This is a genomic window from Marinomonas vaga, from assembly GCF_055388305.1.
The window spans coordinates 2,939,899-2,997,569 of record NZ_AP043903.1 but is presented as its reverse complement, the minus strand read 5'-3'; the positions used below and the strand labels follow the sequence as shown (position 1 = coordinate 2,997,569).

The 57,671-nt window shown below is 45.8% G+C and carries 52 protein-coding genes (2 of these 52 only partly in view); 15 read left to right on the top strand and 37 right to left on the bottom strand.

The window, feature by feature from the left end; all coding sequences use genetic code 11:
* The 3 genes in view from ACZ5DR_RS14025 to ACZ5DR_RS14015 are tightly spaced (at most 5 nt apart) and all read right to left on the bottom strand, a layout consistent with a single transcriptional unit that may run on beyond the window.
* Nucleotides 1-1,059, bottom strand: the 5' portion of a protein-coding gene (locus ACZ5DR_RS14025; RefSeq protein WP_377367261.1) for an Hsp70 family protein. The gene continues 690 nt to the left of window position 1, outside the view; 1,059 of the gene's 1,749 nt are visible here — the first part of the coding sequence; it begins with the start codon at nt 1,057-1,059; the stop codon falls past the left edge of the window.
* Nucleotides 1,060-1,656, bottom strand: a complete 597-nt coding sequence (locus tag ACZ5DR_RS14020; protein ID WP_377367259.1) for a DUF2760 domain-containing protein — start codon at nt 1,654-1,656, stop codon at nt 1,060-1,062.
* Between the two features lie 5 nt (nt 1,657-1,661).
* On the bottom strand, nt 1,662-3,572 hold the full coding sequence (locus ACZ5DR_RS14015) for an ATP-binding cassette domain-containing protein (RefSeq protein WP_377367257.1): 1,911 nt from the start codon (nt 3,570-3,572) through the stop codon (nt 1,662-1,664).
* A 275-nt stretch (nt 3,573-3,847) separates the two neighbouring features.
* On the opposite strand from ACZ5DR_RS14015, the gene ACZ5DR_RS14010 reads away from it, so the two are divergent.
* The 5 genes from ACZ5DR_RS14010 to ACZ5DR_RS13990 all read left to right on the top strand — a co-directional run bounded on the left by ACZ5DR_RS14010 (nt 3,848) and on the right by ACZ5DR_RS13990 (nt 10,218).
* A complete protein-coding gene (locus tag ACZ5DR_RS14010) occupies nt 3,848-4,942 on the top strand; it encodes an efflux RND transporter periplasmic adaptor subunit (protein ID WP_377367255.1) in 1,095 nt (364 codons plus the stop codon).
* Nucleotides 4,943-4,954: 12 nt separating this feature from the next.
* Nucleotides 4,955-8,080, top strand: coding sequence for an efflux RND transporter permease subunit (locus ACZ5DR_RS14005; protein WP_377367253.1), 3,126 nt, complete (start codon nt 4,955-4,957; stop codon nt 8,078-8,080).
* 136 nt (nt 8,081-8,216) lie between these two features.
* Nucleotides 8,217-8,984: a motility protein A gene (locus tag ACZ5DR_RS14000; RefSeq protein ID WP_377367251.1), complete on the top strand. Its 768-nt coding sequence runs from the start codon at nt 8,217-8,219 to the stop codon at nt 8,982-8,984.
* Nucleotide 8,985: 1 nt separating this feature from the next.
* Nucleotides 8,986-9,774, top strand: a complete 789-nt coding sequence (locus tag ACZ5DR_RS13995) for an OmpA/MotB family protein (protein ID WP_377367249.1) — start codon at nt 8,986-8,988, stop codon at nt 9,772-9,774.
* A 21-nt stretch (nt 9,775-9,795) separates the two neighbouring features.
* Nucleotides 9,796-10,218, top strand: a complete 423-nt coding sequence (locus tag ACZ5DR_RS13990) for a hypothetical protein (RefSeq protein WP_377367247.1) — start codon at nt 9,796-9,798, stop codon at nt 10,216-10,218.
* A gap of 34 nt (nt 10,219-10,252) precedes the next feature.
* Here the strand turns inward: ACZ5DR_RS13990 and ACZ5DR_RS13985 are convergent, their stop codons facing one another.
* From ACZ5DR_RS13985 to ACZ5DR_RS13915, 15 genes are all read right to left on the bottom strand, one after another.
* Nucleotides 10,253-11,425 carry an O-succinylhomoserine sulfhydrylase gene (locus ACZ5DR_RS13985; protein ID WP_377367245.1) on the bottom strand — a complete coding sequence of 391 codons (1,173 nt, stop codon included), beginning with the start codon at nt 11,423-11,425 and terminating at the stop codon, nt 10,253-10,255.
* Between the two features lie 94 nt (nt 11,426-11,519).
* Nucleotides 11,520-13,028, bottom strand: a complete 1,509-nt coding sequence (gene purF, locus ACZ5DR_RS13980) for an amidophosphoribosyltransferase (RefSeq protein ID WP_377367243.1) — start codon at nt 13,026-13,028, stop codon at nt 11,520-11,522.
* Nucleotides 13,029-13,093: 65 nt separating this feature from the next.
* Entirely contained in the window at nt 13,094-13,627 is a 534-nt protein-coding gene (locus tag ACZ5DR_RS13975) for a CvpA family protein (protein ID WP_377367241.1), read from the bottom strand.
* Between the two features lie 71 nt (nt 13,628-13,698).
* A complete protein-coding gene (locus ACZ5DR_RS13970; RefSeq protein ID WP_377367239.1) occupies nt 13,699-14,307 on the bottom strand; it encodes an SPOR domain-containing protein in 609 nt (202 codons plus the stop codon).
* Between the two features lie 17 nt (nt 14,308-14,324).
* Nucleotides 14,325-15,545, bottom strand: a complete 1,221-nt coding sequence (gene folC / locus ACZ5DR_RS13965; protein ID WP_377367237.1) for a bifunctional tetrahydrofolate synthase/dihydrofolate synthase — start codon at nt 15,543-15,545, stop codon at nt 14,325-14,327.
* Nucleotides 15,546-15,549: 4 nt separating this feature from the next.
* Complete coding sequence (gene accD / locus ACZ5DR_RS13960) at nt 15,550-16,413, bottom strand: acetyl-CoA carboxylase, carboxyltransferase subunit beta (RefSeq protein WP_377367235.1); 864 nt, start codon at nt 16,411-16,413, stop codon at nt 15,550-15,552.
* A gap of 30 nt (nt 16,414-16,443) precedes the next feature.
* Complete coding sequence (trpA, locus tag ACZ5DR_RS13955; protein WP_377367234.1) at nt 16,444-17,250, bottom strand: tryptophan synthase subunit alpha; 807 nt, start codon at nt 17,248-17,250, stop codon at nt 16,444-16,446.
* A gap of 2 nt (nt 17,251-17,252) precedes the next feature.
* On the bottom strand, nt 17,253-18,467 hold the full coding sequence (gene trpB / locus ACZ5DR_RS13950) for a tryptophan synthase subunit beta (RefSeq protein WP_377367232.1): 1,215 nt from the start codon (nt 18,465-18,467) through the stop codon (nt 17,253-17,255).
* Entirely contained in the window at nt 18,457-19,077 is a 621-nt protein-coding gene (locus tag ACZ5DR_RS13945; protein ID WP_377367231.1) for a phosphoribosylanthranilate isomerase, read from the bottom strand. Before ACZ5DR_RS13945 ends, trpB begins: the two co-directional genes overlap by 11 nt.
* Nucleotides 19,061-19,888 carry a tRNA pseudouridine(38-40) synthase TruA gene (truA, locus tag ACZ5DR_RS13940; protein ID WP_377367229.1) on the bottom strand — a complete coding sequence of 276 codons (828 nt, stop codon included), beginning with the start codon at nt 19,886-19,888 and terminating at the stop codon, nt 19,061-19,063. The genes ACZ5DR_RS13945 and truA overlap by 17 nt, the downstream gene beginning before the upstream one ends.
* Nucleotides 19,881-22,229, bottom strand: a complete 2,349-nt coding sequence (locus ACZ5DR_RS13935; RefSeq protein WP_377367227.1) for a FimV/HubP family polar landmark protein — start codon at nt 22,227-22,229, stop codon at nt 19,881-19,883. The genes truA and ACZ5DR_RS13935 overlap by 8 nt, the downstream gene beginning before the upstream one ends.
* Nucleotides 22,230-22,347: 118 nt before the next feature.
* Nucleotides 22,348-23,088 carry an EAL domain-containing protein gene (locus tag ACZ5DR_RS13930; protein WP_377367225.1) on the bottom strand — a complete coding sequence of 247 codons (741 nt, stop codon included), beginning with the start codon at nt 23,086-23,088 and terminating at the stop codon, nt 22,348-22,350.
* Between the two features lie 118 nt (nt 23,089-23,206).
* Nucleotides 23,207-24,844 carry a chaperonin GroEL gene (gene groL, locus ACZ5DR_RS13925; RefSeq protein ID WP_377367223.1) on the bottom strand — a complete coding sequence of 546 codons (1,638 nt, stop codon included), beginning with the start codon at nt 24,842-24,844 and terminating at the stop codon, nt 23,207-23,209.
* 53 nt (nt 24,845-24,897) lie between these two features.
* Nucleotides 24,898-25,188: a co-chaperone GroES gene (locus tag ACZ5DR_RS13920; RefSeq protein ID WP_377367221.1), complete on the bottom strand. Its 291-nt coding sequence runs from the start codon at nt 25,186-25,188 to the stop codon at nt 24,898-24,900.
* Nucleotides 25,189-25,316: 128 nt separating this feature from the next.
* Nucleotides 25,317-25,793 carry an FxsA family protein gene (locus ACZ5DR_RS13915; RefSeq protein ID WP_377367219.1) on the bottom strand — a complete coding sequence of 159 codons (477 nt, stop codon included), beginning with the start codon at nt 25,791-25,793 and terminating at the stop codon, nt 25,317-25,319.
* 49 nt (nt 25,794-25,842) lie between these two features.
* Between ACZ5DR_RS13915 and ACZ5DR_RS13910 the strand changes: the two genes are divergently transcribed.
* On the top strand, nt 25,843-26,154 hold the full coding sequence (locus ACZ5DR_RS13910) for an MGMT family protein (RefSeq protein ID WP_377367217.1): 312 nt from the start codon (nt 25,843-25,845) through the stop codon (nt 26,152-26,154).
* A gap of 20 nt (nt 26,155-26,174) precedes the next feature.
* Here ACZ5DR_RS13910 and ACZ5DR_RS13905 read toward each other — a convergent pair whose 3' ends face one another.
* Nucleotides 26,175-26,660, bottom strand: coding sequence for a YajQ family cyclic di-GMP-binding protein (locus tag ACZ5DR_RS13905; RefSeq protein ID WP_377367215.1), 486 nt, complete (start codon nt 26,658-26,660; stop codon nt 26,175-26,177).
* Nucleotides 26,661-26,744: 84 nt separating this feature from the next.
* On the opposite strand from ACZ5DR_RS13905, the gene ACZ5DR_RS13900 reads away from it, so the two are divergent.
* The gene (locus tag ACZ5DR_RS13900; protein WP_377367213.1) at nt 26,745-27,710 is read left to right on the top strand and encodes a ketopantoate reductase family protein; all 966 of its coding nucleotides are present in this window, start codon (nt 26,745-26,747) and stop codon (nt 27,708-27,710) included.
* Between the two features lie 21 nt (nt 27,711-27,731).
* Here the strand turns inward: ACZ5DR_RS13900 and ACZ5DR_RS13895 are convergent, their stop codons facing one another.
* Together ACZ5DR_RS13895 and ACZ5DR_RS13890 are read right to left on the bottom strand one after the other, a co-directional pair.
* On the bottom strand, nt 27,732-28,565 hold the full coding sequence (locus ACZ5DR_RS13895) for a CvfB family protein (protein WP_377367211.1): 834 nt from the start codon (nt 28,563-28,565) through the stop codon (nt 27,732-27,734).
* 53 nt (nt 28,566-28,618) lie between these two features.
* The gene (locus tag ACZ5DR_RS13890; protein WP_377367209.1) at nt 28,619-29,179 is read right to left on the bottom strand and encodes a DUF1415 domain-containing protein; all 561 of its coding nucleotides are present in this window, start codon (nt 29,177-29,179) and stop codon (nt 28,619-28,621) included.
* A gap of 161 nt (nt 29,180-29,340) precedes the next feature.
* Between ACZ5DR_RS13890 and ACZ5DR_RS13885 the strand changes: the two genes are divergently transcribed.
* Entirely contained in the window at nt 29,341-30,567 is a 1,227-nt protein-coding gene (locus ACZ5DR_RS13885; protein ID WP_377367207.1) for a DEAD/DEAH box helicase, read from the top strand.
* Nucleotides 30,568-30,633: 66 nt separating this feature from the next.
* Here the strand turns inward: ACZ5DR_RS13885 and ribA are convergent, their stop codons facing one another.
* Both ribA and ACZ5DR_RS13875 read right to left on the bottom strand, forming a co-directional pair.
* Nucleotides 30,634-31,242, bottom strand: a complete 609-nt coding sequence (gene ribA / locus ACZ5DR_RS13880) for a GTP cyclohydrolase II (protein WP_377367205.1) — start codon at nt 31,240-31,242, stop codon at nt 30,634-30,636.
* A gap of 76 nt (nt 31,243-31,318) precedes the next feature.
* Entirely contained in the window at nt 31,319-31,798 is a 480-nt protein-coding gene (locus tag ACZ5DR_RS13875) for an Lrp/AsnC family transcriptional regulator (RefSeq protein ID WP_377367203.1), read from the bottom strand.
* 184 nt (nt 31,799-31,982) lie between these two features.
* Here ACZ5DR_RS13875 and leuA point away from each other — a divergent pair, with 184 nt between their 5' ends.
* A complete protein-coding gene (leuA, locus tag ACZ5DR_RS13870; protein WP_377367201.1) occupies nt 31,983-33,656 on the top strand; it encodes a 2-isopropylmalate synthase in 1,674 nt (557 codons plus the stop codon).
* 113 nt (nt 33,657-33,769) lie between these two features.
* Here leuA and ACZ5DR_RS13865 read toward each other — a convergent pair whose 3' ends face one another.
* From ACZ5DR_RS13865 to ACZ5DR_RS13855, 3 genes are all read right to left on the bottom strand, one after another.
* Nucleotides 33,770-34,690: a GGDEF domain-containing response regulator gene (locus tag ACZ5DR_RS13865; RefSeq protein WP_377367199.1), complete on the bottom strand. Its 921-nt coding sequence runs from the start codon at nt 34,688-34,690 to the stop codon at nt 33,770-33,772.
* Nucleotides 34,687-39,033: a PAS domain S-box protein gene (locus ACZ5DR_RS13860; protein WP_377367197.1), complete on the bottom strand. Its 4,347-nt coding sequence runs from the start codon at nt 39,031-39,033 to the stop codon at nt 34,687-34,689. The genes ACZ5DR_RS13865 and ACZ5DR_RS13860 overlap by 4 nt, the downstream gene beginning before the upstream one ends.
* 173 nt (nt 39,034-39,206) lie before the next feature.
* On the bottom strand, nt 39,207-40,043 hold the full coding sequence (locus ACZ5DR_RS13855; protein ID WP_377367195.1) for an inositol monophosphatase family protein: 837 nt from the start codon (nt 40,041-40,043) through the stop codon (nt 39,207-39,209).
* A gap of 149 nt (nt 40,044-40,192) precedes the next feature.
* Between ACZ5DR_RS13855 and ACZ5DR_RS13850 the strand changes: the two genes are divergently transcribed.
* The 6 genes from ACZ5DR_RS13850 to ACZ5DR_RS13825 all read left to right on the top strand — a co-directional run bounded on the left by ACZ5DR_RS13850 (nt 40,193) and on the right by ACZ5DR_RS13825 (nt 45,970).
* Nucleotides 40,193-41,140: a substrate-binding domain-containing protein gene (locus ACZ5DR_RS13850; RefSeq protein WP_377367193.1), complete on the top strand. Its 948-nt coding sequence runs from the start codon at nt 40,193-40,195 to the stop codon at nt 41,138-41,140.
* A gap of 158 nt (nt 41,141-41,298) precedes the next feature.
* A complete protein-coding gene (locus ACZ5DR_RS13845; RefSeq protein WP_377367191.1) occupies nt 41,299-42,315 on the top strand; it encodes a TRAP transporter substrate-binding protein in 1,017 nt (338 codons plus the stop codon).
* Between the two features lie 80 nt (nt 42,316-42,395).
* Nucleotides 42,396-42,944, top strand: a complete 549-nt coding sequence (locus ACZ5DR_RS13840) for a TRAP transporter small permease subunit (protein ID WP_377367189.1) — start codon at nt 42,396-42,398, stop codon at nt 42,942-42,944.
* Nucleotide 42,945: 1 nt separating this feature from the next.
* On the top strand, nt 42,946-44,262 hold the full coding sequence (locus tag ACZ5DR_RS13835) for a TRAP transporter large permease (RefSeq protein ID WP_377367187.1): 1,317 nt from the start codon (nt 42,946-42,948) through the stop codon (nt 44,260-44,262).
* A gap of 81 nt (nt 44,263-44,343) precedes the next feature.
* Nucleotides 44,344-44,835 carry a gluconokinase gene (locus tag ACZ5DR_RS13830; RefSeq protein WP_377367185.1) on the top strand — a complete coding sequence of 164 codons (492 nt, stop codon included), beginning with the start codon at nt 44,344-44,346 and terminating at the stop codon, nt 44,833-44,835.
* Nucleotides 44,836-44,968: 133 nt separating this feature from the next.
* Nucleotides 44,969-45,970, top strand: a complete 1,002-nt coding sequence (locus ACZ5DR_RS13825; protein ID WP_377367183.1) for a substrate-binding domain-containing protein — start codon at nt 44,969-44,971, stop codon at nt 45,968-45,970.
* Nucleotides 45,971-46,043: 73 nt separating this feature from the next.
* Here ACZ5DR_RS13825 and ACZ5DR_RS13820 read toward each other — a convergent pair whose 3' ends face one another.
* The 11 genes from ACZ5DR_RS13820 to ACZ5DR_RS13770 form a co-directional block, all read right to left on the bottom strand.
* Complete coding sequence (locus ACZ5DR_RS13820) at nt 46,044-47,921, bottom strand: methyl-accepting chemotaxis protein (RefSeq protein ID WP_377367181.1); 1,878 nt, start codon at nt 47,919-47,921, stop codon at nt 46,044-46,046.
* 130 nt (nt 47,922-48,051) lie between these two features.
* Nucleotides 48,052-48,402 (bottom strand): DUF1294 domain-containing protein, encoded by a 351-nt coding sequence (locus tag ACZ5DR_RS13815; protein ID WP_377367179.1) that lies wholly within the window; start codon nt 48,400-48,402, stop codon nt 48,052-48,054.
* Nucleotides 48,403-48,446: 44 nt separating this feature from the next.
* Nucleotides 48,447-50,408: an ATP-binding protein gene (locus tag ACZ5DR_RS13810; protein WP_377367177.1), complete on the bottom strand. Its 1,962-nt coding sequence runs from the start codon at nt 50,406-50,408 to the stop codon at nt 48,447-48,449.
* 127 nt (nt 50,409-50,535) lie between these two features.
* Nucleotides 50,536-51,468, bottom strand: coding sequence for an AEC family transporter (locus ACZ5DR_RS13805; protein ID WP_377367175.1), 933 nt, complete (start codon nt 51,466-51,468; stop codon nt 50,536-50,538).
* 45 nt (nt 51,469-51,513) lie between these two features.
* A complete protein-coding gene (locus tag ACZ5DR_RS13800) occupies nt 51,514-52,458 on the bottom strand; it encodes a LysR family transcriptional regulator (RefSeq protein WP_377367173.1) in 945 nt (314 codons plus the stop codon).
* A 177-nt stretch (nt 52,459-52,635) separates the two neighbouring features.
* The gene (derI, locus tag ACZ5DR_RS13795) at nt 52,636-53,097 is read right to left on the bottom strand and encodes a D-erythrulose-4-phosphate isomerase (protein WP_377367171.1); all 462 of its coding nucleotides are present in this window, start codon (nt 53,095-53,097) and stop codon (nt 52,636-52,638) included.
* Between the two features lie 11 nt (nt 53,098-53,108).
* The gene (locus tag ACZ5DR_RS13790) at nt 53,109-53,894 is read right to left on the bottom strand and encodes a triose-phosphate isomerase (RefSeq protein ID WP_377367169.1); all 786 of its coding nucleotides are present in this window, start codon (nt 53,892-53,894) and stop codon (nt 53,109-53,111) included.
* A complete protein-coding gene (locus ACZ5DR_RS13785) occupies nt 53,891-54,667 on the bottom strand; it encodes a DeoR/GlpR family DNA-binding transcription regulator (protein WP_377367167.1) in 777 nt (258 codons plus the stop codon). Before ACZ5DR_RS13785 ends, ACZ5DR_RS13790 begins: the two co-directional genes overlap by 4 nt.
* A gap of 544 nt (nt 54,668-55,211) precedes the next feature.
* Nucleotides 55,212-56,168 carry a sugar-binding transcriptional regulator gene (locus tag ACZ5DR_RS13780; protein ID WP_377367165.1) on the bottom strand — a complete coding sequence of 319 codons (957 nt, stop codon included), beginning with the start codon at nt 56,166-56,168 and terminating at the stop codon, nt 55,212-55,214.
* Nucleotides 56,169-56,285: 117 nt separating this feature from the next.
* The gene (locus ACZ5DR_RS13775; RefSeq protein WP_377367163.1) at nt 56,286-57,218 is read right to left on the bottom strand and encodes a sugar phosphate isomerase/epimerase family protein; all 933 of its coding nucleotides are present in this window, start codon (nt 57,216-57,218) and stop codon (nt 56,286-56,288) included.
* Nucleotides 57,219-57,227: 9 nt separating this feature from the next.
* A protein-coding gene (locus ACZ5DR_RS13770) for a glycerol-3-phosphate dehydrogenase (protein WP_377367161.1) crosses the window boundary here: on the bottom strand, nt 57,228-57,671 show its 3' end. Its footprint extends 1,089 nt past the window's final position; the window shows 444 of its 1,533 coding nt (coding positions 1,090-1,533); its start codon lies beyond the right edge, outside the window; its stop codon occupies nt 57,228-57,230.

Below are 57,671 nucleotides of genomic sequence, written 5' to 3'. Positions count from 1 at the left end.
AATCGCGGCAAAACCAGAACGCTGGCCCTGTTGAGCACGTTCACCTAAAGTCACTGAAGGGAAAAAACCTGCCAATAACTGCTGTTGCACGTCATCCTGTGTCAAAGTCGCTTTGATACTGTTATTAAACAGACTACGCCCACGACTAGGTACCACCACAGTGGCCTCTGTAAGTTCGATATTACCAAGCAGGCGTTCTTTTGCTTCACGACAGGCTTGAGTCAGCCCCGTAATTTGCCAAGGTTCTAACTGAGTCCCCTGCTGTGCCAACTGGCCAGCTAAGTGGTAAGTCAGAGTCATGTCCATGTTATCGCCACCAAGCAAAATATGGCGACCAACCGCCACACGCTCTAGGCCTAAACTTCCCTCTTGATCAACTGCTTGGATAAGCGATAAGTCAGTGGTGCCACCGCCAACGTCCACCACAAGGATGTGATCGTTTACGTTAAGACTGTCTGTCCAATCACCTTGATCCGCTAACCAAGCATAAAATGCGGCTAAAGGCTCCTCGATCAGGCGTGCACGCAAACCTACCTTTTGTGCAGCACTTTCAGTAATAGCTCGAGCAGCAGGATCAAAGGAAGCTGGAACAGTGATAACCACTTGCTGGTCAGACATAGGGGCGTTAGGAAACTGATGGTTCCAAGCATTCACTATGTGCTCTAAATACCATTCGGTCACTTGCGCCGGAGACACCTTCTCCACTTCTTCTAACCCATCGACTGGCAGGACTTGCTCATCCGCATTGACCCGGGTGTGGCAAAGCCAGCTTTTCGCACTCTGGGCCATACGGCCTTGGGATTTAGCGCCCAGCTCTCTAGCCAATGCACCGACAATCACATCGACCTTGCCCCAAGGCAATTGGCGGTCACTTTCCAGGAATTCTGTTGCATGTGGGAAGTAAGCAAAGGACGGCAAAAGTGCCAAAGACTCAACTCGACCCGGCGCCGTTAGCTGTGGAATCTGGAGTTGCTTAAGGACTGTATCTTGACCTTTTTCAGCATAAAAAATCGCAGAATGTGTGGTACCCAAATCAATACCAATAAAAAACTCCGACACCTAGACCTCCACTTCTGCTGGAGCAAGAATGGCTAAGCCTTCCGTGCTGGTCACTTTGGGTAAATTCGTTTGCGTCACTTTCCAACCTGGGTGGATCAAGGTGCCTGTGTAGGGGCCTGATCCTGTCACACGGCCTTCCAGCTTGATGGACTTAGGATCATAGTCCGCTGCCACTTCTACACGGCTGTTTTCTGGTGAGCTGTGTACTGGCGCAATGGTAAAGTATTGAGATACCACCTTGGCACAACCGCTATGGATCTGACGGGCTGCGGCACCGACTTCTGCATCGCCGTAACCATCAATGTTTTCTTGTACAAAATCAATCAAGCGTGCGTCTTGTTGTAGCAGTTGTAATAACTGCAAGGCCCCATCTTCATTCACTGAGTCCAGTTTTGGCGCCTGCACTTCCACTTCTTTAATGACTTCTACGGTCTTAGTTATCACTTCTGGCTTGGCTTCAAAAGCAAGCTTTTCACCGCTTGCCACCGCTTGACAACGGGCAGCGTAATCACCGTTGCCCATGTATTTAAATAATTGGCCAAAAGCGCCAAAAAAACGTGGCAAGAAACCAATCGAGTTAAGTTGTTTGTCAGACATAGATATTATCCGTTTTGCATTTCTTCGAGCTCTACCCAACGCTCCATAGCGTCTTCTAGGGCTTGTTCTTTGGTAGCGATGTCGGCCAAAGTTTTTTGTACCACATCCTGATCACCCGTATAAAAATCTGGCGCTGCAGCCTTTTCATTTAAGGCTTCTAAATCCGCCTCAAAGTTTGCTAATACATCGGGCATTCCATCAAATTCACGCTGCAGTTTGTAACTTAGTTTGGCCTTTGGCTTTGCTGGGGGAGCTTTGGTTTCCTCCACTGGCGCAGCTTTCTTCTCCACCTTGACGGGCTTTTCTACCTCTAGGGTCGACTCAGTTGGGAATTGACCACCTTGGCGAATCCAATCTTCGTAGCCACCCACGTATTCACGTACGACACCATCACCTTCAAAGGCAATGGAACTCGTTACTACGTTGTCTAAGAAGGCACGGTCGTGGCTGACGAGTAGCAAGGTACCGTCGTAGTTCATAAGTAGCTCTTCCAACAACTCTAGCGTTTCTACATCCAAGTCATTGGTGGGCTCATCAAGAACCAATAAGTTCGCGGACTTGGTAAACAACTTAGCCAAAAGGACACGGTTACGCTCCCCTCCTGACAAGGCTTTCACCGGTGTGCGAGCACGTTCTGGGGGAAATAGGAAATCCTGCAAGTAGCCAATTATGTGGCGGCTTTGGCCATTGATTTCAATGGTTTCCTTACCCTCAGCCACGTTATTAGCCACGGTTTCTTCAGGATTTAACTGATCACGAAGCTGATCGAAGTAGGCAATTTCAAGCTTTGTGCCTTGACGGACAGAACCTTCATTAGGGGTTAATTGCCCGAGAAGTATTTTTAAGAACGTACTTTTACCACAGCCATTTGGGCCAATCAGTCCAATGCGGTCCCCACGGCTAACCATGAGATCCATAGGACGTAAAATGAGCTTATCACCAAAGGCATGGGCCACTTGGTTAAATTCCGCCACCAATTTGCCTGACTTTTCTTTCGTCTCTAGAGTCATTTTGGCAGTGCCTTGGCGGTTAATACGCTCTTTGCGCTCTTCACGAAGGGCTTTCAATGCGCGAACACGACCTTCATTACGAGTCCGACGCGCCTTGATGCCTTGTCGAATCCAGACTTCTTCTTCTGCTAACCGTTTATCAAACAAAGCATTGGCACGGGCTTCTTCTTCTAACAGTTTTTCTTTGTACTCCAAGAAGCCATGAATCGTGCCGCTGTAAGACAAGATATTACCGCGGTCCAATTCAACGATACGATTAGCAAGGTTCTCTAGGAAGCGACGATCGTGGGTGATAAACAAGATTAAGCCACGGAACTGCTTAAGCTGGCTTTCCATCCATTCGATGGTAGGCACGTCCAAATGGTTAGTCGGTTCGTCCAAAAGCAATACATCAGGGTTTGATAGTAGTGCTTGGGCAAGGATCACCCGACGGCGCCAGCCACCGGATAATTCTGACATCAGCTTGTCAGCAGGTAGAGCTAATCGTTGAATCATGTGATTCACTCGTTGCTCTAGATCCCAACCTCCACGCTTATCTAATTCGTTTTGAATGGATGCCATTTCGTCTGCGTTGGCGTCAGAGAAATCTTCCAATAAGGCGTTATAACGCAGCATCATGTCATGAATATCGCCAGCACCTTCGCTGACTACTTCACGAACTGTTTTGTTATTGGCTTCAGGAAGCTCCTGTGGCAATTGTGCCACCCTCATGCCTCCTTCAACTCGCACCACACCTTCGTCCGGGATAATCTCGCCGGCTACAATTTTTAAGAAGGTAGATTTGCCAGCACCGTTGCGTCCGATGATGGCAACTCGCTCTCCCGCATCCGCGGAAAAGCTAACTTTTGAGAGTAACGGATTGTGGCCGAAAGCCACACTTACCTGATCGAGTGTTAATAGACTCATAATATTCCGTAAAAACAGGGTCAATTTCGTGGCGCCATGTTACCACTCTTGCCCTTGTTGTTTTAATAAAAGCCATGGATTTAAAAAATAAATCCGTCAGTCAGGGCATTTTTTGTGCGAGATACACTCTTATATTGACCTATATTGATACATAACCCGCTTTAATATTCAGAAGGTTATGACTACCGCATACATTAATGTATAAAGTGACATAACATAAAAAGTATAACGTTCATCTTTACGTCATAGTTTGAATTTTCGCCATGGAGAACACAATGAGGCTGAAAAACAAAGTTGGCCCTATTACGGCAATAGCCATCACAGGTATCACTGTTATTTGGATGTATGCTGGAGGGAATGGCATAACCACTGCGCAAGCGGATGTGGCATCCCCCCCTTCCAATTCAGGGATGGAAAACTCTGAAGCACCAAAGATTACATCCGTACAGGCACAAACACTGACCGCAGAATTCATCACTAACACTCTTAATCTTAGTGGTCAGACGGCTTTTAATACCTCTTTAACTCTCATCAATCAGCTGCAAGGACAAGTGACTAAGGTAAACGCCAGCAAAGGTGATTACGTTAAAAAAGGTGACATCATTTTAGAAATCGATCACCGAACTTTGGATGCTCAGATTCTTCAAGCACGGGCTGTTATCAAACAACGTACTTTAGAATTGGATGGCGTCAAGCGTCTAAGTGGCCAGCAACTCACTTCCCAAGTCAGCGTCGCCGAAGCTGAAGCGGCCCTATCTACCGCCAAAGCGAACCTAGCAGCGATAGAAGTTGATCTTGAGCACGCTCAAATAAGAGCCCCGTTTTCTGGTATTTTAAACAACTTTTCTATCAAAACAGGCCAGCAGGTAAGTGTAGGAGACGATTTAGGCACCCTACTCGATGTCTCCCCATTGGTTGTTGAGGTCAACGTACCGCAAATTTATTTGGGACAGGTACCCGTCGGCACCTTTGCACGGGTCACACTCGACAACGGTGAAACAGTAGAAAGTGTGGTGCGCTACAGTAGCGCTCAAGCTGACGCCGCAACCCGCACCTTGCCTGTTGAACTTGAAGTCCAAAACGAAGATTACAGTATTCCTGCTGGTATTAGTGCTCACATTAGTTTCGAGCTTAGCGAAACCAAAGCCCACTCCCTTTCCCCCGCATTACTATCGGTCGATGATCAAGGGGACATGTCCGTTAAAACCCTTAACGTCGACAATCAAGTAGTGGAAAACAAGGTCACTATTATACGTTCTGACCGCGATAAGGTTTGGGTAACAGGCTTGCCTAATAACGTTAATGTGATCACTGTGGGACAAGGTTTTGTGTCCGTTGGTGACACCGTGGAAGCCCATTATCAGCGTTAAGGAGAGGCAAGCGTGCAAAAATTGATTGAAGCTGCGCTTTCCAGATCGCGCACCGTTCTAATGCTCTTTGTGCTCATTTTAGTAATGGGTACCGTCTCTTACATTGAGATTCCAAAAGAAAGTAACCCTGACATTACCATACCAATGGCATATGTTTCGGTGACCTTAGAAGGCATCTCCCCAGAAGATGCGGACAGCTTGTTAATCCATCCTCTGGAACAAGAACTGCGCAGTGTGGAAGGCCTTAAAGAGATTCGCTCAACCGCATCAGAAGGTCATGCGTCCATCATGCTTGAATTTGACTCAGGTATTGATATTGACCAAGCCATTCTAGACGCAAAAGATAAAGTTGACCGAGCCAAAAGTGATTTACCTGCAGACGCGGAAGAACCCACCGTAAGCGAAATCAATCTTTCAACCTTTCCTGTCATCCGTATTAACCTCTATGGAGATGTCAGTTTTGCCACATTAAGTGGCATTGCCCACGACCTCCAAGACAATGTTGAAGCCGTGCAAGGGGTGCTAGAAGCCAGCATTAGCGGTGATCGTGACCAACAGGCTGAAATCATTATCAGCCAAGAAAAACTCGACAGCTATGGTCTCTCTATTGCGGAAATCGGCACCCTGTTGTCTTCTAATAACCGTCTAGTAGCAGCTGGTAATCTTGATACGGGAGCGGGACGCTTCGCCCTTAAAGTGCCAGGTCTACTGCAAACAAAAGAAGACATCATGAACCTACCGGTGAAGGTCACCAATCAAAAGGTTGTGTTGATTAAAGACATCGCCACAGGCGAAATGACCTTTGAAGACCCAAGCTCCTATGCCCGTGTTAACGGACGAAGCAGCATCACCCTAGCCGTGTCAAAACGTGTCGGCGCAAACGTCATTGACACCATCAACGCCGTTAAATCAGTGGTCATACAAGACAGTGCAACATGGCCAGAAGGCATTGAATACAGCCTCACTCAAGATGAATCTATTCAAATAGAAACCTCCCTCAATGACCTGTTCAACAATGTCCTGGCCGCGACTCTCCTCGTTATGATTGTGATCGTTTGGGCACTTGGCCTTCGTTCTTCCATATTAGTAGGACTCGCCATCCCAGGAGCATTTTTGACGGGTATATTGCTGCTTAACCTACAGGGTTACACCATAAATATGGTCGTTCTCTTTGCGCTGATCCTGAGTGTGGGCATGTTGGTGGATGGCGCGATTGTGGTGACCGAATACGCGGACCGCAAACTCGCTGAAGGAGCATCAAAGCGCCAAGCCTATGCCGAGGCAGCTAAGCGAATGGCCTGGCCAATTACCGCCTCCACCGCGACAACGCTAGCGGTGTTTATGCCATTACTTTTTTGGCCGGACATCGTGGGTGAGTTTATGCGCTATATGCCAATCACCATTATCGCTACCTTGGTGGCATCCTTAGTTATGGCGCTTATTCTGTTACCCACCCTGGGTTCGTTAATAGGCAAACGCGGGGCTTATAGTGAAAAGACTATGGCCACCTTAAAGCTCACTGAAACCGGTGATCTAAGTGAGTTAAAAGGTATCACTGGTCGCTATGGCAGATTACTTACTAAATTAGTGAACTACCCTATTTTGGTGCTTTGCTTCGCTATTGCCATGTTAATGAGTGTGTTTTTTGTCTATGGCTCTTTTGGTAAAGGTGTTGAGTTCTTCCCTAACATTGAACCTGAGGTGGCGAACTTAGAGGTACGTGCCCGCGGGGACTTATCCCTTGATGAGAAAGACGCCTTGGTGCGTCAGGTGGAACGTCAGGTACTCGGGCACCCGGAACTTGAAAGCCTAGTGACCACTGTCTACGCAACACCGGGTAATAATGATGCACCAGATGCCATTGGCACGCTCACCATGGAGTTTATAGACTGGAATAAACGCCGTCCCGCGAACGATATTCTGGCAGACATTCGTGCTAATGCTCAGTCGATCCCTGGTATCAAGGTCGCTTCTGTGGTGGAACAAGGTGGACCTCAGTCGGGCTCCGACATCGAACTTGAGCTTAGCTCTAATTTCTCAGAGGTGCTTGATCAGGCCGCTAATCAGATTTCATCTGAGCTAGCAAAACGTAAAGAGATTGTTTCTGTCAGTGATGATCGCTCTCTTCCCGGTATTGAATGGCGTATGGACATTGACCGAGCGGAAGCCAGTAAATTTGGTGTTGATGTGGACATGCTTGGTAGTGTGGTCAAGCTTGTCACTACGGGGATTACCCTAGGAGATTTTTTGCCCGATGGTGCGGACGATAAGATCGACATCCTGTTGCGCTTCCCAACAGAGCAACGAAACCTCGGCCAGCTGGATCAACTTCACATCCCCTCAGCCTCTGGAGCCATTCCCATTAGTAACTTTGTTGAACGCCATGCGGCTCCTAAACAAGGCCTCATTAATCGTGTTGACGGTAAGCGAACCGTTAAGATTTCTGCGGATGTTGTGGATGGCTTAGTGGTAGATGAAGTCATCAAAGAGATTCGAGCGGAACTAGAACGCTCAAACTTGCCGAGCACACTGTCCTACGAATTCCGGGGCAACACAGAAGATCAGCAAAAATCCATGATGTTCCTTATGAAAGCCTTTGGTGTGGCCTTCTTCATCATGGCCATTATCTTGGTGACTCAGTTCAATAACTTCTTTCAATGTTTGTTGATCTTGAGTGCCGTGATCTTCTCCACCATGGGCGTCTTCATCGGATTAATGCTCAAAGGAGAACCCTTTGGCATTGTGATGAGTGGCGTGGGTGTCATTGCCCTTGCTGGAGTGGTGGTGAACAACAATATCGTTTTGATCGACACCTTTAATGGTTTGAGAAATCAAGGCATGGCGGTAAAAGAAGCGGCGATCAGAACGGGAGTTCAGCGCTTACGACCTGTCATGTTGACCACTATCACAACCATACTGGGGCTGGTCCCCATGGTTTTCCAGCTAAATATTGATTTTGTTCATCAGGCGATCAGTGTCGGTGCCCCCTCCGCCCAATGGTGGACACAGTTATCGACTGCCATTGCTGGCGGCTTAGCGTTTGCGACGCCACTGACATTAATCCTAACGCCCTGCTTGCTAGTATTAGGTTACCGAAGACGAGAGCGAAAACAGCTCGAGGCGTTACAAACTGAATAATAAACCATCATAAGCCCTCTTTTTGAGGGCTTATTTTCTTTACATACAAAAAACTTACAAACTCCCCTTGTAGATAAAGTACCAGCTCTACATAATGAGACTTTCGTCCCTTTGTGCAAATTAGGTGTATGACTCAATGGATTTCGCTTCATTTATAGGCATTATTTCAGGTATCGCATTAATCATTGGCGCCATATTCCTTGGTAGTGATGATCTAACCATTTTTATTAATGTTCCTGGAATTATGATCGTAATTGGTGGCACCATCGCTGCCACACTTTTAACCTTCCAGTTTAAAGATACCATCGCGGCCTTAAGAGCTATGTTCATCGTGTTTGCTCAGGACAAACAAGATCCACAGGCAATGATCGCCACCATGTTGCAACTCACTAAGATCGCACGCCGAGAAGGCCTAGTGGCCTTAAGCCGAGTTGAGGCAGACTCTCCTTTTCTAAAGCGTGCCTTAGGCATGGCGTCTGATGCTTCCGATGAAGAGTACATCCGTAACACACTGCAAGCAGACATTGATTCCCTTAAAATGCGTCACTACGTTATTCAAGATGTTTTCAAGAAAATGGGCACCTATGCTCCCGCATTTGGTATGCTAGGTACCCTAATTGGTTTGATACAAATGCTATCTCAGCTAGATGACCCAGAGACCATTGGCCCCTCCATGGCTGTGGCTCTGTTGACGACCTTTTACGGCTCTCTTTTAGCAACCGTCATATTCAATCCTATTGCCGGGAAACTTAAAGCACGAACCATTCTCGAAATCCAAACGTTAGAGATCATCCGTGACGGCACCATTAGTTTGTTAGGCAGTAATAATTACTTAGCCGTCTATGAGCGTTTATCGTCCTATGTCCCTGCGCACCAACGTAAACCTGCGGGATTTGGAGAGTAGCATGAGTGATCCGTTATTTGATGACGATGATAATGCTGGCTGGATTTTCACCTTTGCCGATCTCATGTCGCTGCTTTTGGTCTTTTTTATCCTCTTGTACAGCTTATCTCGCATGACCGAAACCACACTTGTGGCTGCCCTGTCATCCATTCAAATAGCCTTGAACAGTAATGGCGCATTAGTTCGCCAAGATCCTCTAAAATATTCAGGTGGCGGCACTGAGACTATTAAGCCAGTTGAGCCACAAATGGCCACCAATAAAGAGCTCACCTATGCAGAGGAACCCGTCGACGAAGTCGTTCGTGAAGAGGTGAACACCATTGCCAACGATGTGGCGAGTCGATTTAATGCCGCCAGCATGGACAGCCAAGTCTCTGTTTTTGAAGACGGCGAAAAAATCACCATTCGTATTGATGGTGCTTCATTATTTGAGTCTGGTGAAGCGGAAATCCTTTATACCGCCCTCCCTATCTACCAAACTTTATTGGCAATCTTTAACAAATATCCTGACTACGACATCAACATAAAAGGTCATACGGACAACATCCCCATTAATACCACTCGTTTCCCGAGTAACTGGGAACTGTCTGCCATTCGGGCCACCACTACGTTACGCTATTTTCTTGAGAACGATATTCCAGCAGAACGCATGACTGCTACGGGTTATGCCGACAGTATTCCTTTGGTTCGTAATGACACACCTGCCAATCGGGCTCAAAATCGCAGGGTGGAGTTCGTACTTCAAAGGGATAAAGATAAACCCATCCCATTCACTCAAAACAATCCCTAAACAGGCATCAAGGCAGTGTCTATGAGCAACAGGGACTCACAAATCACCTATCACTCCCAAGAGCGACGTAATGCCTTACGAGTAAAACCAACAGGCCATAAACTTCGTTTTCTACATAACGATTTGGTTTTACCTTGCATAGACATTAGTGTTTTAGGGGTAGCCTTGGCTATAGAAGATGATGTTCTGCTTGAAGTGAATGAAGGGGATATCATGGCGTTTGTGCTTGATCAAGACGACCAGATCATAGGTCAAATTAAAGCCCGACTGATACATCGAACGCATAATCACTCAGGCTGGCAGTTTACTGCTACCGAGGACAGTGTGCTTGAATTTATCGATGAGTTAGTGCTTGATACCCAGAAAGCAGAACTTAAGAGAGCGGCTCTGGAGCGACTAAAACAGGATGAGAAAGACCTGTTAGACAGTGAGTTAGACAAATAAAAAAGAGCGCAATGCGCTCTTTTTTATTAAACAGTTAAATAGCCGACAACGCGCTTTCAACGTCTTGGATGATGTCTTGGATATCTTCTAAACCCACTGACAAGCGAACTAAGCCAGGCTTGATACCCGCTTTTAGCTTTTCTTCATCCGTCAAACGACCATGAGTCGTGGTAGCCGGATGAGTCACTAGGGTTTTAGTATCACCCAAGTTACCCGTGATAGACATCAACTTAGTATTATCAATGAATTTCCAGGCAGCCTCTTTGCCTCCATCTAACTCAAACGATAATACCCCACCGAAACCTTTCTGCTGTGCTTTCGCCAACTCATGGTACTTATGGGATGGCAACCCCCCATAATTCACTTTCACAACTTTAGGATGTTGCTCAAGGTATTCTGCTAAAGCTTGTGCATTAGCAGAATGAGCTGTCATTCTTAAACTCAAAGTCTCAAGACCATTTAAAAGAACCCATGCGTTAAACGGGCTCATAGTCGGCCCAGCGCTACGCATAAAGGCGACAAACTCACCGACAATTTCTTTCGATGAAATCAGTGCGCCACCTAAACAGCGACCCTGACCATCAATAAACTTGGTGGCTGACTGCATGACGATGTCTGCACCCTGGGTCAAAGGATTCTGTAGAGCTGGTGTCGCCAACACCGTATCCACGCACAAAAGAGCGCCTTTGGCATGGGCTAATTCCGCTACTTTTGGAACGTCAACTACTTCGTAAAGTGGGTTAGAGGGTGTTTCAAAATAACACAAGCGTGTTTTCTCATCGATCTCTTGTTCCCATGCGGCATAATCTGTGGCATCCACATAGGCGATTTCAACACCATATTTAGCCATGTAAGTATTGAAGAATTTTACTGTGGAACCAAAAATATTACGGGAACAAACCACCTTGTCACCGGCTTTCAGCAAGCTGTAACCTAAGGTCATCAATGCCGCCATACCTGATGCTGTGGCAATCGCTGCCTCACCCTTTTCAAGGGCTGCAAGACGCTTTTCAAACATCTCTACCGTTGGGTTGGTAAAGCGGGAATATACATTACCGTCTACTTCTCCAGAAAACTTAGCGGCCGCTTCCGCAGCACTTGAATAAGCGAAGCTTGATGTGGTGAAAATGGCTTCACTATTCTCTTGCTCTTGGGTTTGACGAATCCCCGCTCGAATCGCGAGCGTTGCATCGTTGTATTCAGACATAGGTCACTCCACTTTGACGCTTTAAAAACAACTAAGCCAGGTTAAAACCTGGCTTAGCATGAGCAAAACATTCAGATATGCTAAACCAATGGGGTTACATTGGGTACATCATATCGTTTGAAGATTTTGTTTCGACGGCTTCTTTCTGGGCATCACTGCGCGCACTCGCGAGAGATTCAAGGTAGCTTGAATCAATGTTGCCAGTGATATAGTTACCATCGAACACTGAAGTATCGAATTCACGAACATCGGAATGCTTCTCATCGATACAAGCACTGATCAAATCTTCTAAATCTTGGAAAATAAGACGGTCAGCACCGATTAATTCACAGATCTCTTCAACATTACGATCGTGAGCAATCAGCTCTTCTGCAGCAGGCATGTCGATACCATAAACGTTCGGATAACGAACTTCAGGTGCCGCGGATGCGATGTAGACTTTCTTCGCACCTGCTTCACGAGCCATTTCAATGATCTCTTTACTGGTGGTACCACGTACGATGGAATCATCCACCAAAAGAACGTTCTTGTCTTTGAACTCAAACGGTACTGGGTTCAACTTCTGACGTACAGATTTCTTACGCACGGTTTGCCCCGGCATAATGAAAGTACGACCGATGTAACGGTTTTTGACCAAGCCTTCACGGAAAGGAATGTTTAATTCCTGAGCGATTTGAAGTGCTGCTGTACGGCTGGTATCTGGGATTGGAATAACCACATCAATATCGTGATCAGCCCATTCACGTTTGATCTTTGCAGCCAAACGATCCCCTTGATTGATACGTGCTTTGTAGACAGAAATGCTGTCGATCACAGTATCAGGGCGAGCAAAGTAAACATACTCAAACAAACATGGGCGTGGAACTTTTGCTTCGGTACATTGACGTTGATGAACCTTGTGGTTTACATCAAAGAACAGAGCTTCGCCAGGGCGAATGTCTCGCTCAATTTTGAAGCCAGCAGCATCGAGAGCGACACTCTCAGAAGCGACCATGTATTCAGTCCCCTTCTCCGTCTCTTTTGATCCGTAGATCAAAGGACGAATGCCGTCAGGGTCGCGGAATGCAAGAATACCGTAGCCAGTAATCAAAGCGACCACAGCATAGCCACCCTCGATACGCTTGTATACACGCTCTAGGGCATTAAAAATGTCCTCTGGCGTTGGCACCAATTTGCCTTCCTCATGAAGCTCATGAGCCAAGACGTTGACCAACACCTCTGAATCAGAGGTCGTGTTAATGTGTCGCAAATCCGACTCAAACACCTCTTGCTTCAATTTGGCAGTATTAGTTAGGTTACCGTTATGGGCTAACGAAATTCCGTAGGGAGAGTTCACATAAAAAGGCTGAGCTTCAGCAGAGCTAGATGTACCAGCAGTTGGATAACGGGCGTGACCGATACCAATGTTGCCATGTAGCTTCTTCATGTGTCGTGTACGAAACACTTCACTCACTGGGCCATTGTCTTTACGCAAGCACAATAGTCCATTATGGCTTGTAACCATACCAGCTGCGTCTTGTCCGCGATGCTGGAGAAGCGTGAGAGCGTCAAAAATGGTTTGATTAACCATCGACGTGGCTACGACACCAACGATACCACACATGTATATATACCTCGTGATTAGGGGAAACGACTAGGCCGTTCTTTACAACTTTTGCACTGGGTGCATTAACTACTTAAGGCGCGCTCAATGAGGGACGAATCTAAAGATTCACTACCCTTGCCTAACATCTCGCGCACCCAATCTTTCATAACAACTAATTGCGGCACCAATTGAGAAGACTTCCAGAACTCTGCTTTCTCAATGGCTGGACTCAAGCTTAACAGAGACACAAAGGCCACTACGATTAAGCTACCACGGGCGAAGCCAAACAGCATTCCAAGTACACGATCGGTACTGGATAAACCCGTCACCTGAATTAAAGAGCCAAGAACAAAACTCACCAAGGCACCAATCACTAAGGTCGCTATAAATAAGCTAACGAAGGAAACAATGTAGCGAATTTGGTCATTTTGAACTTGATCAATTAATAAGGTTTGCAGTGAATCACTGAATTTTACTGCTACCACAAAGGCCACTACCCAGGTAACTAGGGATAGGACCTCTTTAACAAAGCCGCGTTTTAAGCTCAACAATGAAGACAATAGGATCACCGCAATGATCAGCCAGTCTAAAGTTGAAATAGATTGTATCTGCTCCACACGTACCTCTTATATTTCGCTGCGAAGTTTACCAAAAGCTCACGTTATTCCAAGCAACCAAAGGGGAAGATTTACGAATTCGGAGAATATTTCACGACAATACCGTTCAGTGAAAACTCTTTCTTCACATCTTCCTTCGCTTTGTCCGAAGCACTGCGTTTTAACTCAGGACCAACAAACACTTTATACAGTGCATTAGTGGTCATAATATAAGCAGGATACCCAGCATCCTGTAGCCTCTTAAGAGTACGTGTTGCGTTTTCTTTTTTGCCAAAAGTTGCCACCTGTAAAGTCCAGCGTTCTGCAATTGGCTCAGGAGCAGGCGCCTTCACAGGCTCTTGCGTTGGCGCGACGGCAACACTAGCCGTCTTAGTGCGAGTGTCTAGTGGCTCTTGCGTTGGAGCAGCCGCCTTAGGGGTTGGAATAAGCTCAATATCATTTGGCGAGCTTTCCTGACTATTAGCGGCACTGGCGGTCTCTTGTTGTTGCACTACCAGGTCATCCATCGATTTAACTGGCGCAATAGCCACTTCTGGGAATGCTGGTCGCTCTGGCACAACTACTTGCACATCAAGCTCAGGAGGTCGCTCTCCGTCTAATACCAATGGCAAAAGCACAGCTGCTGACAGCACTAACAACCCAGCGCCAATCAATCGATATTTTGTCTTGGTATCTAACATGACATCCTTACCTTAGCTTATTGATTTGCCAGATATTCGGAAACCGTTAAGAAGGAACCGAACACGACAATCGCTGCCCCTTTGACCTTAGCCTCCTCGACTGCGGATGACACCGCATCGGTTAAACTGACAAAGGTTTCAGCTTGATTTAAATATCCCTTGAGCTCTTCAGCTGTCGCCCCACGGGGACCATGAAGACCGATTAACTTCCAACTTTCAAAACTATCCGCTAGGGTCGCCATCACAGCGGCAATGTCTTTGTCTTTCAGCATGCCGCACACGGCAATCACAGGCTGACCTAAGTGCTCAACCTGCTGTTTTAATTGGGTAGCAGCTTCTGGATTATGGGCCACATCAATGTATAAATCAGGTTCATTAGCAACTTTTTGAAAACGCCCCAGTAAGGTCGCATTAGCAAACAGATCGGTTAATTTATCCTGATCCAAGTCAACCTGAAGCACTCGCAGTACTTCAATAACTGTCGCAGCATTTTCTAAAGGTAACTTAGGAATTGGCAGGTTCTCAAAGGACACATTGTCTGTCCACCACCGCCATCCATCTCCATCAAGAGTAAAACTAAAATCCACATGCTTTTGGGTTAACCTAGCACCAAGCTCTGCTGCCGTTACAGCAATGCTTTCTGGTGGATTTACCACGCCCGATACAAACGGTTTACCCTTGCGCCCAATACCGGATTTTTCACGACCGATAATTTCAATGGAATCCCCTAACCAATCAACATGGTCTAAGGCAATAGACGTTACGACCGCAAGGTCCGTATCCACCATATTCACAGAATCTAAGCGTCCGCCTAAACCAACTTCAAGCACCCAATAGTCCAACTCAAGTTGATCAAACACCCATAATGCCGCCAGGGTCGAAAATTCGAAATAGGTTAACGGAGTATCACCGCGAACTTTTTCAATTTTTTCAAAGGCCTGACACAAAAGTTCGTCAGAACACTCCTGACCATCAAGGGCAACACGTTCGTTAAAACGAAGAAAGTGAGGTGATGTATAGGTCCCTACTTTGAAGCCACTAGCCACTAAGTACTGAGTCAACATGGCACAGGTAGAGCCCTTACCATTGGTACCCGCTACTGTGATTACTTTCTGCTTAGGGCGACCTAAATTGAGTTTACTGAGAACTGTTAGGCCTCGTTCAAGACCTAACTCTATTTCCGAAGGGTGCTGGCTCTCTATGTAAGAGAGCCAATCTGTAAGAGACCTTGTTGGCATTAACTTAGGCTGCTTTGTTCGTCAAGATAGAAAGTACATTGTATAAGCGGTCACGCAAATCGTGACGGGAAATGATCATATCTAGAGCGCCTTTATCCAACAAAAATTCAGAACGTTGGAAACCTTCAGGCAGTTTCTCACGAACTGTTTGTTCGATAACTCGTGGGCCAGCGAAACCGATCAATGCATTCGGCTCAGCAACATTCAAATCGCCTAACATCGCCAAAGATGCAGACACACCACCGAACACAGGATCCGTCATGGCGGAAATATAAGGAATACCTTGTTGTTTCATTTTCTCTAGGGCAGCGCTGGTTTTAGCCATCTGCATTAGAGAAATAAGAGCTTCTTGCATACGGGCACCGCCAGAAGCAGAGAAACAGATCAATGGAATACCTTTTTCTAAACTAACGTTTGCTGCTTGAACAAATTTTTCGCCAACGATAGCCCCCATAGATCCACCTAGGAAACTAAACTCAAAGGCCACTGCAACAACTGGCATACCGTTTAGAGTGCCTTCCATTGCCACCAAGGCGTCTTTTTCACCGGTCGCTTTTTGCGCAGCAGCAAGACGATCTTTATAACGTTTAGAGTCTTTAAACTTAAGCTTATCTTCTGGCTCCAAATGAGCTGCAATTTCAGCACGACCTTCTTTGTCTAGGAAGATATCTAAGCGACGACGAGCCGAAACACGCATGTGGTGCTCACACTTAGGACAAACATCTAAGTTTTTTTCTAACTCTGGACGGTAAAGAACGTTGTCACATTTAGGACATTTCTTCCAAAGACCTTCTGGCACACTACCTTGAGTGCGACGGGTTTCGCTACGCATAATCGTAGGAACAAATTTATCTAGCCAACTGCTCATTTAACTCTCCAAATTGTTACAGGCTAATACTTACTTATCCATCTCTGAGCGCATCGGAGCTAGGATTTTACGTAATGCATTAGCAATTTCATCTTGTGTTTTGCCACGCGATTGCGCGATGGCATTTACCAGAACACTACCGACAATGACCCCGTCTGAGCACTCACTCACAACTTTTGCTGTCTGTGGGTCTCGAATACCAAAGCCAACGCCTATCGGTAGCGCTGTAATGTCTTTTAACGACTCGACATGGGCGCGCACACTGTCCACGTCTAAGGACGCAGAACCCGTCACACCTTTAACCGACACGTAATACACATACCCAGAAGCAAGTGCGCATATTTTCTCTGCACGCTGCTTGGTAGTAGTCGGTGACAATAAATAAATTAAGTCGATGTCGTTGTTGCGGAAGCATTCTACTACATCTGTCGCTTCTTCAGGAGTCAAATCTACTAATAAAATGCCATCTACACCCGCTTCTTTTGCTGCATCAGAAAATGCTTGATAGCCAAAGAACTCAATCGGGTTCAAATATCCCATTAATACCACGGGGGTTTGAGCATTAATTGATCGAAACTCTTTTACAATCTCTAGTACTTTACGCACTGTTGTGCCTGCAGCTAATGCACGCTCGCAGGCCAACTGAATCACAGGACCATCCGCCATAGGATCAGAAAACGGCATACCCAGTTCAATGATATCCGCACCCGACTCAACCAATGCATGCATCAGTTCAACCGTATGATCTGGACTTGGGTCTCCTGCAGTGATGTACGGTATTAAGGCTTTTTTACCTTCACCATTTAACTGATCGAAACACGTTTGAATGCGGCCCATAATTACATCTCCAACCCATCAATTTCTGCTACCGTATGTATGTCTTTATCCCCCCTACCGGAAAGATTGATAACAACAATCTGGTCCTTCTCCATGGTGGCAGCAAGCTTCATACCGTAGGCAATGGCATGACTGGATTCCAGCGCCGGCATAATGCCCTCTAATCGAGTTAAATCGCGAAACCCTTCCATAGCCTCATCATCATTGATAGCGACATACTGGGCACGTCCTACGTCTTTCAGCCAAGCATGTTCTGGCCCTACACCCGGATAATCCAAGCCAGCAGAAATAGAGTGAGTTCCCATAATCTGACCATCTTCGTCGGCCATCACATAGGTACGATTGCCGTGCAAAACACCTGGACGACCAGCACTCAAAGGCGCCGCGTGTCGGCCTGTTTCAACACCGTCACCCCCTGCTTCCACGCCGTACATAGCAACCGACTCATCTTCTATAAATGGGTAGAACATACCAATTGCATTGGAGCCACCCCCAACACAGGCTACTACAGCATCTGGCAAGCGACCTTCTTGCTCCATACATTGAGCCTTGGTTTCACGACCAATCACTGCCTGAAAATCACGAACCAGTTTTGGATAAGGATGCGGGCCCGCCGCTGTACCAATAATGTAGAAAGTATCATCCACATGGCTTACCCAGTAACGCATGGCTTCGTTCAATGCATCTTTTAGGGTTTTAGTCCCCGACTCCACAGGGATCACTTCGGCACCCAACAGCTTCATTCGATAGACGTTCAATGCTTGACGACGAACGTCTTCTGCCCCCATAAAGACCTTGCATTTCAAACCTAGACGGGCAGCCACCGTGGCAGATGCAACCCCATGCTGACCAGCACCTGTTTCAGCAATAATATTGGGCTTGCCCATATGTTTTGCCAACAACGCCTGACCTATGGTGTTGTTAATCTTGTGGGCACCTGTATGGTTTAAGTCTTCACGTTTTAAATAAATTTTTGCGCCGCCCGCCTTTTCAGTAAGGCGTTCGGCAAAATATAAAGGTGAAGGGCGACCAACATAGTGAGCTAAGTCTTTATCAAAAGCCTGCTGAAAGGCCTCTTCATTAGATAACTGCTCATAAACCTTGGCCAAATCCTCCAAAGCTGACATGAGCGTTTCAGATACAAAGATGCCGCCATATTGTCCAAAACGGCCATGCTCATCCGGTAAATTTAACGATATTTTGGTCTTATCCACCATGTTTCGCTCCATTAATAAACTGTATCACCCGATCTGGGTCTTTTAAGCCTTTTGAACGCTCTACCCCACCACTGACATCCACAGCATAAGGCTTTACCGTATTAACGGCCGTCGCCACATTGTCTGGCGTCAAACCGCCTGCCAAGATCAGTGGTTTTGGTAACTGTGCTGGGATCGCGTTCCAATTAAATGTCTCACCAGTACCCCCTGGAATGCCAGGTTTGTAGGCATCCAAGAGTATTGCCAACGCAGATGGATAGTTAGATGCCTCTCTCAGCACATCCACATCTGGCTTCATCCGCAGAGCTTTATAATAAGGTTTTCCGTAGGACTCACATTGTTCTGGCGTTTCATCACCGTGAAATTGAATCACCCAGCGCACACTACCTTGAGAGACTTGCTCCACTAGGTCATCTGGGGCATTCACAAACAATCCTACAGGGACCACAAATGGTGGAAGCTGACTAACAATCTGATTAGCCACATCTGGGCTCACATAGCGTGGACTTTTATCATAAAAGACAAAACCAAGAGCATCAGCTCCTGCCCCTAGCGCTTGAAGCGCATCTTCCAGATTAGTAATACCGCAAATTTTAACTCGGCAAGACATACTCTGCTTCCTGCTTGTAAGGTAAAAAATGAGGACCCAGGGCAACAGTTGGCGCCTCAAGCTCAGATGGGTATTCTGCATCAACAAAATACAGCCCAAATGGTGGTGCCGTAATCCCCCCTTGAGTGCGATCTTTCGCATCAAGAACAGTCTTCGCCCATTCAACCGGTTGCTCACCAGCACCTATGGTCATTAATACGCCAGCAAAATTACGAATCATATGATGCAAAAACGCATTCGCTCGAACATCCAGCACAATGTATTGACCAAATCGATCTACGGAGAAATTTAGAATAGTACGAACAGGGCTTTTAGCCTGACAGCCTACCGCACGAAAAGAGGTAAAGTCATGGGTGCCTTTAAAATACTCACAAGCACGCTGCATGCGCTCCACATCTAAATTTTTGTATGTCCAAGTCACTTGTTTAGCCAAGATAGCTGGACGGAATTCAGATTGATAGATCACATAACGATATCGACGACTCACCGCACTAAAACGCGCATGAAAGTCCTCACCGACGTTTTTAGCAGCAACAACAGAGATATCAGACGGGAGATGCGTGTTAACGCCAAGGGTCCATGCTCGTTCAGGGCGAACGGCATCCGTTTCAAAATGAACAACTTGTGCGCTGGCGTGAACACCTGCATCAGTGCGACCAGCGCAAATAACATTAACTGGGTGGTTGGCGATCTTAGTTAAAGCGTGTTCTAAACTTTCTTGAACGGTGGCAACATCATATTTCTGTGCTTGCCACCCTTTATAGGCCGCCCCGTTATACTCGACGACCAGTGCTACTTTCTGTTTACTCACTTGGGAACATTCGCTCCATCATACTTTGGGCTTCAGCAATCTGACTTTCATTACCAGACGCTACAACATCCTCAAGTATAACACGCGCACCCTCTTCATCACCCATATCCATGTAAGCTCGTGCCAAATCTAGCTTAGTCGCAACTTCATCGCCACTGGCATCAAAGAAATCAATTTCTTCTTCGTCATCTGACTCGTCGGATTCAGCAGCAGCCTCTTCTTCACCGAATTCAGGCACATCCAAACCACCAAAGTCGTCTTCATCTTGCTGTGCTTCAGCAAGCGCTTCATCGATACTTTCAGCAAGAGCTGCATCCGGTTCACGATCAAACACAGAGGACTCATCACTATCCGCTTGATCAGGCTCCTCATCATTGAGAAGGTTGCTGACAAAGGATTCTTCCTCAGAAAATTGATCATCATCGGCTTCAGGTTCAGGTAACTCAAACTCCGAACTGAGGTCATCAACTTGCTCATCTTGACTGTTGTCTATATCCAACTCACTGGATTGCGACTCAAAATCACCCAAAGTGTCTTCTAGATTGAAGTCGTTATTTTCTTTAGTCGCATCCACTTCTGATGTGGAATCCTGAGCATCTGCATCTTCAATTTCAAACTCAGCAAAAGGATCATCATTAGCTTCGTCTTCTTCATCAGCCAACTCATCCATTTCGATACCTAAGGCATCTTCAAGCTCATCGGACTCATTCTCAGGCTCAGAAACAGTTTCATCTAACTCAGGAATTTCAAATTCATCGAAACCGTCTTCTTCAGGCTGGGTTACTTCTGTTTGAGTCGACGCAACAGATTCATCAAAGCCATCAAAACCATCGTCAGCCTCATTATCCACATCAAAATCAAACGCAAATGGATCTTCCTCTTCCACGTCATAATCTTGCTGTTCTGGCTCTGGCTCACTTTCTGCAACGGCCTCCGTTGCAACCACTGCAGCGGCCCCTGCTGTCGCAGCAGCTGCCGCAGGCGCTAAATCAAATTCGGTTGTGTCTTTTACTTCTGGTTCTTTTTTGCGGCCAGAACGTTTGATCAACATGCCAGCCAATAAGCCTAGAAGTAATAACACGACACCAGATATCGATAAGATAATGGGATTGCCAAAAATCTTATTGGAAAAGGACTCTTCTTCTGCCGCAGCTTGTTCACGGCGTAGCTGATCTGCTTCAAGCAATTGGTCTACAGTGTTTTTCTGCTCTTGGAGAGCTTGCTGAGCACTGGTAAATTGACGTTGAAGCTCAGCCATTTGCTGATCTTTAAGGCTAATCAGGCGCTCCAAAGTAGCCAGCTGCTCATTCACATCAGATAGCTTATCGGAGAGCTCTTCCTTCTCACGGGTTTCTTTATCAAGCAACTCATTGGTTGCTGATAATTCACTCTCTAAATCACTGATACGTTGAGTATCCGCTGCATTGGAGCTTGCATCTGCTTCGGGCAACACGCTCTGGCCGGAAGCCAACTTAAGCTGATCCCCAGTTTTTGCAGGTGGTGCTGGCGTGGTATTACTTTGAGCTTGGGTATTGAGTTGCTCTTGGTTAACGACATCATCAATACGACCCGCATTTTTCAAGGCCATCCAAGCAGCGTGCTGACGCTCAAACTCAGCTTGGGAAGTCGCCTTGTTAAAGAGCGCAATTTGTTCTTGAGTCGGTAAACGCAACACCGCCCCTTCCCGCAACAGGTTGATATTGTTGGCATAGAAGGCATCTTGGTTGAGCGCCTGAATCGCCATCATCGTTTGATAAATGGTCAATTGATTTGAAGGACGATTAGCTCCTGCGATAGACCATAAGGTATTCCCCTTACGCACATTTAATTCAGAGGCGGTTTGCATCTGATTAGCAGTAGCGGTCTCTTGACGAAATACTTGATTCGTTGGGTTTGCAGCAGGCTGAGGCTGTATCGACTGAATGACTTCTGGCTGTGCTTTTTCTACCAGCGCAGATTGATTGATAGGTGTTTGATACTCTCGAACAACCTGGCCACTGGGCCAACGTGCCGCGAGAACAAACTGAAGTTCTTGAACTTCTAGAGGCTCTTGAGATTGCACCAATACGGCCAATTGGCCATTTTCACGGATAACACTGAAGTTAAGCTGAGCCAAAATCGTAGAAGGCGCTAAGCCCGCTTGCCTAAACTCACTTTCAGAGCCCAGACGCACAGTAATATCAGCAGGTGCCAACCCGTCAGCGTCAGTTAATTGAATTCTACCTCGGTAAGGTTCATCGATTGCGGATTGGGAGGTTAACTCGCCCAGCTCTAATGCGTAACTACTGGAGACATACAGCGCACCAGATACAGCCATACTAATGAGCGTTTTTCTGAGCATAAGCTTCCCTTTCTCGTTATAAACCGACGATGAATATACAAACAAGTATCTTATACAGGTTCGGAATTATCAATAGCTTTAGAATCAATGGTTTGGATGTTTTATAGCATTCGCTTAATTATGCTTGTTTATTAATAAAGTTGGACCGAAATAAAAAACCTTGAACATAGTCCACATCCAGCATTTTCGCCACCTCTAGGTCTGCTTCCGACTCAATACCCTCTAGGACGATCTTCTTATTAGTCTCTTTTGCAAATTGAATCATTTTGCAGACGAATGTCATAAATTTGGGTTTATCTTTCATGCGTAGCACACATTTATCTAATTTAACCCAAGAGACCAATTGCAACACAGAAACCGAAATCATCGACAATGGGTGACAAAGATCATCCAGAGCCGTTTCAATCCCTAAAGCATCAAAGGCCTCAATCATAGATAAACTCATAATAGCGTCATTTAATTCCGAGTTTTCAATCAGCTCCACTACCACAGAGTCATTTCCTTGCTGTCGGATCATCTGAATAAATGGGTTGCTATGGGCTTCTGCATCGCTTGCAAAGAAGGCATCTTGGTCTAGGTTAACGAACAACAAACCAGAGGGACGATTTGCAAGCTGTATTTGCTTCTGCGCGAATTCAACCTGAAACAGAGTAATGGGAGATTCATGAAGGGACGCATAGACATAATCAGGTCTCAAAAACTCCCCATCGGCCCCATAGAATCTGGACAAGGCTTCATAGCCAATAATGTCATTCGAAGCCAACTCAATAATAGGCTGATATTCCACACCAAAACGTTTGGAGTTCAACAACTCCAAAAGCACCGCTGACGACAACTGATTGTTTGATGTATGCGACATTTAATCTCCTCCAGACAAGTGGAAGACCACTTTAAACCAAATGAGAATCATTACAATATATAGGCATAAAAAAGCCCCGCATTTGCGAGGCTTTTTACTTCCTAAAGGCGTAAGCGGATTACATCATGCCGCCCATACCACCCATGCCGCCCATATCAGGCATAGCTGGAGCATCTTCTTTCGGAATTTCAGCAATCATGGCTTCAGTAGTGATCATTAGACCCGCTACAGAAGCAGCTGCTTGTAGTGCAGAACGAGTTACTTTGGCTGGGTCTAGGATACCCATTTCCAACATATCACCGTACTCACCTGTGGCAGCATTGTAACCGTAGTTACCTTCGCCCTGCTTAACTTTGTCTACTACAACAGAAGCTTCGTCACCTGCGTTAGAAACGATTTGACGCATTGGCGATTCCATCGCACGTAGCGCTAGAGTAATACCAACGTTCTGATCTTCGTTGTCGCCTTTAAGGCTTGTTACTTTAGTCAATGCACGTACTAGAGCAACACCACCACCCGCTACAACACCTTCTTCAACCGCTGCACGAGTTGCGTGAAGTGCGTCGTCTACACGCGCTTTCTTCTCTTTCATTGCTACTTCAGTGGCAGCACCGATCTTGATAACAGCCACACCGCCCGCTAATTTAGCAACGCGCTCTTGTAGCTTCTCTTTGTCGTAGTCAGAGGTAGAGTTAGCGATTTCAGCGCGAATCTGCTCAACACGTGCTGTGATAGAAGCGTTGTCACCAGCGCCATCAACAACCGTAGTGCTCTCTTTCGTCAAAGTAACACGCTTAGCTGTACCTAGGTGCTCTAGGGTAGTGCTTTCTAGAGAAAGACCTACTTCTTCAGAGATTACTTGAGCACCAGTCAAGATAGCGATGTCTTGAAGCATTGCTTTACGACGATCACCAAAACCAGGTGCTTTCGCTGCCGCAACTTTTACGATACCGCGCATAGAGTTAACAACAAGCGTTGCTAGGGCCTCACCTTCAACATCTTCCGCAATGATAAGCAGAGGACGAGACGCTTTTGCTACGCCTTCAAGAACTGGTAGCAAGTCACGGATGTTTGAAATTTTCTTATCAACAAGAAGGATGAATGGGTTTTCTAGTTCCGCACTCATAGTTTCTTGGTTGTTGATGAAGTAAGGAGATAGGTAACCACGGTCAAATTGCATACCTTCAACCACAGCTAGCTCATCTTCAAAACCTGAACCTTCTTCTACTGTGATAACGCCTTCTTTACCTACACGGTTCATTGCTTCAGCAATGATCTTACCTACAGAAGCGTCAGAGTTTGCAGAGATAGTACCTACCTGCTCTACAGCACGGCTGTCTGTACAAGGTGTAGACAGTGCAGCAAGCTCTTCAACGACAGCGTTAGTTGCCTTATCGATACCACGCTTAAGGTCCATCGGGTTGCGGCCCGCAGCAACGGCTTTAAGACCTTCAGTTACAAAAGACTGAGCAAGAACGGTTGCTGTGGTTGTACCGTCACCCGCCACATCGTTGGCTTGTGAAGATACTTCTTTAACCATTTGTGCACCCATGTTTTCGAACTTGTCTTCAAGCTCGATTTCTTTGGCTACAGACACGCCGTCTTTTGTCACAACCGGTGCGCCAAAAGATTTCTCAATAACAACGTTACGACCTTTTGGACCTAAGGTTACCTTAACCGCGTCAGCCAAGACGTTAACGCCTTTAAGCATTTTCTGACGTGCGCTATCTGAAAACTTTACTTCTTTAGCTGCCATTTTTTATATCCTAAATTTGTAAGTTCGCTAATCGATGATGTAACTAAAAAGACTTAGGCTTCGATGATGCCGTAGATTTCGTCTTCTTTCATGATAAGTAGTTCTTCGCCGTTAATCTTAACGGACTGACCTGAGTACTGGCCGAACAAAACAGTGTCGCCAACGCTTACAGCAAGTTCGCGAACATCACCGTTTGATTGAATACGACCCGTGCCCACAGCCAACACTTCGCCTTGAGTAGGCTTTTCAGTTGCAGACCCTGGCAAAACGATACCGGATGCAGTAGTTGTTTCTTCTTCTTTACGGCGAACAACGACGCGATCGTGCAAAGGACGAATATTCATTGATCTCTATCTCCAACGTTAATCAATACCAGGACTCCCCTGGCCGGATTAGCCCCACCGTTTGTGGCGGGATTCTTCATCGCAACTTTAATGTGGTTGACCAGAAGTATTTCAAGGCCAAAAACAAATTATTTTTTATCTATTAAGTCGTCATCGTCTTTTTCACTACGATACTCACCCTCAATGATCTCGCCATCATTACGGCGACCATTAGCGTTCTGGTGAGTCCAATTGGCACGCATATTCATTCGCTTCTTCAAAAAGTCCAATGCTACGGTGCCAGCGATACTTTTACGCAAGGGGGAAATTAACAAAATAGCGCCCACCGCATCAGTGACAAAACCAGGAATCAACAAGCAGATGCCAGCGAAGGCCAGCATAAAGCCTTCCGCCACTTCTGAAGCAGGAACTTCACCACGACGCAGTTTCTCTTGCGCTTTTTGAGAGGTTTCAAATCCTTGTCGACGAATCAAAGCCAAACCAACGATAGCCGTCAAAAAGACCAGAGCAACCGTGGTCAAACTTCCTATTTGTGAGCCCACTTGAATCAGTACAGATAACTCAATCACTGGGATCAGAATAAACAGCAATAATGCAAATCGCATGATAACCTTCTTATGTTTTCGAATATGAATGGATATGTAGGGTTAAATTTTGCCGAATCAAGAGATGGACAGTTTTAAAAGCAAGGTAATATTCATTCTTTCACATTTACCTGCAGGTCATGTGATTTCTTACGGAGAATTAGCAAAACAAGCCGGCCGGCCAAACAACGCAAGACAAGTAGGCAAAATTTTAAAAGAGCTCCCCAAAGACACAAAACTCCCCTGGTATCGCGTGGTCAACAGCAAACGTTATATTAGTTTTACTGAGGGGACTGAGGCTTATCGGCGCCAGCGGAGCGCATTAGAGCAAGAGGGCTGGGTGATTTCTGGTCAACGCCTAATAATAAAAGAGGCGCCCTAGGCACCTCTTTTATTGCTTATCTAATCACGGAAGTTATTAAACTGAAGCGGCAATTCTAAATCGGCGCCTTTTAGCAGCTGCATAACTTGCTGAAGATCATCACGCTTTTTCCCTGTGACACGTAATTGCTCACCCTGAATTTGCGCTTGAACTTTGATCTTGCTGTCTTTGATCATCTTCACGATTTTCTTCGCTTCCGCTTGATCAATGCCTTCTTTCATTTTGATTTCTTGAGTCGCACGAAGGTTGCCTTCAACAATCGAACCACGCTCAATGGTTTTCAAGTCAATACCGCGATTGACCAGTTTTTGCGATAAAATATCCACCATCTGGCGCAACTGCATCTCAGCTTTGGCCTCTAAAACAACCGCTTCCTTTGCTTTCATTGAGTAGCTTGCGTCTACCCCTTTGAAGTCATAACGGGTTGTAATTTCACGATTCGCTTGGTCTACAGCGTTGGTCACTTCGTGCCAGTCAAGTTCTGATACTACGTCAAAAGATGGCATTTTCGCCTCCTCCATTCGATATTTACGATTTTGGGCGGCATAATAGCAGGGTTACCGTTAAAAAACTTCTATAAAGAGGTCTTAATGACTAAAGATGAATGGCTAGTAGTAGGAAATGGTGCCGTTGGATTACTTTGGGCTAGCAAACTTAGCGCCCTTGGAAACCCAGTCACAATTGTGCATCGTAGCGCCAGCCAACCGGAATCCCCCATCATAGTAGATTTCACAAATGATGCAGGTGAACCCCAGCAAAGCACTCATAATGTTACGTTTGCCACCCGCTCTGAATTAGAAGGCAAATACACTAAAGTGTTGTTATGCACTAAAGCTTTTGATCTGGTTCCTGCTTATTTAGATATTCGAGAACACACCAAAAAGCGCGGATTAATTGCCACCCTATGTAATGGCATGGGCGCTCAGCAGGATTTGATCCCACACCTCAAGAAACACCAAAATCTTTGGGCCGGCACGACCAGCGAAGGGGCTTTGAAAACCGCATCTAACGGTGTGCGCCAAACTGGCAATGGTGACACATTTTTTGGTTTACTGGTGGAAGATGAAAAAAACCTATTCGGCAATCAATTTCCTTATCCCGGAGTACAAAGCGAAAATGTTGAACAGCGGTTATTAGAGAAAGTTGCCGTAAATGCCATTATTAACCCCCTAACAGCCCTATTCTCAATCCGCAACGGACAAGTGCTTGAGCCCCCTATTCGTCCAATTTTTGATGCTGCAATCGATGAACTCTCTAGCGTCATGCAGGATGAGAAGTTTAAATACCGTGCCTACACATTAAACTTAACGCCAGAATTGCTCCATATGCGCGTCTCAACCGTCGCCAAGCTGACGGCCATGAATTGTTCATCCATGTATGAAGACGTCCGCAACCTACGCAAAACCGAAAACGAATACATCTCCGGCTTTTTTCATCGAGAGGCCAACACACCAACGCCTTTACAAGACTTCTTCTATCGAGCACTGAATGACCGCCCCCACTTAGAAGAGCACAAAAAAAAGCTCCTGAGTATGTATCAGGAGCTTTCTGCATAAAGAATTAAAGGGTGGCGGCGATTACTTCAAAGTCACCTTATCTTTCCTTAAGACAATCTTCTGTTCTTTGTACAAGGCACCTATGGCTTTTTTGAAGGTCGCCTTACTTACATTGAATACGCGAAAAATCTCTTGAGGGTCGCTTTTATCTGTTAATGGCATCTCACCGCCATTCTGTTCCATATGCTCAATAATCTGATCCAGCAAATTGGTCACTTTTTTATAGCCTGTTTGCTGAATGCTTAGATCAATCTTGCCATCTTCACGAACTCGCTTGATAAATGCAGGCAACTTATCCCCTTTGCGAACCTGTCCCACCGCATCTTGGAAAAACAAAACACCCCAAAAGCGATTATCAACGATACACTTAAAACCAATGTTGGTTTTATCGCCAATGATAATCTCGACTTTATCACCAGTGCGGTAAGGGGGCTCTTCCCGGTTAAGCAAGGCATCAATCTTAGTCGTTGCCACGATGCGGTTAGTCACCTGATCTAGGTATACAAACAGCAGGTGACGTTCGCCTTCTTCAACACGATTTTTTTGCTGGCTAAAAGGCACTAGCAAATCTTTTGGCAAGCCCCAATCAAAAAAGGCACCCACCTGATTGACCGCCACAGACATCAGCCCTGCAAATTCACCGACCTGAACTTTTGGCTCTAAAGTGGTGGCGATCAACTCATCTTCAGAATCCAAGTAGATGAACACATCCACTTGCTGACCTACTTTTAGGCCTTTAGGCACGTATCGCTTCGGCAGCAAGATCTCGCCAAATTGCTCCCCATCTAGATAGACACCAAAGTCTTTTTCTTTCACAACACGTAAATTATTCATGCGCCCGATATTGGCTGGCATATTATCTCCACATAGTACTTACGCCTGGGGGCACTGGCCCCGACAGACAAAATTTATTTTTCTACTTGGCTCATGCACTGACGCATAAGCTCCTTAAGCGCTGGCTCACCAGTACGCTCCATTAATTCGATATTTCGATCAGGAATACCCGACGTATCGCCGTAAAACTCTATGGCCTTATCCAAACTGCTTTCACGCAGCAAATGCAGCATAGGATACGGTGAGCGATTGGTATAATTAGAGACGTCACTTTCCTCGGCCCCAGCAAAACAATAGCTAGGATGAAAAGTGGCAAGCTGATAAACGCCTTCACAGCCCTGTTCAAACATAAGTTCCTCGGCATCATCAACGAAATCTAAATAACTCATAAATTCGTTGCATAAGGTCGGAAAAATCATCAAGGTTGTCTCTGTATCTGGGTGCTGATCCAACCAATCTACTTCAGCAATTAACTCTTCCAGCGCCACACTCGATTCACGTGTGCGAACAACCACATAACGAACACTGCCCCGCTCCACTTCACGTTTAGCAAACGGGCAAACATTCTTCGCCACGATGAAGGAATCTACCCATGCTTTTGTCTGAGCAATGACCAGCTCTTCCGTTAATTGCATAACCTAACCTTTTTCAATTTTTCGCCATTTTAGGGGATTCCAGAACCCCGGTCTAACACCATTCACCGAATCCGCAAAATTAACGACAAACAGATCCACCCAGAGGAATTGAAAGTGCTACAATGCGCCTAAATCACATCACGTTTCAACTGAGAGAATACATGTCCTTTTCCGAACTCGATCTGGATTTCACCATCGAACAAGCCATCGAAGATTTAGGCTTAACAGAACCTACCCCAATCCAAGAACAAGCCATTCCATTGGCAATGGATGCACAGGACGTTCTAGCGTGTGCGCCAACGGGCACAGGCAAGACCATCGCCTTTGCTGCGCCTGTCATTCAACACATTCTTGATCGGGACGAAGAATCCAGTCTTGCGCCGAAAGCCCTAATCCTTGCCCCAAGTCGCGAGCTGGCCCGACAAATCTTTCAAGTATTTGAGAAGCTACTAGTACATACCCGCATCAAGCTTCAAATTATTGTAGGCGGAATTCCCTATGGCAACCAGCAGCAACAGTTGAGCGAACCCTGTGACATTCTCGTTGCAACACCGGGCCGATTGGTAGAGCTGGATGAGCGCGGCTGGTTAGATTTCAGTGACACCTCCATGTTTGTTATCGATGAAGCAGACCGTATGTTAGACATGGGCTTTGTTGACGCCATCAAACACTTGAACAAACAATTGCCTCAACACCAAACCCTAATGTTCTCTGCCACCATTGATGGGGAGAAAATGGGCCGATTCGCGCGATCTTTGTTAAAGCCTGAAGCAGAGACTGTTCAGCTAACAGATTCTCCACGCAGCATCCCATCACAAATCAAGCAAGTAGCGTACCGCATCGATGACGAACCCCATAAAGACGCTGTCTTAACGCATCTTCTGAAACAAGAACGTGTGCAACAAGCCGTGGTGTTTGTCTCAAACCGTGACCATGTGGATGTCTGGGTACAAAAAATCCGTAAGTTAGGCTTCCGTTGTGATGGCCTACACGGGGAAATGAAGCAAAGCGACCGTAACGACAATTTAAAACAAATGAAGAAAGGCCGACTCCAAGTATTGGTGGCCACCGACGTTGCAGCACGAGGCATTGACCTCCCTGAGATCAATACTGTCATTAACGTGCGATTGCCACGCCGTGCCGACTCATATGTACACCGAGCAGGTCGCGCCTCCCGAGAGGGTAACCCTGGGGAATGCTACTCGCTCGTAGACATGCATGATCTGCCAATGATCGAAAAGATCCAGCGCTACATGCAAACCCCGATTCAATTCAGCAAGATCCCAGGGCTAGAACCCAAAACCAAGATCCGCACTGGCGCTTCTAAACCGAAAAAGAAGGCGCCTAAAAAAGACACTTCAGTAAAGAAAAAAGTGAAGAAAAAGTAACGAATTCACTAAAAAGGGAGCTTTCAAGCTCCCTTTTTCATTTCATCTGAATGCTTTAAAAAAGCGCTAATCATCCAGCTTAAGCGTGTGCTGTTTGCGACGAACCTTAGCCTCTAAATATTGGCGATTGTGCTGATTAACATGTACAGCGGTAGGAACAAGCTCAGTCACTTCCACATCGTTTTCAACTAATTGTGCCGCTTTGTCTGGGTTATTAGTCAATAATCGAACTTTGGACACCCCAAGTGCCTTCAGCATTTTTGCTGCAATAGCGAAATCACGACCATCTTCTGGCAAATGAAGCATCTCATTCGCCTCATAGGTGTCGTAACCCTGATCTTGTAACGCATAAGCATCTAACTTGGCATAAAGGCCAATACCCCGCCCTTCCTGACGCAGGTAAAGTATGTAACCACCTTCTTCGTTGATGCGGTCAATGGCTTCGTCTAATTGCTCGCCACAATCACAACGACCTGAACCAAATACATCACCAGTTAAACACTCGGAATGTAGGCGTACCAAAGGCACCTGATTTTTTGCTTCAGTGACGCCATCAAACGAAATCGCAATGTGCTCTTTGCCGCTTTCGTCACCGTTAAAAGATATAAATTCGGCCATGACGTCTCCGGCTCGGACCGGAATGACTACTCGACGTTTAACCGTTAGCTGATCCATTAATACTGCTCTCTCATTAAATAACGCAATTTGTGCGCGCATTATAAGGCGTTTTTTGTTGTTCGACTAAGGAAAACTACATTAAGTGTGTTAATGGCAGTGATGTATTTTCTTTAACACTGCGCAACAGGAAACTAGATTGAACACCTGACACACCCGGTATGCGGGTCAGTTTGCCTAGCAAAAAGTCATGGTAACGCTCCATATCTTCCACCACCACTTCTAGCAAATAATCACAGTTTTGCCCTGTCACTAGATTACAGGCTCGCACTTCATCAAAGGAATGCACCTGCTCTTCAAAGACCCCAAAACGATCTGGCGTATGTCGGTCCATGCTAATTTGAATAAATGCCGTTAGTTTTAAGCCAAGCTCAGAGCGTTTTAACAACATCACTTTACGATCGACTATTCCACTTTCTTCTAGAGCTTTTACCCGTCGTAAACAGGGTGATGGTGACAAGCCAACTCGATCCGCTAGCTCTTGATTGGTTAAGCTAGAATCTTGCTGCAATTCTTGGAGAATACGAATATCTATTTTATCAAACTTTGTGCTCACCTTAACCTCCAGCCACTTTTTATTAAAATTGCGCAATAATATTCCAAAGTTTCTAATAAAAGCCCATCAAAACGCAATCATTCTTCGATATAATTTCGTTAAACTGTTTATGTCGAGAGGGAAACCCAACCTCTTAAACACAAATTGAGCTATCCGCTCACACCTAAACTGAAAGGAAAAGAAAATGACTTCTTTTGATCACACTAAATACCGTCCGTTTGAACCGGTCGCCATTGAGAATCGCACTTGGCCCGATCAAGAAATCACTACTGCCCCACTTTGGGCGAGCGTAGATCTGCGTGACGGCAACCAAGCACTGGTTGAGCCAATGACTGTGGATCAAAAGAAAGAGTTCTTTAAACTGTTAGTAGATGTGGGGTTCAAAGAAATTGAAGTAGGCTTCCCAGCCGCTTCACAGCTGGACTTTGACTTCACTCGCTGGTTGATCGAAGAAGACCAAGTGCCAGATGATGTTTACATCCAAGTCTTAACCCAAGCGCGCCCAGAGTTGATTGAACGTACTTACGAATCTCTAAAAGGCGCTAAAAAAGCCGTTGTACACGTTTACAACTCCACCTCTAAAACTCAACGCGAGCAAGTGTTCCGTTTGGGTAAAGATGGCATTAAAGATATTGCCGTTAAAGGGGCTCAATGTGTGAAAGATCACGCAGAAAAACACCCTGAGACAGAGTGGGTCTTCCAATATTCACCTGAAAGCTTCACGGGCACAGAAACTGATTTTGCCGTGGAAGTTTGTGATGCCGTGATCGATGTATGGCAACCTACTCCAGAGAAAAAATGCATTATCAACTTGCCTGCAACCGTTGAAGTGGCTACACCAAACCGTTTCGCAGATCAGATCGAGTATTTTTGCCGCAAAGTGACTAAACGTGACAGCATCGTCATCAGCTTACATACCCACAACGACCGTGGCTGTGGCGTTGCGGCTGCTGAGCTTGGCTTAATGGCTGGCGCAGATCGTATCGAAGGCACCTTGCTAGGTAACGGTGAGCGTACCGGCAACATGGATGTCGTCACCATGGCCATGAATATGTACAGCCAAGGCGTAGATCCAAAACTTGCTCTTGGAGACATGGACCGCATTGTGAGCGTCGTTCAATCTTGCACACAATTGCCAATCCATCCGCGCCATCCTTATGCAGGCGAATTAGTTTTCACAGCCTTCTCTGGCTCACACCAAGACGCCATCAAAAAATGCTTGACTAACCAAACAGATGATAAACCATGGGATGTAGCTTACTTGCCAATTGACCCTCGTGACGTTGGCCGTAGTTATCAAGAAGTCATCCGAGTAAACAGCCAATCAGGTAAAGGCGGGGTTGCTTTTGCCCTAGAACAAGAATACGGCTTGGCACTACCTCGCTGGTTACAGGTTGAGCTAAGCCCTATTATTCAACGTTTCTCTGAAGAAGACGGTGGCGTAGTAGAAGCCGAAGACATGAAGCGCTTATTTGAGCAGAGCTTTATGACAGGCTCCAGCCCTTACGCACTTGGCAACTACAGCTTAACGAAAGACGAACGAGACAAGGTAACTGCGGCACTTAACCATGCCGGTGGTTCGGTAAACATCGAAGGTGAAGGGAATGGCGCTCTATCTGCGTTCACTGCGGCACTAAGCGACCACTTCAACATTCGTGTAGACATCGTTCAGTACCAAGAACATGCCTTGACGGTTGGCAGTGACTCTCAAGCTATTGCCTATGTACAAGCCAACATTGACGGGGAGCGTTTCAACGGCGCCGCCATTGATAACGATATTGTTTCAGCCTCCATTCAGGCGGTATTGGCAACGGTTAACCAAAAAGTTGCCGAAGCAAGCCAAGCAAGTGTGGCCTAATCAAGGTCACCTTGCCGAGGTTAGGTAGTCGACAAAATCGCCTTCCCTTAACCAATAAAGCCGAGCTACCGCTCGGCTTTTATCTTTTAGCCAGTCTCTAAAAAGCAGCCGCCCTATTCGCACTCTCGATAAATAGTCCGATTACGACCTTTAGCCTTGGCTTCATACAAAGCTTTATCTGCTAATTTGATTAATTCAAGTTGCCCCAGATTATCGCAGTAGGCCGTCACACCAAGGGAAACGGTAAGATTTAACTTATGCTCTCCACATATTATAGGGGCACCCGAGATTGCTTTGCGGTAACGCTCACACGCATTCACCGCGTCTTCAGCACTGGTATGAGAAAGGCACAAGCCAAATTCCTCACCACCAATACGGCCAATCACATCCCCCTTACGAAGAGAGGATTTCAAACGTGCGGAAACCTGACGCAACACCTCATCCCCCACATCATGACCATATTCATCGTTAATACGCTTAAAATGATCAATATCTAGCACTGCAACGCTTAGAGCTTGCTCATAGCGAGCTGCTTTTGCCATTTCATCGGTTAGGGATATCTCAAATGCACGACGGTTTGGCAGCTCAGTTAAGTAATCAGTCGTAGATAGAGCTTCTAGGCGTTTATTCATACTCACCAGACGATTACGCATATTAGCAATACGTGCCATGGCAAGTAACTTGGCGGCCAGCACCTTATGCTGAATCGGCTTAATCAGATAGTCATCTGCGCCCGCTTCAATACAGCGCTGAATATCTTCGTCTGTACCTGAGCCACTCAAAAAAATGATAGGTATCCAATCTTCCGGTGAATCTGTTTGAAGGGCCCGAATCTCACGAGCCGCTTCCTCACCAGATTTAATAGGCATGTTTAAATCGACAATTAAAAGATCCCAGTCGTAATAGCTATCTTTAAGAGTATTAACCAGCTCTTCCCCGTTTTGCACCTCAGATACCTGATGTCCAAGTTTTGCCAAATGAAACCTGAGCAGCATTCGGTCAGACAGTGTGTCTTCAGCTATTAGGATCTTCAAATCATTTTCCCTAAACGTCTAAGGTGCTCACACACACGCTCATATTCTTTCCAGATTTCTTCGATGCGAGCTTTGGCATCAAAGTTTTCAGCCGCTTGAGCGTCTTTTTCGAGCTGACCAGCCAATTCACTTAAGTGGAACGCACCAATATTAGCACTCACTGACTTTAAGCTATGGGCAGGTCGATACAAATCCACTTGCTCTCCCTCTTTGCTAACAATCTCATGGAAAGATTGAAACACGTTTTTTGCATCATGCACAAATGCCGCGACAATCTCATTTACCTGATCGCCCAACACCTCTTCTAAACCTGCCAACACAGACTCGTCGACACTTGTTTGCACCATTTTCCCACCACTTTCAGTTAAACTCAGATCATCCTCCACAACAGAATGATCTGACACTTCATTAAACAGTTTAGATGAAATTGTTTCTAATAATTCCTTACGTTTAAACGGCTTAGAAATATAACCGTCACCTCCCGCCGCCTCAACTTGCGCCATACTCTCAGGTTGAATATCTGCCGTTAGCGCAAAAATTGGAACCCGCTTACCGGTGCCGGATTCCATATCGCGTATAATCTTTATTGCAGTTAGGCCGTCCATAACAGGCATGTGAAGGTCCATTAAGATTATATCAGGGGAAAGTTCAAGCCACTTCTCCACCCCCAGCTGCCCATTCTCCGCAACCTCTACGGCGACACCTAACTGCCCTAGCATCCCCTGAGCCACAGCAAGGTTGGCTTTCATATCCTCAACCACCAAAACCGTTAAACCAGCCAATTCATTTGAAATAACAGGGGGCTCTTCCAAAATACGTCGCTCATCAGGAGTAACCGTAATCTGTGCCGCTTCCATTGTGTTGACCGCTTTCAGCCCCAGTATTAACTCTTGAACACTGGTGGGCTTATTGATGCACACTTGCACCCCCGCTTCACGCAGATCACTGGAATGCAAAGCCCCTGCCGAAGAAATCATCAACACTTTTGGCCATTGGCTGACAGGTAATTGTTGTCGTATTTGGCGACTCATCTGAAGCCCATCCATATCAGGCATTAGATAATCTAGAATTATCAGCTCATAGGGGCGCTTCTGGGAAGCAGCAGATAACACAAGTTCAATAGCAGCCAAGGCATTATTTTCAAACTCAGCATTGATATGGCAACGCTTAAGTTGATCTTCGAGAATCGACAAGTTGGTATCGTTATCGTCAACCACCAACACACGCTCAAAAGCATATCCTTGGTCTGGTGCAGCTTGCGGAAGGGGTTGATCGCTTAACCCCAGCGATAAGCCAATAGTGAAGGTTGTGCCGACTCCCACCTCACTCTCTAGAATAATGTCTCCTCCCATCAGATCCACCAACTGCTTGGTGATAGCAAGACCTAAGCCGGTGCCACCAAACCGTCGAGTGGTGGAGTTATCCGCTTGGGTGAAAGCTTGAAAAAGATTGCCCTGGGCATGGAAAGGAATACCTATCCCCGTATCTGACACACTGATTGCCAAATCTAAGACATGAGAGCTTGAATCAACTATGCCATCAACACTAATCACGATCTCACCTTCCTGGGTGAACTTAATGGCATTCCCTACTAAATTGGTCAATATCTGCCTAATCCGATAGGCATCACCATGAACGGCCGATATCCCCTGTAAATTGTATTGAACTAATAGATCAACACCTTTCGCTTCAGCTTTTACAACGAGCAACCGTGCTAGATCAAACACCAGTTTTTCAAGATCAAAATCAGCCAACTCTAAGGATAAGTGACCCGCTTCAATTTTTGAAAAGTCTAAAATCTCATTAATTAATTCCAGAAGGTTTTCACCTGAGTTTCGAATCACATCCATTTGGTAGCGCTGGCGATCGGTTAACTCGGTGCTCGCCAAAACCTCAGCCATTCCTAACACGCCATTTAGAGGAGTCCGTATCTCATGACTCATGGTCGCCAAGAAATTACTCTTAGCTTGGCTGGCCTGTATCGCTTCCTCCCTAGCACGCTTTAGAATGGCTTCAGTACGGTATCGTTCTGTAATGTCATAATTTACCCCTAGGAAATAACTTGGCGCACCAAATTCATCATATGCCACCTGAGCATTCGCCTTAATGTAACGCTGCTCACCCGAAGGCAGATTAATCCTAAAATCTGTGTCCAGATTCATTCCCGTTTCAACAGAACGATTAGCGGCCGCCTCCATCTTTACTAAGTCGTCTGGATGCACCAGTTCAGCCCATGCCTCGAACCCAAAAGGTTCACCTATAGGCACATCAATGCCATAGATGGCCACCATTTGCTCGTCCCAAACAAGCGCCCTAGTATTAACATCCATTTCCCAAACACCAATACCAGCAGACAAGGTCGCAATGCTTAGGCGATTTCGCGCCTTCTCGATATCGGCCTCAATCGCTAAACGGGCACTAATATCACGTGCATGAATAATAAAACCACGCAGCTCGCCTTTCTTATCTAAGATTTTGCTCCGCACATTCTCAGCCATAAAATGCGAACCATCCGCTCGCCTATATAGCATGCGATACTCACTGCGCTCTGAGGAACCAGGATTAGAATAGGCCAATCCTATCTCTTTAAATGACTCTTTATCGGCATATAAAAACTCTGGAGATCGACCTACAAGTTGGTCTTCACTGTAACCAAACAACGATAAGGTATGTGGATTCGCCATGACGATAGAGCGGTTTTCATCCGTCACAACAATTGCCTCAGGGGCATCCATAAATAGAGACCGGAACAACTCCATTTGCTGAGTCAGGGCCACTTGATAAGCTTGTTGCTCAGTGACATCTTGGAACGTCATTACCGCGCTTAAGCCTGTCTGCTCAAGCTCTTTTGGAATAGGTCGGTAGGAGAAATCAACAGGAAAACTCCGCCCCAATTGATCATAAAAATCAACTCCTTCCTTGGTAATTGGGGAGCCAGATGCCATAGCCGAAGAAACAACACAAGGTTCAGCATTCATTAACCTGTCTTGAGGTCGCAATAAAGAGCAGACAGGGCGACCAATCAAATCTTCAATCTGATAGCCGGTCATATCCACTGCGGCACTGTTGGCAAAGGTAATCTTATCCTCTTCATTAATGCCAAGTATGCCATCATGCACAGACGCCAAAATCAGCCGATGCTGCTCTTCAGCAGCCAACAGAGCTTGACGATCTTGCTCACGACTGTATTCGGCCCCCACCCACTGGCCAAAAAGCTTAAGCAGCTCGTACTCATCTTCACTGAAGTCTTTCGTACGCGCATGGGGGCTAGAAAAATTAAGAGTTCCCCAAACCTCGCCACCTACGTGGATGGACACACCGAGATACGCCTCAAGTTTAAATTGCTCGTAACAGGGATGAGTCGCTATCTCACTCTCACCAGCATGATAAAAACCGGTGACATCCTTACGCTCTAAGGTGTGAACACAGTAACACTCACCAAGATGAAAATGAGCCCCAGCTTCGATTTCACCGTTTGGAGAATGGCAAAACTCAACCTGATAATCATCTCCCTGCACGTGACTCACAATGCCAAAGGGAAGATGAAATAGCTCACAACCAAGCTCTAGGATCTCTTGAATCTTCCGGCTAAACGTTAAATTTTCACTGGCGGTAATGGAATGCAACTTTTGCAGTGCAAGGGTCGTGCGCTTGATAAAGGTTTGGTCATGCACACACACATAAATACCTGTGACCTGCCCTTCTTGCACTCGAGGGGTGAACACACAGTCCACAAAACGCTCATAGGAAGCTCCATTTTCCTGAGGGACTAGTATCACCACCTGCTCATCAATATGCTGCCCTGCCGCCGCTCGATCCAACAAGGGTTTTACTTGCTGAAACTGCCCATCTCCAATAATGTCTCGAACATTTAGGCCATAAAAAGATTCCCGAGGACGATTGTAGAGATCAACATAAAGCTGATTCACAAACTCATAATTAAAAGACACATCAATGCAGGACACGAGGAAAGGCAAACTATCAGCCATAGTCAGCACTTCCCTCATGGCAAGCGAGTCACTTTTAGCACTTCCTTGAATAAGAGATTGAAGTAATTGTATGAAATATTGGGAAGTGTCTTCTGAGCTGTCTTTGGAGATGCCGAGCCAACCTAAACTTGGCAGCAACTGCCAACGCAAATCCTGCAAAGCCGAATCACTGCAATGGGGCTGAAGATCACCTGCCTGTACCAACAGCCCAGTTTGATCAGCACTTATTATTGCCCAATTCTGTACGCCTGCAGCGTTTGAAAGTTTTGCTAGTGGCGCCAGATCTGGTGTGAACAAAGAAAAGTCACCACACCAAGTAATATCCGTAAAAGCAGGTTGAGTGCTTTGCTCCATAAGATAAATCGCTTATTCAAAGGTTTAACAAGACTTCCAGTCTAGCCCATAAATTCTAGCTATCATAGGTAACAAAATAGATCAGGCAAATTTGTTGTTAATCATTAACTATAGACTTTGATAAATTATTTATTAATTTTATTAAATACTATCAAATCCCCATACGTGATCACTCAATGAACGACACCTCCCTCCATCAAATCATGCCGCACACGTTCTAACAATTCAGGAGTTCGAGCAGCAACGATAGTTCCTTCTCGCAGCGAAGGAGCGTAAGGAGTACCATCCAACATCTTTACAAAACCACCCGCCTCTTGATAGCACAGCACGCCTGCCGCGTGATCCCAAACGTTAGGCTTGGGGCTAACAAAAAAATCCACCCCACCTTGAGCTAAGGTTCGATATTCATGACAACAACAACGTAAACTTAATGTGCGTCCGTAGGAAACCTGAAGTCCTGCAGCAAAGCGGCGCTGCTCAATGGATTCAAACTGAAAGGGAGACAAAAAGCCAACTAACCGCTTATTAATAGGCTGACCATTCAGCTTAATAGGCTTTTTGAAGCCGCCATCACCGTAAAAACATCCCTCTCCCTTTGTTGCCTCGATCCAATCATCATTGAGTGGATCATAGAGCACCCCAAATTTCGTCTCCCCTTGGTGCACAACCGCTACCAAAACCCCAAAGGTCGATAATCCATTAGCGTAATTCCAAGTACCATCAATAGGGTCAATGATGATCACCCAATCACTAGAATCGACTTTATCTAACACCTGTTTTGACTCAGACACAGACTCCTCACCAACAATCTGTGCCTGGGGCATTATTTGCGAAAATCGCTCAATCAAAGCTTTCTCCGCCGCGGTATCAGCCTCAGTGACGAGATCATCAAAGCCTGATTTAGTGGCAATCTGCGACCTTTCTAAATCCCGAAAGCGAGGCAGTATCTCCAGCTTTGCCACATGGCGAATCGCTTCAATAATTTGCTCTTTTTGCTCAACCGATAACATACCCACATCCTTCACAGTTTTGTGATTTCATAACCTTACAAAAGCTCATTACGTGAACTATTCTCAAGACATTAACACAACAAATAAGAACATTTATTTGCCGCAGATTATCCGATACTGAATAAAAGCCTGCTTCGGAGAATTAAGCCATGCATGTAAAACAGACATTAAAACACATCATTTTTACAGCTATCTTTATATTCACTGGTCAAACAATTGCTAGCAACGGATTAATCACTATTGTCATCAATGACCCTTCAAACCCCTACTGGTTCACAGAAGGAAGCATCGCCTCCAAAACCGCCGAGGACCTAGGCTACTTGGCCCATGTTCGAGCACACCAAGGCTCCATAGAAAACGAGCAATCCATCATAGAAGACGCGGTTCGACAAAATGCCAAAGCCATCATTTTAGACCCGGCTGACACCACCCTGTCCGCTCAATCGGTACGCTATGCCAAACAAAACGGTATTCCTGTCTTTATTGTAAACGCAGAGATTAATGAAACAGGGTTGGCGATTTCACAACTTATCTCTGATAACACCCAAGGAGCCAAACTTGCTGCCAAAGCTTGGAGCAACGCCATGAAATATTCAGGGGAATACATTGAACTTGTCGGCGCACCAGGGGACAACAATGCAAAGTTACGCTCTGAGGCCTTCAACTCAGTACTAAAACACCACGACAACTTAAATCTAGTGGCAAGAGTAACTGGCAATTGGTCAAGACTGGAAAGCTATCAAGCGATGCAGCGCTATCTCATACAATTTCCTAACTTAAAAGGGATCATTAGCGCTAACGATGAGATGGCTTTGGGCGCCATCACCGCCTTACGAGAAGCTAATCGCCTAGACGACGTGATTGTCAGCGGCTTTGATGGATCCCCTGATGCAGCAACAGCCATCATTCTAAATGATTTACAGTTTTCTATACTTCAACCTGTAGCAGATTTTTCCAAGGAAGCGGTTGTCCAAGCCGATCGATACATTCGCACACGCACTCTAGATAAAAGCGAAGAAATTCAAAAATTTAGCTGCTACTTGCTATCTATAGACAACATTCACATGTATACCTCTGCCTTCGAACTGTCAGAATAATAACGACACCGCTATCCTTTAAGTCAAAAAAGAAATTCTTGAATACCCTTGACTAAAGCAAAAAGTTACCGGTAACATTCGCATCCAGTTACCGGTAACATATATCCGTGAGCTACTTTTAATTTTTCCTTCAAAACAATAAATAGCGGGAATGCATCATGAGCACATTTGCCAAGACGTTAATCACTGCCACTCTAGCAGGCGCACTGTCCACCACTGCGATGGCTGCTGACTACACTTTTAAATTCCAATCCTCAGACCCTTCTGGCGATAAAAACTTCCAAGTCCAAAAAGAATGGACAGAACGCGTAGAGCGCATGTCTGGCGGCCGCATCAAAATCAACCTATTGCCAGTAGGCAGTGTGTTCAAGCACACAGAAACCCTTGATGGCATCAAAATGGGCATTTTGGATGGTCAGGTTACTGCGACTGAATTTTTCTCTGGCAAAGATCCCGCTTTTGGCCTAATCGGCAACACAGTGGGCGCTTGGTCCGACACTTCACAACTTTTGCAGTACATTAACTACGGCGGCGGTTACGAGCTAATGAACGAACTTTACGCTCCTTACGGCGTAAAATTCATTGGCGGCTCTACCACAGGTGTTGAGTCATTTGTTTCCCGCGTCCCTCTTGATGGCGTAGAGGATCTAAAAGGCTTGAAGCTTCGTGCCCCAGAAGGTTTAGTTCAACGTGTGTTTGCAGCCGCAGGCGCAGCACCTGTAAACCTACCTGGCTCTGAAGTCTTCACTGGACTGAGCAAAGGCGTTATCGACGCTGCTGACTACACTGTGTTCTCTACGAACCAGAAAGCCGGCATGAACGAAATTGCGCCGCATCCAGTTCAACCAGGCTTCCACTCTTTGCCTCTGATCGATGTCTCAATGAACATGAAGAAATGGAATAAACTTCCAGAAGACCTTCAAGAAATCATGACAACTTCGGTTCGTGACTTCGCTAATGACATCACAACGCAACTTCGCATTGCTGACCAAAAAGCGGTGAAAGAAGCCCAAGCGGATCCAAACATTACGATCCACAACTGGTCTGACGAAGAGCGTAAGAAATTCCGTGCTATTGCCCGCACCCAGTGGGAAGAGTTTGCCAAGCAATCTCCTAATGCACAAAAAGTATACGACTCTGTTACATCCTACTTGGAAGAGAATGGCCTTCTTTAATAAATAGGCCTATACGTCTCATCACACTCCAACCAAAACAGGAACCTAAATAGGTTCCTGTTTTTACCTGGAAACATCCCATGAATACAGAAAATCTTTCTCAGCAACTTGATACGGAACATGAGCCACGTAATGTGCTTGACCGTGTCATCGTAAAACTAGGCAATGCCCTTAGCCTTCTCTTTCTATTTACAGTAGCAATCTCATTCTATGAAGTACTGATGCGCTACGTTTTTAATGACCCAACCATCTGGGTACATGAGACGGCTTCATTTTTAGGGGCTTGTTTATTTGTGTTTGGGGGCATCTATGCACTGGCCACAAACAAGCACGTTCGTGTTGTACTTATTTACGATGCTGTATCGGACCGCACCCGTCAGTACCTAAACATTTTTCACCACATCATGGGCCTTATTTTCGCTGGCTTATTGACCTATGCAGCGTACCAAATGACAGAAAGCGCTGTGTTCTCGCCATTCGGTGATGTGCATTTTGAAACCTCTGGCTCTGCTTGGAACCCACCATTTCCAGCCTATGTGAAAATCATGATTCTCTTAACTATGTGCGTCATGTTTATTCAATTTGCATTGCATCTTATTCAAGAAATTCTGGGTCTAAGGAAGTCATAACATGTTTGATTTATCATCCCTAGGTATCGGCTACGGCAGTTTGCTGATGCTGCTCTCCATGATTGCCTTACTCTTGACGGGTATGCAATTAGCCATGGTAACAGGGCTAGTCGCACTCGTTTTCGCGATTGGTTGGTTTGGTATTGACGCCTTACCACTGGTCACTAGCCGTCTTTATAGTTTTGTCGGTGGCTACGTTTTCCTAGCAGTCCCTATGTTTGTACTGATGGCGGCCCTCTTGGATCGCTCAGGCATTGCCCGAGACTTATTTGATGCCATGAAGGTTGTGGGCCGCAAAGTGCGCGGCGGTGTGGCCGTACAAACCCTTGTGGTTGCTGTCATCCTTGCTTCCATGTCTGGGGTTATCGGTGGTGAAACCGTCCTCCTTGGCATCCTTGCGTTACCGCAAATGTTGCGCTTGGGTTACAACCGTAAACTTGCTATAGGTACCACTTGTGCCGGTGGCGCCCTAGGCACCATGTTGCCTCCTAGTATCGTATTAATCATCTATGGCTTAACTGCAAGCGTCTCCATCGGCGACCTGTTTAAATCTGCCTTTTTACCCGCTTTTATCTTAGCCCTTGGCTACATGGCTTATGTATTGATCCTTAGCCGTATGCACCCTGAATACGCGCCTCTTCCGACAGAAGAAGAGCTGGCAAATGATCGTCAGATTAATTATTTCAAAGCCCTATTCTTCCCTATTCTCTCTGTCGCAATCGTATTGGGCAGCATCTACACGGGTGTCGCGTCTGTAACAGAAGCATCTGCTTTAGGTGTCGTGGGAATTATTATCAGTGCTTGGATTCGTGGCGAGCTGAACTTTGCCATGCTTAAGGAAAGCGCCAAAGCCACCATGAGCACTTGTGGCATGATTATTTGGATTGGCATCGGCGCCACAGCCCTAGTAGGTGTTTACAACCTTATGGGTGGCATCGACTTTGTTGAAGAGACCATCCTTGCTCTGTCTGGTGGCAGCGTGATGGGAACCATCTTAATCATGATGGTGATTCTGCTTATCCTTGGTATGTTCCTCGATTGGGTGGGTGTGGCACTACTAACTATGCCGATCTTTGTACCCATCATCACTAATTTAGGACTAGATCCAGTTTGGTTCGGCGTTGTCTTCTGCTTAAACATGCAAGTGTCCTTCCTATCGCCTCCATTTGGTCCCGCAGCGTTTTATCTCAAGTCTGTGGCTCCAAAAGACATCAGTCTAGGAGAGATCTTCAGTTCTTTGCTGCCATTTATCGCGATTCAAATCGTCGTACTTGCGTTGGTCATTATCTTCCCAGAGTTAGCTATCTGGTGGAAATAACCCACAGAGAAATTAGGTCAAGGTTTAAACATGTTTTACGCGGAGCCTATACGGAATAGGCTTCGCCGGAGAAGGAATAAAATGAAGAAAAAAATCATAGTTATGGGAGTTTCTGGGTGCGGTAAATCCTCCATGGGCCAACGCATTGCGGACCACTATGGTTTCCCGTTTTTCGATGGTGACGATTATCACAGTGAGTCTAACGTCGCTAAAATGCGCGAGGGTATCCCCCTAACGGATGAAGACCGATTCGGCTGGCTAGAAACCCTAAACGGTATTTTGAAAGAGCAAGACACCGCCGTTGTGGCGTGTTCGGGACTAAAACCAGAATACCGCCAGCTGCTTCGATCTGGGGTAGAAGACCTTGCGGTGATATACCTAAAAGGTGACTTTGACACCATTTGGTCTCGACACCAAAAACGAAACGGACATTACTTTAATGGGCAATCCATGCTTGAAAGCCAATTTGCCACGCTCGTAGAACCTGTAGATGAAGACGTTTTTACAGTGGCGATCGATCAAACCATTGATGAAGTATTCCAACAAAGTATTGCCGCCTTGGAACAGAACTAATACCCAATGCCCTGGCAATTTAAAGGCCAGGGCATTTAACTAAGTTATTATTATAATTAGACTTTTCAATGATTTATTCCGCGGCACATCTTGTGCTAATGTTACCTGTAACAAATTGAGCCGAAATAATAAAATGAAAAAGAAACGCGCCACTCTACAAGATGTTGCGGACTTAGTTGGCGTCACTAAAATGACCGTCAGCCGGTTTATTCGCAATCCAAATCAAGTTTCAGATTCACTGAGACAACGCATTCAAGATGCTCTTGATACCTTAGGCTATATTCCAAATAGAGCCCCAGACATACTTTCTAATTCAAAAAGCCATGCTATTGGCGTGCTGCTACCCTCTTTGACTAACCAAGTATTCTCGGAAGTAATTCGTGGTGTCGAATCCATTCTTGAGCCAGCAGGCTATCAAACCATGCTGACTCACTACGGTTATAGCAGAGAGCTGGAAGAAAAGCGTATCGCCACCCTACTTTCCTACAATGTGGATGCCTTAATTATCTCTGAAAGCCTCCATACGGAGCGGGCCCAAAAGATGCTCGAGAACGCTGGCATCCCAGTCATTGAAATCATGGATGCAAACACACCCAGCAGTTTGAGAGCTGTCGGTATTGATAACGAAGCCGCAGCCTTTGATATGACAGAAACCATGATATTGCATGGCCATGAGAATGTGGTGTATTTCGCGGCTCGCATGGACCAACGTACCCTTCAAAAAATTCAAGGATACGAAAACGCCATGAATAAACATGGCCTTACCCCAATTATCAAGCAAACGCGCAGTGCCTCTTCCTTTACCTTAGGGGCTCAGTTTTTAGAAGAAGTTCTACAAGAACACCCAAACACAAATGGCATCTTCTGTACTAATGATGACTTAGCAATCGGTGCCTTGTATGCCTGCCAAAAGAAAGGCATTAAGGTCCCAGAAGCCATGGGCATTGCAGGTTTTCATGGTCATGACATCGCTCGAGCCATGGTACCTCTGTTGGCGACTGTAATCACACCAAGGGAAGAAATGGGTAAAATTGCCGCCCAAGAGCTATTGCAGGCCTTGGCGGGCAAACACAATCCTAATCCTGTTTCTAAATTGAGTTACCGAATAGAGCTAGGTGAAACAATCAAGCCTTAAGTTCAAAGGTAACAGACCAAAAAAACGGCGATGTCTTTATAAGGCATCGCCGTTTTTTTACCATCAAAGAAGACTAAAATTCTTCCCAACCATCCTCATCTAATACAGGTTGAGGTATGGACTTAGGCTTTTTCACAGAAGTGGGAGCTGGCTTAGGGGCAGCCGGCTTACTTGCTGGCGGTGACAAGGGCTTTTTAGGGGCTGACAGTTTAGCCGGTGCTGATGGCATAGCCACACCATCATCGATCTGGAACTGGTTAACGTTCTCAGCCAATTGATCCGCCTGTGATAACAAGCTTTCTGACGCGGCAGCGGCTTCTTCAACCAATGCAGCGTTTTGCTGAGTCATCTCATCCATTTGACTCACGGCTTTACCAATTTCAGCCAAGCTAGAAGACTGCTCAGTGGAAGCCGATGCAATACCCGCCATGATCTCGTTTACCTGCTTAATGGCTGCAACGATTTCCTTCATGGTGTTACCGGACTTGTCTACCAACTCGTTGCCATCCTGAATCTTAGAGGCAGACTCAGAGATAAGGTCTTTGATTTCCTTCGCGGCGTTAGCAGAGCGTTGAGCCAATGTGCGAACCTCAGAGGCGACAACAGCAAACCCACGACCCTGCTCTCCAGCACGAGCCGCTTCGACCGCAGCGTTTAGGGCCAAAATATTAGTCTGGAATGCAATACCATCTATCATGCCGATAATATCTGAGATCTTCTGAGATGAGGCATTGATTGCAGCCATGGTTTTCACCACTTCTTCGATCAGAACACCCCCATCAGTGGCCACACTCACCGCATCAGAGGCCAGCACATTAGCTTGGTTTGCATTATCAGAGTTTTGACGCACCATACCCGTTAACAACTCCATGCTGGAGGCTGTTTCTTCAAGGCTTGAAGCTTGCTGCTCGGTACGGCTGGACAAGTCAGAGTTACCCATGGAAATTTCACGGGCTCCCACATACACCGCATCAGAAGCATTCTTAATCTGAACCAACACATTGGTCATGGTATCCAGCAAAGAGTTAACCCCTTGAGACACAGCTAACATGGTGTCAGATTTACCAAAGGTTTCGATGCGAGAGGTGAGATCATTATTTGATGCAGCATCAATCACTGCATTGATTTCAGCGACAGTTTGCTGAACCTCTTGCTCTGCTTCCACTTGGGCAGTGATATCAGAAGCGTACTTAACGACCTTGTAAGGTTTACCACTGGAGTCACGAATCGGGCTGTAATTGGCTTGGATCCAAATGGTTTTGCCGTTTTTATGAACCCTTGGAAAACGACCCACTGCATGCTCGCCGCTCCCTAGGTTACGCCAAAACTCTTTGTATTCTGGTGTCTCACTGTAGGCTTTATCAACAAACAGTCGGTGATGTCGACCACGAACTTCATCGATGGTGTAGCCAAGAGTGGAAAGGAAATTTTCATTGGCATCAATAATGGTGCCATCCAACTCGAATGAAATCACCGCTTGAGATTTTGAGATCGCCTCTAGCTGGCTTTCATAATCAGCATTGAGGTTTTTCTTAGCGGTAATATCTGTTGCATATTTAACCACTTTAAAAGCATTACCATCACTGTCGAAAACAGGATTATAACTGGCTTCAATCCAAACAGGCTCACCGGTTTTGGTAAAACGGCAGTACTCACCGGCTTGAAACTTGCCTTCTCCAATCTCACGCCAGAAGTCTTTATAGGCCTGGCTTGCACGATATTTGGGATCAACAAAAATCCCATGATGCTTGCCTTGCACTTCTTCTAACGTATAGCCCAGTACCGAGAGGAAATTATCGTTTGCGTAAAGTATATTGCCTTTCAGATCAAATTCGATGACAGCTTGGGAGCGGGAGATAGCATCTAATTGACCTTTCAGGTTGGCCAATTCTGCCTTGTCAACGATGACCTGGTGTTCTTCCAATGATCGTGAAAACAAGTTTTTTAACATGGCTTCAAATTCCTAATGGTAATGAGTTTTACATATTCTATAAGGTAGCGCTTTTAAAAATAATTTTCTGTAACTTTTTGATTAGTATGGAGTTAGAAACCATATTCATCAAGAAAATGGCTTAGTTTCCCTAGATCGTCTGTCCAAAAAACCAACAGATAGCCATAAAACAGGTGGCATTCACAATAATCGTGAACCATAAAATAGCTTTAAAGGGTTGTTTTTGAGTTTTATGGCGGAATTGATGTTGCGCCAACAAGGCCCCCGGCCATCCCCCACTCAATGCTAATCCATGTAAAACTCTTTCTGGAATTCGTTGTGTATTTAGCTGTGCAGACCGTTTGTCATGACCGTAAACAATAAAGGTCAATAATGACAAAACCAAATAAGGCATAAACCACCAAAACGACAGCTGCCAAATCAATAAAATGAAAAAACCATACACCGCAAAACCAATCACGCCTATTACAACTTCAAGCATAAGCTCTCAAGTGCCCTAAAATATCCCAAGTATTCATTATTAGGTCATAAACGAATACTTTTTAACACTTCATCCAATTTCACAATGGATAAGGGTTTGGTAATCACTGATAACATACCTGCATCAATACACAATCTCAGGTCTTCAGCCATTACATTAGCCGTCAATCCAATGATTGGTGGCAGCTCTTCATGTTTCGATAAAATCGTCCGAGTGGCTTGAATCCCATCCATCAACGGCATTTGCATGTCCATAAAGATGACGTCAAATTCCTGTTCAGCGACTTTATCAACTGCCTCTTGGCCATTTAATGCAAAGCACACCTCAAAGCCTAAGTCTTCTAAAAATGCGCCGGCGACAATACGGTTAATACCATTGTCTTCTGCAACTAAAGCACTCTTACCTTTATATCGTCCCTTTTCTACATTGACCTCTAAATTATCGTCCTGTTCTTCCTTATTCGTCAGCTCTAATGGCACATCAAAAAACACTCGGGTACCTTTACCAACTTTACTCTCTACAAAGATACTGCCGGACATCACTTCTACAAGGTTGTAGCAGATGGCAAGCCCTAGCCCAGTACCGCCATATTTACGAGTAATGGAGGCATCTTCCTGTAAAAATGGCTGAAATAAATTACCTACTTTCTCTCGGTTGATACCGATTCCTGTATCAATGACCTCAAACCTCACTAGACATTTTCCGTCTTCAAGTTCTTTTTGTTTACTGACCACCACTCGAACACTGCCCAGCTCAGTAAACTTGACCGCGTTACTGACTAAATTCATCAGTATTTGTTTTAGCCTTGTGGCATCAGCAACAACGTTATGGGGCAACTCAGAGTCGTATTGCAACTCAAGGGTGATGGCTTTATCACGGGTCTCCCCTTCAGCCAACTTGACCACAGTGTCTGCTGCTCGATACAAGTTCATAGGCTGGGGATCTAACTCCAAACGACCTGCTTCCATCTTAGAAATATCAAGAATGTCATTGATGATGCGCATTAAAATATCAGAGCTATCAGTAATCAGCTTAAACTTACCTTTCGCATCGTCACTCAAATCCTCTTTGTCGATCATTTCCAAGGTGCCCAGAATACCGTTTAGAGGAGTACGAATCTCATGGGACATGTTCGCCAGAAAATCACTCTTCACAGATACGGCTTTCTCTCGGTCACTCATCGCCAATTTGACCTGCTTAGACATGTCGTTAAATGCTTCAGCGAGTTGCGTCATCTCATTATTACCGGTTAAATTCGCTTGGTAGCCGTAGTTACCTTTACGAATTTGCGCCACAGCATCCATTAATCCTTTGTGATGGGATAGTATTTGTCTGATAAAACGAGACGAAAAAATGATTGTCAGGCCAATAATAATGACTGGCGAAAGTATCGTTAGTATAAGGATATAGTTTTCAAGCTTGGAATGTTGATCCTCAATCCTAGAGAGACTGGATCTAGCCGCCACCTCGTGCTTATCCAGTATCAATCGAATACCATCCACCAGCATTTTGCCTTTTTGTGTATTCAACATCTGGGCCATCATGGCAGACTTTTCAGAGGTACGAATGCGTGTGTCTTGTTTCAACTTAATGGAGGGTATGGCAACAGAGTTCATCCAAGATCGATGTAATCGCTCTACTTCAGCAATTTTTTGATATTGCTCTTCACTTACAGCTCGATTGATATCCTTGCCCTTCTCAATCAAGTCAGCAATCTGCGCTTGCCCTACATAGTAGGGCTCTAAATACGCTTCTGAATCGGATAATAAAAAACCCCTAAGCCCCGTTTGCATATCAAGCACCGCCTTGATGAGCTGACTATTATTCGACAAGGCGTCCTGGTGAATCATTAAGTCCGCCTCAGCTTTACGGTGCAAGTGAACAGTAACGATTTCCAATAGGGTCACAAACAGTAATGCAACGATAGGAATAGAAAGAGAAAAGAAATATTTGGCGCGAAAGGACACACCACCAAAATATTCAGAAAAAAATGTTTTAACAGCCATGGGCACTGCCTTGTAAGTCAAACCTGACAAAATTCAGTGTCTTTAAAACCCATAAAGACTGCAAGTAAGAATACGTAGTAAAGCGTTACCACGGGTCACATAAGATAACAGACTGCCCCTGAGTATCTTAGGCAACCCACTTCAACAATAGACTGATGGTGACGAAAGAGCACACCGTTGTGGCCAATAAACTGCTGGCGCAAAAGCTTCTCTGACCATATTCGCCACCAATAATAGGGTAAATACTAAACATAGGCATGGCAGCAAACACCACCACAGCCACACGAAGATCTTGTGGCATAGAGGGAAACAAGCCTAAACATAAGAATACCACCACAGGGAAACAAACCAGCTTCATTACCGCCACTAAGCCAATACGTAACTTGCTTCCTCGGATCGCCACACCCACAAGTGAGCCGCCGATCACAAACAATGCAGTGGGAGCCGCACCTTGTGCCAATAACCCTAACCCTTTACTCACAAACTCAGGAAAATGGACGCCCGTCGCAGACATCATGACCCCAACAAACACCGATAAGATAATGGGATTTGTGACGATGCGCTTAGCCACCTTGATCATCATCTGTTTACCCAAGCCACTCTTTTGATTGGCCATCATTTCGGTAAACACCAGAGCGATAGGCAAAAACACAATATTTTCCACCATTAATGACATAGCGAATGCTTGAGCCACATGCCCTTCCAAAAACTGAAGGAGTATCGGAAACCCTATAAAGGAACTGTTTGGCATCATGGTTCCAATGCCCGTTACAGATGCTGCGACCTTGTCTGCTTTGAAAACATACTGTGCCAACACCACGGTTATGAAAAAAGTGGTCAAACCTCCGATGGCATAGACACTGAGATACGCTCCGTTTAGCAAAACCCCCATGTCCATGGCAGAAATCTTAGTCACCATGACTGCTGGCAAAGCGAAATAAAGCACAAAACGACTTAACGCTGGCAAGGCCTCTTTGGGTAGTAACTGAAAACGCACACCCAAAAAACCTAAAAGAATCAACAAAAAAATCGGGGCGGTAATGCCTAATACAACGTCCAAGGCAAACTCCTTAGGGAAACGAAATTCATAAAATAAAAGTGCTACCTAGGAAGCAAACACTTCATCCGGCAAGGGAATCATATCCCTCACCACACCAGCACACAGCTCTCTAAACCAACTGCCACCGGGGTCATTGGCCTGTTCTTCAGGCCACGCCAAATAATATCGCACAGCTGGAAATTCATAGGGCAAGGGCTTGATCGCCAGACCAAATTGCGACATAAATCGAATCGCCAGCAACTGACTACTGCTAAATAATAAGTCTGTCTTTCCCACCGCCTCTAATGCCGAGACAAAATATGGAGTACGTAAGGAATAGCGACGCTCCTTAGCCCGCTCACCTAGAGCGCTATCACTGTAAATCATACTTGAGCCCCCTAAGGTCACCAGCACATGACCATAAGACAAGAAGTCATCCAGACTGATTTCATCGTCCACCGCTAAAGGGTGATTACGGGACAAGATACAGCCCCACCCTTCTCTTCCCAACAAACGGGTCGAAAATCGATTAGGCAGTTGCACATACTCACTGCACAGCACAGCATCCACCTGCTGATTGTCAGAGCGAAGTAAACTAGTCTCTGTAACTAGGCTAGTTTCTAAGGATGCATTCGGCGCTAACGCGTAAAAACGTTCGGCAATGGTCGGCAAGTACGCTTGGGCTTGATAATGGGAAGTCTGAAGTCGAAAGACTCGTTCGGTTTGCCCCGGTTCAAAGTCTTCAACACTGCTTAGTGCCCCCATTTTATCAATCATTTCTCTAAGGGGAGCTTCTAACGTTAACGCTTTAGCGGTTGGCACCATGCCTTTACTGGTGCGCACAAACAATGGATCACCAAAAGCCTCACGTAAACGATTAAGCAAGCGACTCATGGCAGGCTGACTCATATATAGGCGTTCCGCAGCTCTTCCCACGTGTCGCTCTTCTAACAGGTATAAAAGCCCCGTAAGACTTTTTAATTCAAGATGGGCAAGGCTTGGGGGCAACATACGGCGAGACGTCCTGATTCGGCAATGTTTAAAACTAGGGTTTTATAGTAATCGCTTCAGAGGACCAGCAAAAGATGTAAAGCCAATTTGACTGGATTACACAGGAACAAAACAGAGGTAAAGGGGTATAAAAAGACTCCCCCGCAGTGACCGTACATGGAGGAGTCAGAAACAGGCTTATGGATGAGCGTGGTATTTGTGATCTAAAGCATTGATGGCATCCACGTTGCCTGCCGAACGACCATTTTCATCAAACGTTTCCTTAAGAAACGCATCAGCAATGGATTTTGCAAGCTCCTGGCCAATGACTCGCGCCCCCATGGTAATGATCTGGGCATTGTTTGATAGGGCCGCACGCTCTGCAGAATAGGTATCATGGGTCAGAGCCGCTCGAATACCTGGTACTTTACTGGCAGCAATGCACACTCCAATGCCTGTACCACAGCATAAGATTGCGCGGTCGTATTGCCCTTCAAGGACGGCAGAGGCAACTCTATCAGACATATTTGCGTAAAAGTCATCTAGATTGCCCGCTTCATCACGGGATAAATCCGCGACCTCAAAGCGCCCTTTTAAATGTTCTACCAAGGCTTGCGCCAAAACTTCTCCAGCACTGTCGCCAGCAATTGCAATTTTCATGGTGTGATCTCCTAGTTTGATTGCGCTCTAACAACTGCTGCACACTTACTTAAAATGTCTACATAACCTTCAACATTCCAAGCAGAACGACCAATAAATAGGCCATCAATGTGCTCACAGGCGATGAGCTCTTCACAATTTTGAGGATTCACTGAGCCACCGTATAAACAAGGCACCTTACGCCCCAATACACTATGTGCCACGTCCAGAATTTCAGCTTGTCTCGCGTCTGCATAGTCGGCAGACGCTGGGATACCGTTTTCACCAATGGCCCATACAGGCTCATAAGCAAATAAGATCGGCGCGGATTTTTGCGCATCAGTCAGATATTGCAGTGCACCACGCACCTCTTCTGCCAATACTTCGGCAGCCTTGCCGCTGTCTTTGTCCGCTAGGGTTTCACCGATACAAATCAAAGGCACTAAACCGTGACGAATCGCCGCTTCAACCTTTCGTCCTACCGTGTCATTGGTTTCACCAAAATGCTCACGGCGCTCCGAATGGCCAAGTTCAACAATATCCAGCTCGCAGTCTTTCAACATTAAGGGGGATACTTCACCCGTCCACGCCCCTTGATCCGCCCAATGCATATTTTGAGCACCCACTTTGACCGATGTCCCTTTGAGGATCTGTTTCACCTCACGAACATTGGTAAAAGAAGGAATCACAAATCGTTGAATGCTGTCCTCAGCTTGTCCATCGACTTCCTTCAAAGCCGCGGCAAAGGCTTGCGCCTCAGCTAGGGTTTTATTCATTTTCCAACTTGTGCCTACCCAAAATTGCGTTGTCGTTGTCATGTGGCTTCCGGTGATCTCGCTATCGTTAACTGAATGCCGGCATTAGACAGATGCTCTGCAATGGCCGACTCTGGAACCTGGTCTGTGATGACCCAGTCAAAATCTTCGAGATCTGCCAAAACGTGCAATGCTACGCGATCAAAACGAGTGTGATTTACCAGCAAACAGGTCTTAACGGCTGCACTCAACATGGCTTTTTTCACTCGTACCACATCCGCATCCATGTGGAACACTTGGGTTCCGGATACCGCTGGGCTCGACAAAAATGCAATGTCTGCACGTAAACTGGTTAAATTCTGCTCCGCTAGGACGCCGAAGTAGCCATTGTACTTGGCGGAATACTCTCCCCCGAGTGCAATCAAATCGATACCATTTTCGAACTTAAGGGCTTCCATAATGGCCGCATTGTTGGTGATCACGGTCAGGGGCTTTTTGCTAGGTAGCAATTTACCTAACACTGCAGCCATAGAGCCGTCATTCACCATCACTGTCATGCCTGGCTCAACAAGTGTTAAAGCTTGTTCAGCCATTCGCTCCTTGCCTTGGCCACCTTGGCGTTCACGCAACCTGAAATCACTTTCAAACTGCATGCCTGCTTCAATAGTGGCACCACCACGGACTTTCCTCAGTAAACCCGCCGCTTCCAGTTCGTCGAGATCACGGTGAATGGTCATCTTAGACACATCAAAGCGCAAGGCTAATTCTTCTAAGTCCACCACACCGCTTTCTACTAACAGATCGATAATTTGCTGTCTTCGTTCGTCTCGTTTCATAACAACTCGCCTTGATAGCAAATCTCTTGAGTATGTTATAAACCCTAAAATCACATTTTTAAAGTTATTTTTAACATTATTTATTTTATTTTGTGATTTTCAGTGTTAATTTAACATCGTACTCAAGAGAAATGAGGGTTTTATCACATTATTGTGCGAAAACGGCGCTATTACGCCGCTCTAATGGACAAAAGAATATCATCTTAAGAGATATTTTGGAGGCTTGAAGGCGGAATAATAAGACTTTGATGGGGTCTTTCTGGGATATCTTGTGCGGATCTTTGATCACCCTGAGGCCAAGATGTCACAACCGGTGAGATAAAAAAGTGATTTAAATGTTATTTATAACAAAATAACATTTAAAACATCCCGTCATATGATTTCATTGAGTACCTTCCTCGACCTTAGTCCCGCAGTTCCCCTGAAGGCACTGCGGGATATTTTTACTGGCCTTAGGGCCACAAAAAAGCAGAACCCAAAGGTACTGCTTTTTATACTCAAGGGAGTTATATAGCCTTAGATCACCACAATAATGAGATCAAGCTTATACCGCGTCTAGAATCGCTCTAGCGGTCACTTCATCGGTAATTAAACCCGTTAAAAGATTACCATTAAGCACTGCTCTGATGGCTTCTACTTTTTCCTCGCCGCCAGCAATGGCAATGGTCTCACCTTTGTTGCCTTCGAGGGAGACTGACAACATACGGGCACTTAAAGAGGTGTTAATAACCGCCCCTTTCTCATCAAAGAAATGCCCCATGGCTTCGCCCACTGCGCCCGCTCTGGCAATCTCAATAATTTCCTCAGGCTTAATTGGCCCAGAAGCAACCAATTGCGCTGTCTGCGCCACCGTACCGATACCAATAAATTTCAGATCCGCATTGTTGGCCATGGTAAACACGTCCTTCACACCTTTCTGTGCCAGCAAAACGGTTCGATCTTCTACTGAGTTCGCCAGTAATGGTACAGGCATGGTGTAAGAAGGTGCTCCGGTTTTAGCCGCAATCCAATGGAGGACATCGTCGCGGTTGATGGAGTAATCTCGAGTTAAGCCCCCCAAGAGGGAAACAAACTTAACATTTGAGGTCTCCAGTCTTGGTAACTGGTGTACCACGGCCGCCAAAGCACGCCCTAGGGCCAAGCCAATGGTAATGTCTGATTTCGAAGTAAGCAGATTCTTAAGGTAGGCCGATCCAGCTTGACCTAGGGTCTTCAAAGGAATCCCTTCTTCGCCTAAATCTGGCGCAACGATACACTGCTTGAGACCAAACTTGGCGATCATGAGTTCTTCTAGTTCCACGCATTCGGTGATCTTCCCATCTATGGTGACTTTTACAGCGCCTTCTGAAACTGCCTTTGATATAAGGCGATGGGTCTTCACAGAAGTCAGCCCCAAACGCTTTGCGACTGCGGCTTGAGTCAAACCACCCACGTAATGCAGCCATGCAGCTCGTATTGCTAACGAGTCGTCAAAATCCACAAGACCTTTTTTCGTATCCAAACTTCTACTCCGGTATCAAAGGTTACGCGATAGACTTCCTAGGTTGCCTATGGGAAATGAACTGTACACTAACCGACGTTAAACTTCGATATATCACACGCCAGCCTAAATTCAGGATCAGATGTTCAGATCCTGAACCCCACTGTCTATGTGAGGTGCCCAGAAGGCAACACTTTCAGCTATCTGCTCGACCACCTGATGGTCTGTGGGCTCACGCTCCTTAAAGCTTAACTCAAGACAGATTTGATTATCCTTCGCCCCACCTTTTGCTAGAGTGTCTAGCAAAGGCCCCGGCTGAATTCGCCCGTTACGATTGTACTCTTCAATAAACGGACGGTGACCACCCTTATCCATCAAACTTTGTTTAATATGAATTATCGGCGAAACCTTTGGCACCGCTTCGGCCCAAGCATAAGGATCATAGTCCGCCGGATTATCAGACATGACATCACCATGGTCGATGTCGGCCATCATCCACATAGGCACTGCCATATTGGCGTCCGTTAAGCGTTGCTGTAACGCCATGGCTGAGGCGATGGTGTCACCAAACTCACGGCCTACACTCATGGGCTCCCAATAGACATACTTTAAACCCGCCAGCTTAGCGTGCTCCGCAACTTCTGCCCAACAATCAATGGCAATCTGTGTGAGTTCTTCTCGACGTTTCGGATCATCAAAATCCTGATGGGTCATGATGGCAAATTGAGTTCCGACCGCTTCACCACCCAAATCCGCTGTAATGTCCGCGAAGGTTTTAAACCACTCCACATAATAACGTCTTACTTCTTTATCAGGATGACCAAAGTGATTTAGACGGCCATAGGGCCCAGTCATACCAGAGGTAATACGGACACCCGTCTGGGTCAAAGCCGACTGCATCTCACGAGTTAGCCGACGAATAAGAGATGCGGGCCAGCTGGGATTGATAAACTCATGGGTCAGCTGTACATCGCGTATTTTAATCTCGTGGGCAATGGTTTCAATTAGGTGCTTCGGCTCAGCAAAGCGATTAACCAAAGGGTTCGTATTCAAGCCTAACGTTAAAGCCATGGTGACTCCTTATGAGATCTTGCGATCAGCGTTGTGTTTGATAAATTCACTCTCAAACCACTGGGCGAAAGCGGCTCTTTGTTCAGTAGATAGGTGCAAACCTTCCTTAGTACGGCGCTCAAGTACATCTTCTGGGGTCATGGCCCACTCATGGGCAACCAAATAACGCACTTCTGCTTCGTATAGATTGCCACCAAAATATTGCCCCAAGCCCTCAACAGATGAAGCGTCTGCTACGATCTGCTTAATAATGGAGCCATAATGACGCCCATAATGAACCAACAGCTCACGGGGCATCCATGGGTAGTCTTCCTTGCAGGCTTGCATATAAGTTTGGAAATCCGCATTGGGAATATCCCCACCCGGTAGCACAACACCACTGGTCCAATTGCCCCCCATGTTAGGGAAGTATTTTTCAATCTTTTGAATGGCATGCTCGGAGAGTTTACGGAA

Excerpts from the sequence above, each read along its gene's own strand:
- ACZ5DR_RS14020 (WP_377367259.1), bottom strand. The coding sequence starts at position 1,656 with ATGTCTGACAAACAACTTAACTCGATTGGTTTCTTGCCACGTTTTTTT.
- ACZ5DR_RS14015 (WP_377367257.1), bottom strand. The coding sequence starts at position 3,572 with ATGAGTCTATTAACACTCGATCAGGTAAGTGTGGCTTTCGGCCACAAT.
- ACZ5DR_RS14010 (WP_377367255.1), top strand. The coding sequence starts at position 3,848 with ATGAGGCTGAAAAACAAAGTTGGCCCTATTACGGCAATAGCCATCACA.
- ACZ5DR_RS14000 (WP_377367251.1), top strand. The coding sequence starts at position 8,217 with ATGGATTTCGCTTCATTTATAGGCATTATTTCAGGTATCGCATTAATC.
- ACZ5DR_RS13995 (WP_377367249.1), top strand. The coding sequence starts at position 8,986 with ATGAGTGATCCGTTATTTGATGACGATGATAATGCTGGCTGGATTTTC.
- ACZ5DR_RS13990 (WP_377367247.1), top strand. The coding sequence starts at position 9,796 with ATGAGCAACAGGGACTCACAAATCACCTATCACTCCCAAGAGCGACGT.
- ACZ5DR_RS13985 (WP_377367245.1), bottom strand. The coding sequence starts at position 11,425 with ATGTCTGAATACAACGATGCAACGCTCGCGATTCGAGCGGGGATTCGT.
- purF (WP_377367243.1), bottom strand. The coding sequence starts at position 13,028 with ATGTGTGGTATCGTTGGTGTCGTAGCCACGTCGATGGTTAATCAAACC.
- ACZ5DR_RS13970 (WP_377367239.1), bottom strand. The coding sequence starts at position 14,307 with ATGTTAGATACCAAGACAAAATATCGATTGATTGGCGCTGGGTTGTTA.
- folC (WP_377367237.1), bottom strand. The coding sequence starts at position 15,545 with ATGCCAACAAGGTCTCTTACAGATTGGCTCTCTTACATAGAGAGCCAG.
- accD (WP_377367235.1), bottom strand. The coding sequence starts at position 16,413 with ATGAGCAGTTGGCTAGATAAATTTGTTCCTACGATTATGCGTAGCGAA.
- trpA (WP_377367234.1), bottom strand. The coding sequence starts at position 17,250 with ATGGGCCGCATTCAAACGTGTTTCGATCAGTTAAATGGTGAAGGTAAA.
- trpB (WP_377367232.1), bottom strand. The coding sequence starts at position 18,467 with ATGGTGGATAAGACCAAAATATCGTTAAATTTACCGGATGAGCATGGC.
- ACZ5DR_RS13945 (WP_377367231.1), bottom strand. The coding sequence starts at position 19,077 with ATGTCTTGCCGAGTTAAAATTTGCGGTATTACTAATCTGGAAGATGCG.
- ACZ5DR_RS13935 (WP_377367227.1), bottom strand. The coding sequence starts at position 22,229 with ATGCTCAGAAAAACGCTCATTAGTATGGCTGTATCTGGTGCGCTGTAT.
- ACZ5DR_RS13930 (WP_377367225.1), bottom strand. The coding sequence starts at position 23,088 with ATGTCGCATACATCAAACAATCAGTTGTCGTCAGCGGTGCTTTTGGAG.
- groL (WP_377367223.1), bottom strand. The coding sequence starts at position 24,844 with ATGGCAGCTAAAGAAGTAAAGTTTTCAGATAGCGCACGTCAGAAAATG.
- ACZ5DR_RS13920 (WP_377367221.1), bottom strand. The coding sequence starts at position 25,188 with ATGAATATTCGTCCTTTGCACGATCGCGTCGTTGTTCGCCGTAAAGAA.
- ACZ5DR_RS13915 (WP_377367219.1), bottom strand. The coding sequence starts at position 25,793 with ATGCGATTTGCATTATTGCTGTTTATTCTGATCCCAGTGATTGAGTTA.
- ACZ5DR_RS13905 (WP_377367215.1), bottom strand. The coding sequence starts at position 26,660 with ATGCCATCTTTTGACGTAGTATCAGAACTTGACTGGCACGAAGTGACC.
- ACZ5DR_RS13900 (WP_377367213.1), top strand. The coding sequence starts at position 26,745 with ATGACTAAAGATGAATGGCTAGTAGTAGGAAATGGTGCCGTTGGATTA.
- ACZ5DR_RS13895 (WP_377367211.1), bottom strand. The coding sequence starts at position 28,565 with ATGCCAGCCAATATCGGGCGCATGAATAATTTACGTGTTGTGAAAGAA.
- ACZ5DR_RS13890 (WP_377367209.1), bottom strand. The coding sequence starts at position 29,179 with ATGCAATTAACGGAAGAGCTGGTCATTGCTCAGACAAAAGCATGGGTA.
- ACZ5DR_RS13885 (WP_377367207.1), top strand. The coding sequence starts at position 29,341 with ATGTCCTTTTCCGAACTCGATCTGGATTTCACCATCGAACAAGCCATC.
- ribA (WP_377367205.1), bottom strand. The coding sequence starts at position 31,242 with ATGGATCAGCTAACGGTTAAACGTCGAGTAGTCATTCCGGTCCGAGCC.
- leuA (WP_377367201.1), top strand. The coding sequence starts at position 31,983 with ATGACTTCTTTTGATCACACTAAATACCGTCCGTTTGAACCGGTCGCC.
- ACZ5DR_RS13860 (WP_377367197.1), bottom strand. The coding sequence starts at position 39,033 with ATGGAGCAAAGCACTCAACCTGCTTTTACGGATATTACTTGGTGTGGT.
- ACZ5DR_RS13855 (WP_377367195.1), bottom strand. The coding sequence starts at position 40,043 with ATGTTATCGGTTGAGCAAAAAGAGCAAATTATTGAAGCGATTCGCCAT.
- ACZ5DR_RS13850 (WP_377367193.1), top strand. The coding sequence starts at position 40,193 with ATGCATGTAAAACAGACATTAAAACACATCATTTTTACAGCTATCTTT.
- ACZ5DR_RS13845 (WP_377367191.1), top strand. The coding sequence starts at position 41,299 with ATGAGCACATTTGCCAAGACGTTAATCACTGCCACTCTAGCAGGCGCA.
- ACZ5DR_RS13840 (WP_377367189.1), top strand. The coding sequence starts at position 42,396 with ATGAATACAGAAAATCTTTCTCAGCAACTTGATACGGAACATGAGCCA.
- ACZ5DR_RS13835 (WP_377367187.1), top strand. The coding sequence starts at position 42,946 with ATGTTTGATTTATCATCCCTAGGTATCGGCTACGGCAGTTTGCTGATG.
- ACZ5DR_RS13830 (WP_377367185.1), top strand. The coding sequence starts at position 44,344 with ATGAAGAAAAAAATCATAGTTATGGGAGTTTCTGGGTGCGGTAAATCC.
- ACZ5DR_RS13825 (WP_377367183.1), top strand. The coding sequence starts at position 44,969 with ATGAAAAAGAAACGCGCCACTCTACAAGATGTTGCGGACTTAGTTGGC.
- ACZ5DR_RS13820 (WP_377367181.1), bottom strand. The coding sequence starts at position 47,921 with ATGTTAAAAAACTTGTTTTCACGATCATTGGAAGAACACCAGGTCATC.
- ACZ5DR_RS13815 (WP_377367179.1), bottom strand. The coding sequence starts at position 48,402 with ATGCTTGAAGTTGTAATAGGCGTGATTGGTTTTGCGGTGTATGGTTTT.
- ACZ5DR_RS13810 (WP_377367177.1), bottom strand. The coding sequence starts at position 50,408 with ATGGCTGTTAAAACATTTTTTTCTGAATATTTTGGTGGTGTGTCCTTT.
- ACZ5DR_RS13800 (WP_377367173.1), bottom strand. The coding sequence starts at position 52,458 with ATGTTGCCCCCAAGCCTTGCCCATCTTGAATTAAAAAGTCTTACGGGG.
- derI (WP_377367171.1), bottom strand. The coding sequence starts at position 53,097 with ATGAAAATTGCAATTGCTGGCGACAGTGCTGGAGAAGTTTTGGCGCAA.
- ACZ5DR_RS13790 (WP_377367169.1), bottom strand. The coding sequence starts at position 53,894 with ATGACAACGACAACGCAATTTTGGGTAGGCACAAGTTGGAAAATGAAT.
- ACZ5DR_RS13785 (WP_377367167.1), bottom strand. The coding sequence starts at position 54,667 with ATGAAACGAGACGAACGAAGACAGCAAATTATCGATCTGTTAGTAGAA.
- ACZ5DR_RS13775 (WP_377367163.1), bottom strand. The coding sequence starts at position 57,218 with ATGGCTTTAACGTTAGGCTTGAATACGAACCCTTTGGTTAATCGCTTT.